The organism is Brevibacillus sp. JB24b, from assembly GCF_051713385.1.
Taxonomy (GTDB): domain Bacteria; phylum Bacillota; class Bacilli; order Brevibacillales; family Brevibacillaceae; genus Brevibacillus_B; species Brevibacillus_B laterosporus.
This window is the reverse complement of record NZ_JBNVQV010000001.1, coordinates 3299974-3357644: the sequence shown is the minus strand read 5'-3', so window position 1 is coordinate 3357644 and position 57671 is coordinate 3299974. Positions and strand designations below refer to the sequence as shown.

The following is a 57671-nucleotide window of genomic DNA, read 5'->3' as shown; positions in this document are numbered from 1 at the left end:
CCAAAAGAATATGTCAATACGGAAGGATTTATATTGATCAGATTCATTTATGAAGGAGATTCACCTGTCTCCATTCCACAACCTGTCTTCCAGTTGGAAGGAAAGGAGAAACAATAATGATACAGACGCAGAATCTCTCCAAACGATATGGGAAGTTTGAAGCCCTAAAGAATGTGAATCTATCCATTCAAAAGGGGAGCGTTTATGGGTTTATTGGGCCAAATGGTGCAGGCAAGAGTACGACGATGATGATTCTTGCTACTCTCCTACCAGCTACCAGTGGAAAGGCTTATGTTGGCGGATATGATGTAGAGAAGGAACCTAAGGAGGTTAAACAGCTCCTAGGCTACATGCCTGACTTTTTTGGTGTTTATGATAATTTAAAAGCTACAGAATACCTTGATTTTTATGCAAGGGCATATAATATTCCAGCCCGAAACCGTTCTAACTTAGTAGCTGATCTGTTAGATTTGGTTAATCTCAGTAATAAAGCTGATGCTTATGTCGATCATTTGTCACGTGGAATGAAACAGCGTCTTGGTTTAGCGCGTTGTTTAGTTCATAGTCCAGAAATTCTTATTTTGGATGAACCTGCTTCAGGATTGGACCCTCGGGCACGCATTGAAATGCGAGAAATCTTAAAGAAATTACAAAGAATGGGCAAAACAATTCTAATTAGCTCTCATATCTTGCCTGAGCTAGCAGAGCTTTGCGACGAGATTGGCGTCATCGAAAAAGGCCAGCTCATTGCAAATGGAGCTGTTAACGAAGTGAGCACAGAGACACGCGGTATCTCTATTATGCAAGTAAAAACATTGGGTAACGTAGAGCTTGCAGAACAAATCCTACATGCCTCTCCTTTTGTGAAACGCTTAGATAACAAAAACAGTCATTTCCGTTTTCACTTTACTGGTACACCAGAAGAGAAGGTTATTTTACTACAGCAGTTAATACAGGCGAACATCCCTGTCACACATTTCGCAGACTCACAAGAAAACCTGGAGGATGTGTTCTTAGCTATTACGGAAGGGGTGGGCAACTAATGGGGCATTTTTTTGGTAATCCGCTTATTTCCAAAGAATTGCGAGAGAGATTTCGCTCTAAAAGGTCAATCTGGATTCTGTTTAGCTATCTAATGGTTTTTGGTGCTGTGCTGCTGGGGTATTTAACCATTATGGAGAAAACTAACACGTTTTTTTTAGGAGAGGGAGATGATCTATTTTTGGCAATGTCCGCTCTGCATTATGCCTTGATTTGTTTTATTGCGCCGGCATTAGCAGCGGGAACAATTAGTGGTGAAAGGGAAAGGCAGACCCTTAATATCCTATTAACCACTCAATTATCGCCACGACGGATTATTTTGAGCAAGCTGGTTACATCCCTGTCTTTTATGTTTCTCTTAATTATGGCTTCTCTGCCTCTGTACAGCTTTGTATTCTTGTATGGTGGGGTATCGCCATCTCAAATTTTTAGTATCATTCTCTTTTTTGCTATCAACATCCTGTTTTTTGGCTCGTTAGGGATTTTTTGTTCAACATGGGTTAAACGAACCGGTGTAAGTACGATTATTGCATATGGAATTGCCTTTTTCTTTGTGGTAGGTACAGGGTTTCTCTTATACTTTTTGGTAGCGATTTTGTATTACTGGTATCCTGACAGTAATGGAATAGAAAATTTTTTCCTAATAAAGTGGTTAACCTATATTAATCCATGCATAGTCGGTTCACGTATTCTTGGCATGACGCATTTCTCTTCTGTATCGAGCAGTGAAGATTTTTATTGGGGCTATTTCGCAAGCTTTTATCTAGTGCTAAGTATAGGTTTATTATGCTGGTCTGCATACTTATTAAAGCCAGTGCGCCGTCCCTGGACACGAAAACAAGAGAGCAACGGTGAATGCGCTAGAGAATAGCCTAGCTTGGTGGATTCATGCTATACTACCCAAAGAATGGCTGAGAGAATGCAGGGGGTAATAACCATGGGACAACAAAATAATCAACAAGATGTACAAGTGTTAGACTATGAAGAGATGCTGCAATTCGTAGAAAGAAAACTTGCTGAAGGCGGCATGAAAGTAGGACGCCAAGAGATTATTGCAATCTTGGAAGCGGAGGAAGCTTTTTTGATTGAAAAAGGAGTCATTGAAGAGATTCCCTACGAGGCTAATTAGTTTACGTTTGTAACAGAGCAAACAGTGGTAGATAGATGGATGAGGCCGTCTCCCCAGAAGGAGACGGTCTTTTATGTTAAAGAACTTCTCATAGACTTTTCCTAAAAAGCAAGGTATGCTAAGAAAGGTGTAGGGGAATACTGGAATAGAACTAGTTAAATTGGCTAGTATCTAGTATGTTATGTAACTCCACACCAAACATATGAGTTGCTGTCTGAATGGACGACGATACATAACCTAAGCGAATAAGAGCAGGAGGCATATACACATGGAAAACGAAAAAGATTTGGCTTTAGGTGATATCATCACACTTGACGATGAAAATGGCGAAGAAATGGGCGATTTTGAAGTAATCGCGATGTTTGAATTAAATAACAAACAATTTGTTGCACTTACAGAAGCAACCGAAGAAGACGAGATTGATGAAGAAGGCGAAATCGACATTTATGTGTTTGGTATTGAAGAGGGAGAACTAGTTCCATTGCTAGAAGAAGAGGAAGAAGCTGCTCATGCAAAATTGCATGAGACAATGGAAGGCATTGAACTGATTGACCGTACTCACGAGTAAAAGAACCATGTAAAAATGTGATAAATCAAAACCCGGAGCTACTCTCTACTCCGGGTTTCTTGCTGGTTTGAACACCCTACTGATTATATTGCGTATTCATTTCAATAATATTATCTTTTAAATCATGCACAGCCAAGATGCAGGTTTTATCCGTTTCTTCCAGTTCTCGAACTAAGGCAGAGGCTTCGTCTTTGGTTAGTCCAATATGTTCGAGCTTAGAACGTAATTCCTTCCCACCATTGTCAAAAAAATTGGCTTTGCTGTCGATATGGCCTTTTGCTTTTTCAAAATGAGTACTATATTTGTAAAAATTGTCGCGTTGATTGGAATGATTTTTATCAGGATTCCATTTCAACACATAAATGTCATCTTTAGCATAACCAGATGAATTGAGTGCTTCAATGTCAGCCACCAGATGCTCGTCGTACTTATGCAGCTTTACAAACGGTTTCGTTGCACTTAGCACAGGTTCATCCTCCTCGCAAATAGGTATGGGTTCACTATCTAGCTTGCCCTGTAATTATGTCTTTACCCTTGCCATCTTTGTGGCAATCAGACGAGCTAGCCTTGTACGAATCGTTACTTTTTGCTAGAATAAGTTATTATTTCATACCCAAGCAGACATTTCTGGTGAGGAGAGTTTCACATGCCAAAGTTTAAGTTATTTGCAGGAAAAAAAGGTGCAGCCGATCAAAAGAAAAACAATCAATATGTTAAGTTAGCTCGTCAAATTTATGTAGAAGCTAGAAACGGCGGACCTGACCCCAATGCAAACCTGAAACTAAAAGCAATTATTGCCAATGCACGAGCTATTAATATGCCCAATGACAATATTGAGCGTGCGATTAAAAAAGCTACGGACAGTGGCCAAGGGGATAATTACGAAGAAATCCGTTATGAAGGATATGCTCCAGGCGGCGTCGCTGTTATCGTAGAATGCTTGTCTGATAATCGAAATCGTACAGCCGCTGACGTTCGCGCTATTTTTGGTAAACGCGGTGGTAATATGGGTGAAACAGGCTCTGTAAGCTTCATGTTTGACCGTAAAGGTGCGATTGTTATTGACCGTGAACAATTTGAAGTTGATGAAGATACAATGCTGATGCAAGCCCTAGAAGCTGGTGCAGAGGATTTGATCGTGACAGAGGAAGAATACGAAGTCATTACGCATCCTCACGAATTGGAGCAAGTAAAGCAGGCTTTGGAAGCAGAGGGATACAAATTTACCAATGCTGAAGTACAGTGGATTCCACAAAACACTGTCAAGGTTACAGGCGAAGATGCTGAAAAAATCCTGAAGATGATGGAAGCATTTGAAGAGAATGACGACGTGCAAAATGTGTATGCGAATTACGACATCGATAAAGAAGAGCTGGAACGTATTCAAGGCTAAGTCTTTCAGCCATCTTGTCCAAACGGCAGGGTGGCTGTATTTATCTATAAGAAACGAACTAATGTTCCTGTTGTTTAGAAAGTAGAGTGTACATAAGAGGCTTATTTTTTGAAAGAGCTGGGTTGCAAAAAAAAATACATATGAAAAAGCAGGAAGAACGTTACCTTTGTTAGAAAGGGATAAAGATGGCTATTTTTCTACAAGAATAGAGAAAATCAAGATAAAAGGTGAAATTTTCCTGTATGTAGGTTTGTTACTGTGGAACAACAAGCAAAATACATGTATAGTAGCAACTATGTAAGAGCTTTCATGTAAAAGAGTTTTTTCTTTTCATGAAATGAGATAAAATAGCGATTAGGTGTTCGCTTGAGGAACGTTGATTGCGAGTGTGTAAGAGGGGAGAACAGAATGGCTGATAATCGAGCACTATCATATACCGAAGACGATATTCAGGTCCTGGAAGGCTTGATCGCCGTACGTAAAAGACCTGGTATGTATATAGGCTCCACCGGATCACGCGGTTTGCACCACTTAGTGTGGGAGATCGTGGATAATGCTAAAGATGAAGCTTTGGCTGGCGTGAACGATCGTATTATTGTCACTCTTTATCCGGATGGTAGCGTAAGCGTCGAGGACCACGGTCGCGGTATACCAACAGGTATGCATAAATCTGGACGTCCAGTGCCAGAGGTCATTTTTACCACACTTCACGCAGGTGGTAAATTTGGCGGTGGCGGGTATAAAAAAAGCGGTGGTTTACATGGAGTTGGCTCCAGTGTCGTTGTTGCTTTATCTCGCTGGCTAGAAGTAGAAATCCACCGAGAAGGAAACATTTATAAACAACGCTTTGAATACTTGGTGGACAAGAATGGACAGGAACTTGTAGGTAAAGCGGTAACGGGCCTTGATATTGTAGGAAAGTCTAAGCGTACAGGGACAACCGTAACGTTCCAACCAGATCCGGAGGTATTTACAACCACTAAATTTGATTACGAAACCTTGCGTGACCGCTTCCGTGAAACAGCTTTTCTGTTGAAAGGCTTACGCATGGTGTTAATTGATAAACGTACGTCAGAGACACGTAAAGAAGAATTCTATTATGAAGATGGTATTAAATCATACGTAGAGTATTTAAACGAGGGAAAAAACGCTCTCCATTCTGTTGTTTACTTTGATGGAGAGAAGGATAATGTGTATGTAGAGTTAGCCTTCCAATACAATGATGGCTATACTGAGACACTAGCTTCGTATGTGAATTCGATCCCTACAAATGATGGTGGAACGCATGTCACTGGCTTTAAAAATGCCACCACAAGGATTTTTAATGACTTTGCCCGCAAGAAAGGGTATATCAAAGAAAAAGATCCTAATTTGACCGGGAATGATTTACGTGAAGGCTTTCTAGGTGTGTTATCCCTGCAAATGTCTGATGTCCAGTTTGAATCACAAACGAAAGACAAATTGGGTAATGAAGAAGCACGTACCATTGTAGAACAGATTATCTCGGAAAAATTGGGCTTTTTTCTAGAAGAAAATCCGGAAATCGCTAAGCTATTAATTGATAAAGCATTAAAATCGATGCAAATTCGTGAGGAGCTTCGCAAACAAAGAGAAGCGTTGCGCGGGGACAAAAAGGGGAAGAGTGCTAAGAAGCGTAAATCCATTTCTGAAAAATTTGCACCACCTCAATATAAAAATCCGAGTATTAATGAGCTTTTCCTAGTTGAGGGTGATTCGGCAGGGGGATCTGCTAAGCAAGCTCGTAACTCCGAATATCAAGCGATTTTTGGTTTGAAAGGAAAGCCGTTGAACACGGAGAAGGCTAAATTATCCGATGTTTTATCTAACGAAGAGTTCAGAACGATTTTAGAAGTGCTGGAGACAGATATCGGTGAAGAATTTTCCATAAAAAATTGTGCGTTTGATAAAATTATTATCATGTCAGACGCAGACGTGGATGGTTCGCATATCCAAGCGCTGTTATTAACCTTCTTCTTCCGATATATGCAGCCGCTTATTGCCTCTAATAAGCTTTATATTGCTCAGCCACCTCTTTATCAAGTAGCTAAAGATGGTGGAAAAGGCAAGAAGGGTGCAGAATCCTATTATTGCTGGGATGATGAAGAATTGGACATCGCTCTGAAAAAGTTAGGTAAAGGGGCAAAAATTACGCGTTATAAAGGCTTAGGTGAGATGAACCCAGATCAATTATGGGAGACGACAATGGACCCTGAGAACCGGAAGTTAATCCAAGTGTCTCTTGCAGATCGGGCTCATTGTGAAAAATTAATTACGGTTTTAATGGGCGATAAAGTCCCTCCTCGCCGTGAATGGATCGAAACCCATGTCACATTTGAAGTAGGAGAGGATGAGTAGCATGTTTTCTAATCGTTTAATTGAACAAAGCTTTGCAGAAATCATGGGAAAACGTTTTGGGGATTATGCCAATTTGGTTATCCTCTCACGCGCCATTCCAGATGCTCGCGATGGCTTAAAGCCGGTACAACGCCGGATTTTATATTCGATGTACGAAGAGAATAACACCTTTGATAAACCATACCGTAAATCAGCAAAAACAGTTGGTTCCGTGATGGGTACCTACCATCCACATGGGGATGCCTCCATTTATGAGACTATGGTACGAATGGCACAATGGTGGAAGATGCGCCATGTGCTAATTCAAGGTCAAGGTAACTTTGGTAGCCTTGATGCCGATCCTCCAGCTGCGATGCGATATACCGAGGCACGCTTATCTGCACTGGCTAATGAATTATTGCGAGATATTGAAAAGGATACGGTACCTTTTATCCCGAACTATGATAATTCTACGGAGCAGCCTGCTGTTTTACCAGCACGGTTCCCTAATTTGCTGGTGAATGGAGCTTCTGGTATTGCTGTAGGTTTTGCTACGGATATCCCTACACATAATCTCGGAGAAGTAATTGATGCTACGATCGCAATGATGCGTAAACCGTCCATTACGACTGATGAGCTTATGGAATACGTCAAAGGCCCAGACTTCTCTAATAGGGGCATTGTCCAAGGCGTATCCGGTATTAAAAAGGCATTTGAGACCGGTAGAGGTCAGTTTATCATTCGTGGACGCGCTGATGTTGAAGAGGCCAAAGGGAACAAGCATAAGCGTATTGTGATTAGTGAGATCCCATATGACGTTGTTAAGTCGAAGCTAGTAGCTCAAATCGATGAGCTAGTTATGGAACGTAAGATTGAAGGTGCACTAGCTGTTCGAGACGAGACTGGGCGTAAAGAAGCTGAGCTAAAGAAGGTACGTGTCGTAATCGATCTGAAGAAAGAAGCTGACGCCCAAGCGATACTACATTATTTATATAAAAATACCGATTTACAGATTTTTTATAACTACAACATGAATGCTATTTATGAGGGCACCATCAAGCAGATGGGCCTCAAGCACCTACTGGATGCCTATATTTCACATCAAAAAGAGATGGTGACACGTCGATCTCAATTTGATCTAGACCGAAAAGAAAATCGTCAGCATATCGTCGAGGGATTAATTCATGCTAAGTCAATCCTTAGACAAATCGTGGATTCGATTATGGATTCGGAAGATCGTGCGGATGCCAAAAAGAATATTATTGATAAGTTTGGTTTTACTGAACTTCAAGCAGACGCTATTTTAAACATTCAACTAGCTTCTCTCACACGAATTGATATTGTAAAGCTTGAGAAAGAGCTACAGACGCTTGCGAAGGAAATAGAGGAGCTAAAAGCTATTCTAAGTAGTGAGAAAAAGCTAATTTCTGTTCTGGTTGCTGAGTTAAGTGAAATTAAGAAAAAATATAGTGAGCCACGTATGACCGAGATTCAGGGTGAAATTGAGGAAATTAAACTCGATTTATCGATGCAAATCCAGGTAGAGGATTGTATTGTGACAGTAACGCATGAAGGGTATGTTAAACGAGTTAGCCCACGTTCCTTTAAATCAATGGGTGGTTCTATTGAAACCTGCGGGGTAAAGGAAGGGGATAAGGTACGGACCTTCTGTGAAACCAATACTTCTCATACAGCACTATTTTTTACTCAGGATGGTAAATATTTCGCTATTCTGGTAAACGATATTCCTGATGCAAAATGGAAAGATATCGGGACAGCGCTGGTGAATGTGCTTTCTCTGGAGAAGGGGCAAAGAATTGTCGCTGTACATATTGTTGATAGCTTTGACAAGCCATTATATGTTTGCCATTCAACAAAAAGCGGCTTACTTAAAAAGACGGCGCTAAAAGAGTATGGAACCAACCGATCTGGTGCAGTAGTTGCTATTAAATTAAAGAGTAGTGAAGATCAAGTAAATCATGTTCATTTGATTAACGATGAGGGAGCGTTTGTTGGCGTCACGCAGGATGGCATGGTTATCCGCTTTTTACAAACGGAGGTATCGCCAACAGGTCGAGCTTCAAGTGGTGTCAAAGCGATTAACTTAGCAAAAGACGACCAATTAATTGACCTGCTGGTTACTGATATAGAAGATAATCGTGTCTTGCGAGTGTTAACTACAGAAGGAGTAGTGAAACGTACTTCCATTGCTCAAATTCCACTACAGGGTCGAGCTGGTAAAGGCTTACTTCTGATCCGCAGAAGAAAAATGAATCCGCATCAGATCAAGGCGATTTTGTTGGAAGACCCCAATTCCCCTAAGTGGATTCTTGTCACAAAACGTGGAGATTTGATACCTGTAGAAGCAGATCAAGTGCCGATATCGGAACAGGGTGGAATTGGTCGCACAGTTGTTGAAGAGGCTTATAACCACGTTTTGTTAGAAGCCACAATTCCATCACATGAAGAAAAAGAGTCGGATGACGAGGGATAAATGGAGTCAGCAATACAAACGATTACTTTTTCATCCAACTAAGAATAGCAGCCAAGAGAAATCCTTATACGGGAACATCACTGAAGGGATGACGGAGAAATGTTAAAACCATTTGAGCGGTTTACAAGTGAATTGAACTGGCAACAGGTATCATTATTGCTTGATACCGTAATGTATTTTGAAGATGCTTTAAAATATCTATCAATTCCGAGTCAGTCAGGGGAATCAATTTCTGTACCTTTGCATCCTGAGACGTTACGATTAATGTTAGAGGAATTTGAGGAAGAGCAAGCGTTCGAGAAGAAACGCGTGACGTTTGATTTTACCTTGACGAATGAAGAAGAGAGCCAAGGCCTTGTGTACGTTACATTGCCGTCAGGAAAAGAATTAACGCAACGAACCAATATAAAGGATTTTTCAATGGTATAAAAAAGACAGAGCACAAGAGGTAGTAAAGCAAATAAGCCGTTGTCCAAACCGTGGACAGCGGCTTTTGCAATGTAAGATAGAAAAATAGCTTATTTCCGGGGGAATGAACTCCTTTCATTAGTTACTCAGAACAAAGGTAAGGGAAGTCGTAATGCTTTTTTCAAAGCTGGACAAACTAAAGCTGAGGTGATTATCGTGGAAAAAAGCATGAACGTAAACGGAAGAGAATTTCATTTTGCAACGACATATGATGGAGATTCTCAATATGATGTACAGGTGCGTAGTGGAAAAAAGATTGTCAGCTCATTTAAAATATATGCTGAATCTGAGCAGGATGTATTCCCAGCAGCATTAGCGCATATGGAGTCTGATATCGAAATGGGAAATTTGCAACTATAATAATGTGATATGCGGCATTTTGAGCACACACAAACAAGCATGAATAGATGAAAGTGCTTGCTTTCTACAGAACGGTTATGTATTGTACAACAGAAGCCCGGAGTGAAGGATAAGCCGGGTTTTTGTTGTGGGTAAAAGAGCTGATCAGTTATCCCCTTTCTTTTTAGTTAAAAAAGTGATACAACAAGGAAAGGGAGCAGATAACGGAGGACTATATAACGATGAATATAAGAGAAGAGCAAACATGGATAGATAAAGTGAAAGAATGGCAAAAAACAGATGGAAATTCGTTGCTTGTGACAGAAGTAGAGGCAATTCATACCTTGCAATATATAGAAGAAAAACGAGAACAACTACTACATATTCTCAAACAGGATTCTGACGATGAGAAAGAGCAAAAACAGATGGTAGGAGCAGATCAAATTGAACTGGATCAAGCAGAGGCAACAGTACTTACTATCCTAGCTCAGATACGTTGGAGGAAGACACAGCAAATTTCGTTGGTAGAGGAATGGCTAAAAAAAGCGAGGAAATTGGATCCAGATAACCAACAAGCAGCTTCTTTACAAGCAGAAATATATCTGCATTCTTTATTGCAATCCTTAAAAGAAACAGCTCAATTTCCTGCTATTCGCGAGACTGACAATGCAGCTACACGCAAAAAAGTGACGGCTCAATTCGTTATCCAGATTCAAGAACGTCTTGACGATTTGGTTAATTGGGAGGATATGTTACAAGCAGGTACGCAAGCTGCCCAGCTTTCTATGAATACCCTACTTCAGCAAAAATATAAGTCTTTGCGTGAGGGTACATTGGAGCTAGAGGAAGCATTAATCTTGTTACATAAGGAGGCGCAGAAGTATGCCGACTCCGTACAAGGATTATTTTACTCTTCCGAATTGTTGGCTCGACTTCAGCAAGCCAATAAAAAATTGCAGGAGATTGAGCAATCAATTCGTGAACAACTCACACCTACACAAGCAGAAGTAGACTTACAAGATCATATTCCAGCGATGGAACAAATTGATCAATTAGTGGGTTTAACCGATATGAAAAAGAGGGTAAAGCAACTCGCGCAATTTTTACAGTACCAGCGAATCCGTACAGAAAAGGGCTGGGAGTTGGCCGATCCATTGGAATTACACGCTGTATTAATGGGGAATCCTGGTACGGGGAAAACGACATTGGCACGCCTTTTAGCCACACTTTATCATGAATTAGGCTTATTAGAACGGGCAGAAGTAATAGAAGTTGATCGATCTCAGTTAGTGGGTGCATATGTAGGTCAATCAGAACAAAGAACAATGGAAGTGATTAAGAAAGCGGTAGGCGGTGTTTTGTTTATTGATGAAGCCTACAGCTTAAAACGAGCAGAGTCCAGCGACAGTGATTATGGGCAGGTTGTGATTGATACGCTTGTTTCTGCAATGACAAGCGGTGAGTATAGTGGTAAGTTCGTACTCATCTTAGCAGGGTATCCAGAAGAGATGCGAAACTTCCTACGGGCAAATCCTGGTTTACGAAGTCGTTTCCCGGAAAGTAATCATTTTACGTTGCCTGACTTTACGACAGATGAGTTATTACATGTAGCCGAGCAAGTGGCAGAGCGTAATGATTTCATTCTACGTCCTGATACTAAAATTTCTATTCAGCAGCGCTTAGAGCGAGAGAGGGTTGATGAAACCTTTGGGAATGCTCGTACTGCCAAGAATATCATTTTAGATGCTATCTTTGCCAAAGGGAGTCATGTAGTCGATACAGAAGCAATTAGAATTCCTGATTTTACAATCCTTACACCAGTCGATGTAGAAGCCAATTCCTCGTGTAAAGAAGTAAAAATCAACAATCTTTCCGCAAAACAACGATTGGATCAAATGATAGGACTTGTGGAAATGAAAGCTGAATTAACCAAGGTGGCTGCATTTGTGTCTATTCAGCGTTCGCGTCAAGAAAATGGTTTGCCAGCTGTTCCTGTCGAATTGCATGCTGTGTTTACGGGTAATCCAGGAACAGGAAAAACAACGGTAGCACAATTATATGCACAAATATTACAAGAAGTAGGCTACCTCAAGCGAGGGCATCTCGTAACAGTTGGTCGTGCTGATCTTGTGGCAAACTATGTTGGGCAGACAGCAAGTAAGACTAGGCGGAAAATTAAAGAGGCTCTAGGTGGTGTCTTATTTATTGATGAAGCCTATGCATTGATGTCTTCTAGTGAAAATGATTACGGGCAAGAGGCTGTGAATACGCTGGTTGAAGAGATAAGCAAGCACGGTGAAAATTTGGTTGTTGTCCTAGCAGGTTATCCATACGATATGCAAAAATTTATCGATAGCAACCCAGGTCTTTCCTCACGGTTTAAAAAGTATTTCCGATTCCCCGATTATACAGCTTCCGAGCTTTTATCGATTATTACACAATTTATTCAGGAAAATAGCTATGAGGTAACGGATGAAACGAAAGAACGTCTAGCAGAGCAATTAGGAACGTGGAGTGAACAGGGAAGCATCAAAGGTAATGGGCGTTTTGCTAAAAATATGGTGCAAGAAGCGATGCAGGAGCAGGCATTACGACTAGCAGCAGAAAAAAAGTCAGATTGGACAAAAGAGGATTTAAGCTTACTGACATGGGAAGATTTTAGTAAAGCTATTGAGCGTATGTTACCGACAAAATGATGGAAAAAGACAGGGAGCTGTGAGCGTACCCCTGTCTTTTTTACTGAATATATGAGAAGCGAAGAGGAAATCGTTCCTTTACTAATCGCGATGGTACTTATAGGTAGAAACATCGATATTAATCGGTTTGAGTGGAAGGATTCACGCGATCTTGAGATTTCAATGAACCTACTATATAACCGATAATCGCTCCTAGTATCGCTGGAATTACCCAGCCGATTCCAACTGAATATAAAGGAAGAATTTGCAACCATTCTGTAATCTTACCCAAGGTAAAACCAAAGGCATGCAAGCAATCCACTAGACTAATGATTCCAGCGAACAGAACACTACATACATATACCTCTTTATATCCTTTTATTTGTTTGTGAATCAGAGATAAAAGGATCAGTACGATTGCAATTGGATATAATCCGGCCAGAACAGGTACTGAGTAAGAAATAATTTGATTTAGACCTAAGTTAGCAACTATTAAGCTAAATACACATAGAATGCTAATTGCAACTTTATAGCTCAAGGCAGGAATGAGAGTAGAGAAAAATTGACCGCACGCTGTAATAAGCCCAATCGAAGTTGTTAAGCATGCTAAGGTAATAGCGGTGCCAAGCAACACGACGCCCGATTGTCCAAACAAATAGGCTACAACCGTTGTTAAAATTTGGCCACCATTAGTAGAGACACCTAATATAGAGCTACCAGCTCCCAAATATGCTAAAGCCATATATACAAGGGCTAAGGCAACTCCAGCAATGGAACCTGCTTTAACTGTAGCCATGGTTATGCTCTTTTTATCCGTAATTCCTCGACTTTGTATAGAAGAAATCACGACAATTCCGAAAACTAAGGCACCTAATGTATCCATAGTTAGATAACCTTCGAGGAATCCCTTGAAAAATGCATTGTTCATGTAGGCTTCTGAAGGTACAGGAAAATCACCTAACGGCTTAAAAATACTCCGAACAAACAATATTGTGATAATTAGCAAGAGTGTGGGTGTTAAGACTTTTCCGATGCGATCGACCAACTTTGTAGGATTCAGACATAGCCAGAACGTAATTGCCATATAGACGATCGAATATAAAAACAAAGGTAAGCTGCTTCCCTTTAGAGATTCCGATAGCAAAGGACTAAGACCAATCTCATAGGCAACGCTAGCTGTTCGCGGAATTCCAAAAAATGGACCAATAGCAAGATATATTAGAGTGGGAAAAATAATACCGAATAGCGGATGAACCCGACCTGCAATAATCTTTAAATCGCCTGATGTTGTTGCGGTGGCAGCAACTGCTAAGATAGGAAGACCTACTCCAGTTAATACAAATCCGAGAATGGCTATCCAGACGCTTGATCCAGCCGTTTGTCCTAGTAAAGGAGGAAATATCATATTGCCTGCTCCGAAAAATAGAGCAAACAGCATCAATCCAATTGTAACTGTTTCTTTCTTTGATAATTGCTTTTGTTTCATAAGATAGGTAGACTCCTTGCAATAGATTTCTTATTCAATTAATTTATCACACATTGAAAAAAGCATACGTGTTAATTTTTTTAATGATGTTACCGTTTTGTGAATAAAATCTGTTTTTATTGATAATTCCCACTCTTTTGTTTGAAGGTTTATACTATTACGAATTGTGTCGAGTTGTTTTTCCTGATGTTACCACTTTATTTACATAAGGGAAAGCCTTTGGGAAAGAATAAAAGGAAAACAACGGAAAGTAGGAGAAATGATGCCGCGAATCGTATCAATCGGCACAGCAAGTCCACATTATATTATTACGAAGCAAGAGAGTAAGGAATTCTCGCGTCGTTTCTTTCAAGAGCATTTTTCTGATATCGATCGTCTATTACATATATTTGAATCAGCAGAAATTGAAAATAGAAGTTTCGTCACTCCGCTAGAGTGGTTCGAACAGCCGCATGATTGGGCAGAAAAAAATCGGTTATACGTGCAGCAAGCACTAGAATTAAGTGTGCGTGCAATTGAACAGTGTTTAGAAAAAGCTGGAGTTTCAGCTGACACGATAGATCATGTGGTAATGGTCAGCTCAACAGGGATAGCTACCCCTAGCCTAGACGCACTCTTATTCAATCGATTACCGTTTCGCTCAAATTTGAAGCGAACACCTGTATGGGGACTAGGGTGTGCAGGAGGAGCAGCAGGATTAGCCAAGGGCTATGCGTTTGCGAAAGCACATCCAACGGAGCGTGTACTTGTCTGTTGCGTCGAATTGTGTGGTTTAACCTTTATACATGGAGATCGAAGTAAAAGTAACCTAATAGCCACCAGTTTGTTTGCGGATGGGGCTGCTGCTGTATTGTTGTATGGAGATAAGCAAAAAGTACATGATCATTCACCTGCTATTTTGTCAACACATTCAACGATCTGGCGGGATACAGTTGATGTTATGGGATGGGATGTGAGGGAAGAAGGCTTGCGGGTAGTCTTTTCTAAAGACATTCCCTCACTTGTAAAAGATAAAATCAAGCCGGAGATGGAGAGTTTCCTGAGAAGAGAAGGACGGGCTCATTGTCGTATTGATCGCATAATTGCTCACCCAGGGGGAAGTAAGGTTCTACAAGCCTATGAGCAGGCCCTTCAACTGCCACCAGATAGGTTGCGCCATGCAAAAGAGGTACTACGAGATCACGGGAATATGTCTTCTTGTACCGTCCTATTTGTGTTAGAAAGAGAGATGAGAGAAGAACATCAGCGAGGAGAAATAGGATTGCTTTTAGCTCTTGGACCTGGATTTTCTTGTGAGCAGGTGTTGTTGGAATGGTAACTGTTTTTATGCTGGTGCTTGTGATCGTAATTTTCCAACGTTGTATCGAGTTGGTGATAGCAAGAAGAAATGCGCGCTATATGAAGGAAGCAGGAGGATATGAGGTAGCTGCTGGGCATTACAAATGGATTGTGAGTTTACATGTAGGTTTTTTCATTAGCTTGATTGGTGAGGTACTGCTTCGAGTATCTACTGATTCTATTGCATTTTACTTTTGGCCATTTTGCGTATTTTGTCTCGCCCAGTTACTAAGAATCTGGAGCATTCGAAGTTTGGGACATTTTTGGAATACTAGGATCTTTGTTTTAGAAGGAAAAAAACCGATTGTTCGAGGTCCTTATCGCTACATCCGTCATCCAAACTACCTGGTTGTATTCATAGAAGTAGGAATGCTCCCTCTTACATTTGGTGCTTGGAAAACAGCATTGATCTTTACAGTAGCCAACGCCATGATAGTAAGCGTTCGGATTTCGGCAGAGGAACAAGCTTTGCAAAAAGCCTGTAAGTATGAAGCATGGATGAAGGAGAAGGGAAGATTTTTTCCAGTGAGAAAACAGAGAGAATGATGGGGCTGTATTGTAAAAACTCGGCTTATCGCATATGTTCGTAGCAATAGCCGAGTTTTTCTTCATTATGCTTGCTGAGAATGACGTAACAGCGTTAAGATTTTTTCCTTCACAAGCAGAAACTCTGGAGATAACAGCATTTTTTCCCGACGAGGTCGTTCAAATGGTACCGAAATTGTGGCAGCTACTTGAGCTGGCTTTGCTGTGAGTACATAGATTTTATCGGATAAAAAAATGGCTTCGTCAATGCTATGTGTGATTAAAAGCACGGAGCGTTTATGCTTTTCCCAAATGGATAGTAACCAATTTTGCATGTCAGTACGACTAAGTGCATCTAAGGCTCCAAAGGGTTCATCCAAGCAGATTAGTTCTTGCCTGCTTAACAATGCGCGCAAGAAAGCGACTCTTTGTTGCATACCACCCGACAGCATGTGAGGATAAGCTTTTTCATATCCATCTAATCCAACCTTCGGCAACCATTCACGTGCCAGCTTGAGCGTTTCTTTACGTGATACACCTTCTATTTCTAAGGCTAGTCCGACGTTTTCTTCTATTGTACGCCAAGGAAGTAAGCTAGAGGATTGCGGCATATAGCTAATGTGACCTGTTTCACCAGTAACCTGCTTACCTTCAATTGTAATGCTACCGTGTATTGGTGATAAAAGGCCTCCAATAATATGAAATAATGTGCTTTTTCCGCTTCCAGATGGTCCGATTAAGGAAACAAACTCACCTTTTTTTACTTCTAAAGAAATCTGGTGAAGCACTTCAATAGTGCATCCTGACTCTGTAAAGGAGTGTGAGATTTGCTCAACGACAAGTGCAGAGTCGGGAGTATAGGCAGATTTTAGTGTAGATGTAGACGCTATATTTTGCTCTGGAGTCATGTCCATACTAATAGATGTGTGGATGTCATTACTCACGCTTGTTCACTTCCTTTTTTATTGACCTCAAATTCTCTAGCCTTACTTGTTCGATTGCCATCGGAGTGTCCAGCGTTCTAAGAGGCTAATCAAGCCAAATAACAAGCAGCTAACAATTACAATGAGAAACATCGTTACAAATACACGATCAGCACGAAATGATGCTTTTGCCATCAGCATATAGACGCCAATTCCTTTTTGCGATCCTAACCATTCCGAAATGACGGCACCCATTACACTGTAGGTTGCCGATATTTTTAGTCCAGAAAACATGGAAGCAAGCGAGTGAGGTAACTCTAGCTTCCAGAAAATTTGTTGACGAGTTGCTCCAATCATTAGCATATATCGTTTTATTTGCGGGTCGGCTTGCGCAAGTCCAGTCATTGTAGATAAGGTGACGGGAAAAAAGCAGACCAACGTAATCAAAATCATTTTTGGCAATAAACCAAAGCCAAACCAGATCATCAAAAGAGGAGCTAAAATAATGGTCGGTATGTTTTGACTTAGGATGAGTAATGGATATAAGGCAGCCTTAATGGGCGGAGTCACATGTAATAAAAAGGCCAGAATAAGACCAGCTGTGCTCCCAATTGCAAAGCCCAGCAAGGTGATTTGTAAGGTAGCCCACAAATGTTGCGTGAGTTGAGGCGCTTGATTCCAGCCTTCTTGGAAAATAACAAGGGGACTTGGTAAAAACCATGCTTCGGGTTTCCAAATAAACGTCGCAAGCTGCCAGATAAAGAGAAACAGGAAGACCGCAAGAAGGGGCGGCCATCCTGTTGTAAATAGACGACGATTTTTATTCATGGACGATATTTCTCCGTCAATACATCCATCGAAGCTAATCCATCAGCACGGTGATAAATTTTGATTTGGGAGATTACGGACGGGCAACCAGCCTCAACCATGACATCATTCATCTTTTTTACGATAGCAAGCAGTTCTTCCAACTCGCCTTCCATCGTGGTTTCTAACGGGCTAACTAAATACTTTACCCCTGATTGCGAAATGACTTCAATTGCTTTGTCTACAAAGGGAATGACCCCTTCACCTTGAGGTGTAGTAGGGATAATTTGAATGCTAACTAAGGCGTTTGCCATCTGGAATCGCTCCTCTATGTGATATGCCTCGTTTATGGTTTTGGTAAAAAGTCATTGGTAAATGCTTTGTCTACATCAAGCGGTTTTTCCAATAAGTGATGTTCAACCATCCAGTCGGAGTAGCCTTGCCATACATCGCGTTTTTGTTCTCCCCAACGTGGTGCATCATCTTGATAACGTGGACTTAACCATTTTTGGCTTGCTTGTACCAATTTTTCGTCCAAATCTGGAACGTGCTTAAGGAGGATGCTAGCCGCTTCTTCCGGATGTTTACCAGCATATTGATATCCCATGGAGGTTGCTGCCATGAAGGCTTTAACTATCTCTGGCTTCTCTTGAATCATTTTTTCATTAGTAATGAGAACAGGGGTATAATAATCTAGTTTATCCGAATATTTATTAACGTATATCATGTTTATTGGTTCATTGCGTAACTCTGCCTCAATGCCCGTCCACGCGTAAAAAATCCAAGAGAAGTCAATATCGCGTTTTACAGCAGTAAAGTAATCCGCTTCACCTACATTAATAATGTTTAGCTTATTTATATCGGCTTTTTCTAGGCTCATTAGAGATTGTAAAACAGCTTTCTCACTTGGAGCACCATAGCCCCCGTAGGTTTTTCCTTCAAAATCTTTGGGAGACAAAATATTCTTGCCCACAGGTGAAGCAAAACCAGAAGTATTATGCTGAATGACAGCCGCAAGCGACACGATAGGTACGTTTTGAGTTCGTGCTTGCGTGACGCCCTCTTGATAGCTTACTCCAAACGGAATTTCACCGGTGGCCACCATCGTATCAGCCCCGTTCATACCGGGTTGAACAATTTCTACATCCAGCCCTTGCTCGGCAAAGTAGCCTTTTTCAAGAGCGACATATAATCCGGTGTGATTCGTATTAGGTGTCCAGTCAAGGACGACCTTACTTAGAGTTTTGGCAGGGGCTGCTTCAGGTGACTTCTTGTCGCTTGGTGTATCTGGTGTAGCAGATTGTCCACAAGCTGTTAAAGCGAATACGAGCAAACCAGAAAGGAAAGTAGCAGTAAAGCGTTTACCATTTCTCATAAATCCCGAAACCTCCATGTTGTTTGGTAGACAACAAAAAAACGCAACCTGTCCTGGAAGCGTTCATGTAAGAAGATATCAGAAGCTTACTTCCCTACGCTGGCATTATCCAGATCAGGTTATGGGTCAGTATTAAAGGTAATACACTCTCAGCCGGCCAATTCCAGCTCCCCGAAGCATTTTGTAGTTGTTATCATTACTGCCATCATATACTCAATCGGAACGTTTGTCTATAAAGCAATACAATTCAATGATCGATCATATTCGTTTTGTTAGTTATGAAAAAATTCTGTATTTTATGTAGGCTGATGGAATGATTATGAGAAGAACATGCGCTGTATTTCGAGCTACAAAAGCGCTTGTCACAAATACTTTACTATGTTATAACTTTAGTTAGCTAATATACTAAAGCGTAGGTGAACGTCATGCTATTATTAAATGGAGTTATACTTTCGGTAATCGTGATTGTTATATTGTCGCTGTTGCGATTAAATGTCATATTTGGTTTGATCGCCGCTTCCATAACAGCAGGTCTGGTTGCCGGTGTTTCGTTAACTGACACCATCCAGTTGATGGTGCAGGGGATGAGTGGGCAATTAGAAACAGCACTCAGCTATATTTTACTTGGGATGTTTGCAGTTATGATCGCCAAGTCTGATATCACATCCTTATTAGTAAATAAATTATTGGTGGTATTGCGTGGAAAACGTGGTATCTTGCTCATGTCCATTGCTACAGCAGCCTGTTTGTCTCAAAATGTAGTACCAGTGCATATTGCCTTTATTCCCATTCTAATCCCGCCCTTATTGACCTTGTTTACTAAAATGCAAATAGACCGGCGTGCTGTTGCTTGTGCGTTAACATTTGGTTTGCAAGCACCTTATCTCATGCTTCCAGCGGGCTTTGGCTTGATCTATCATCAGATTGTTGTATCTGAAATGGGGAAAGCTGGTATGACGATCGCTGTGACTGAATTTCCAAAAGCGATGCTTATTCCAGGGATCGGGATGATTATTGGGTTATTGGTGGCATTATTCATTAGTTATCGAAAATCCAGAACATACCAAATGATATCTAAGGATATTGAGAATGAGGAGAAGAAGCAAGTATTACGTTTTACGAAGCGGCATGCGTTCACCCTAGTAGCCATTCTCTTAGCCTTGACAGTGCAATTATTGACCAAGTCACTTATTATCGGTTCGCTTTCGGGAATTGTCTGTCTATTTGTTTTCCGCGTGGTACCATGGAATTTGGGGGACGATGTGGTGCAACGAGGTGTTGCTATGATGGGGTTTATCGCCTTTGTTATCCTACTTGCGTCTGGCTATGCTACAGTGTTAAAAGAAACAGGAGCTGTTCAGCAACTAGTAGGATCTGGAGTGGAATATTTTGGTCAAAATCGTTTTTTAGCTAGCGTTATCATGCTATTGATCGGTTTAGTGATTACAATAGGTATTGGTTCTTCATTTGGTACAGTCCCAATTATTGCTGCTATTTTTGTACCGCTTTGTGCTGGACTGGGCTTCTCTGTACTAGCTACGGCCGCGTTAATCGGTACAGCAGGTGCTTTGGGGGATGCGGGATCTCCAGCTTCCGATAGCACCCTAGGACCTACCTCAGGATTGAATGCAGATGGGCAACATCATCATATCTGGGATACATGTGTCCCTACGTTTCTTCATTATAATATACCCTTGTTTTTCTTTGGATTACTAGCTGCCTTTCTCCTGTAATTTTTTCGCATGACAGAAGCTAAGCTCTCAGCTAACTCCTAAATAATGTAGTGAATATACCTAAAATGATAGGTAAGTCTTTTTCATTGAAAAAGACTTTTTTTGTATCTATCTACCTATACGTAGCGAAAAAAACAGGTCCAATTACTCTAGTATGAAGTTCCTGGTTCTGTAAATCTAAAAAGATAGGGAAAATCTTTGATGTTGTTCCCAAATAATCTTGTCAAGTAAGCACCATGATTCATTTCCAAGGTCACGAGTAATGAAATTTCGTACTGCCTGTTAGAAAGAGTATGAGTAAATCAGAGGGGATAAGAGATGTCGCGAATACTGGTACATCCGCATCTGTTGCAAGAATTGGGGCACGAATACAAACGAGCTGCACAGGAGTGGAGTGAAATAGAAGGACGTTTGCATCATGCAATGGAAAGTCTTACCTGGGAAGTTAGGCAACAATCACAGTTGGAGGATAATTGGCGTGCGGTCCGTGCTCTAATGGAGCAACTACAAGCGCACTCCAACGATTTAGCTAAGCGTCTGGTAGAGTCTGCCGAACGCTTCCAACAGATTGATAGAGAAAGTGCAGAACGATTAACGATTACAATGGAGCATATTCGACATCAATTGAGAGAACAGGGAGCCGTGCTGGCAGTAACAAGCGAATCACGATTTTTTCCGCAGCAGGATATGCAACGACATTTAGCTACATTGGGTACAAATGAACAGTTGCCAATGGCACGCTTTCAGTTTGTACGGGAAAATATACAATTTCTTGATGCTTCTTTACATGATGAATATGGCGTGGATACAAATGAAGAGGATCAGGTTGAGCCTTCTGTATCTGGATTGGTTAAAGTAAGTGAAAAAATTCCACGGTCCTAAGATCATTGTACTACTACTACGTCGGAAAGCCGATTATTTTGACTCTACACGTAGTAAAGTAAACAACCTGCTTCTGCCCCGTTTTTTTACAACAGGAGCATAAGGAGAATCGGTTATGAGTTATGATTTACCAGCGACACATCGAACCCCAGCTCTTATCATTTATCTGATTGATGTGAGTGGTTCCATGTGTCTACCTATGGGAGATAAACGCCGGATTGATGTGGTAATGGAGGCATTATCTGCTACCATTCGACAGATGATTTTTCGTTCTACTAAAGGAACTCGTATGTCGCCACGTTATCGTATAGCAATATTAGCATACAGCGATGAAGTATATGATTTGTTGGATGGAATTCGAGGAATAGATGAAGTAGCCCGGTTGGGGAAGTTACCTGAAATAAGCCCACGTAGATTGACAGACATGGCCAAAGCATTTAAACAGGTTGAAAAATTATTGCTAGAAGAGCTACCATTTCTGCAAGATTCTCCGGCTCCTCTGATCTGCCATATGACCGATGGTGCAGCAACCGGGGAGGATCCCGAGCCTGTGGTGAAACGAATCATGCAAATGGCTGTTCCCGATGGACATGTGCTTGTTGAAAATATTTTTATATCCGAAGAGGTATGCGATAGTGAGATGACCGATATGAAGCGTTGGGATGGAATCATGCCAGATACAATCATGAGAGATGAACATGCCAATAGACTACGCTCGATGTCTTCTGTTTTACCGGAGAGCTATCGTGAAATGATGAGTGAGTCCATGTATCAATTAAAAAAGGGTGCGTTGCTTATGCTTCCGGCCACCAGTCCTGAATTGGTGTCTTTAGGGTTTCAAATGTCGGCAGCAACCCCCGTTCGTTAAAGACAGGTGAAGCGATGTGAAACAAGCCTATCGTTATGAAAAAATACATCAACATACAGAGCTGTCTGTAACGAGAGAATCGGAACAATTTGTCTGGAGATACGCGTACGCCCGTGCTTCGGAAACGCAACATGCCCAGGAGAAGGGACAGGATTATCTTACGTTTGCTAGAAACGAGCAATCATTTTTATTTGCATTGTGTGATGGCGTATCACTTTCTTACTGTGGGGAACTTGCAGCCAAAATGCTAGGGGATGCACTTCTGGATTGGCTTGCTTCCGATGTCATTGATAAAGAGCAGGAGGAAGAGTTTCTTCTCCAACAGTTGGAATTACATTTACAAGCGTTAACCACTGTAACCAGTAGAATCGTAGTCAATCATCCATTACCATCAGAGATTAAAGGCTTGCTCAGAGATGTATTAGAAGCGAAGCGATCACTTGGTAGTGAAACAATGTATATTTGCGGACGCATTGATTTACCCTCGCATTCCTTTCCAAAAGGAAGAATTCTATTCGCTTGGCAGGGGGATTTGCGGTTACGATTATTTAGTCAAGAACAGGAAATAACAGAATGCTTACAAGCAACTTGTAATACACAGGAGCGTTGGTCAACATTACATGGGCCTGTGGGAGGAAAACCACATTTATTTCAATCCAGTTTGGCTGGACCACATTGTTTTACACGAATGATAGCCTATACAGATGGCTTAGCCACATTAGATAAATGCTATCCGCTCCCGACAGACAACGAGCTACAGTCCATGATTCTTCAAGCTAGTGACAGTCCGCTTAGCGATGATATAGCACTATTGGATGTTAGCTGGAATCAGACAGACTCGTTTACCCCATACGATAAGACGGGACACAAAAGAGAGTGGTTCGCCTGGCTTGCGCGATAAAATCAATAGCATTGTAAGGAGGCTAGTATGAAAAATCCGATTGAATCTATTTCAATCACGGATAAACAGCTATACTTTTTAGCATGCCTAACTGGTGCTGATCAAGTACTGGGTATAGCAGAGCCTTATGCTGGATATCTAACTGAAGACTTGCAAGAGGAATGGGACCTAATAAAGACAGAGCTATTACAAAAAGGGTATATATTTGAGGATGAGACAGGCCTGTACATAAATGAGATCGTGAATTCACTTGTAGCCCCATGTGGACATGCTACAACGTGCTGTTACTTTCGTTACACTGATAAACATAAAGAAGCATATGAGGGGTACTTTCATTTCGACCGAGAAGTTGTAGTTGAGAAAATAGCGGCATTGGGTGGTAAGAATGTATATGAGTTACGAGCTTTAGGTGATCCCATACAAGCCAGTAAAACAATGTGTAATCGAATCAGAAAAAACCCTGAGGAAAAAGTAATGGTTCCATCTATTGAGTTACCAAATGCTATTTTTCAACAAATTAGAGGAATGGTAGAAACAGCTTCTATCAATGAGATTTGTGCCACTATATTGGATTATGAGTGCCATAAAGATGCAGCAGAGGCGTTTGCTCACTCCTTAAAAGCCCAATGGTGCGAGGGGCAATTAATCACAATGTCATGGCATCAAAATGAATGGAGCTTAAATGGAATGACGTTTCTTACTTCTAGTATTGCAAATTGGTTAATCCGTCTATTTGTTAAGGAACGAGAGGACTGGGTATGTATTTCTCCTAGCTCTCATATGGAAATGGATGAGGTTTTACAGGAGATCATTTTAGAAAAGCTAGTCGTTCAGACGATCTAGTAAAAATGGTGGGAAAATGGATAAAATCATTGTGACATTTGTAACAAATGCTGATAAGAGTAAGTGGCCGGATTTTGAATTGCCGACTCATATTCCTTGTCAAATGATTGCCGAAAAGATTTCTCGCATGATAAAAGAGGGAGAGTCTCAAAGAGTGACTGACGTAACATATATGCTGGAAGTGAAAGTGGGAGAACATGAATGGAAAATTCTTTCATCGGCGGCCACATTGTTCGAGCTAGGTGTCAGGTCTGGAGCATATCTGAGAGTACAGCGTAACTTTTCTACTGGTAACAAAGACCAAACAATTGAAGGCTGGCGTTCTTTATACCAACAACAAATACCTGAAGATGAACATGTACACACTCGAAATGAGAAAAAAGACAAAAACAAGAGCGAGTCAAAAGGGTATGTGTGGAAGACCTTATAAACTAATACAGGGGAGGGGGGAGCAGGAATGGCCTATGACTATTTTCAGCGATCACCACGGTTAAAGCGTACATTACCCAAACAAACAGTAGAAATCCATCGACCACCTCTTGTTCCCCAACCGCCTGCTTTCTCTATCATTTCTATCTTAATTCCCATCATTATAACGGGAATTTCGCTTTTTGCTTATTTATATATCGGATCGAGAATGAATACGGGAAACAAGAATTTTTTCGTATTTCAGATGATTTTTATGAGCGCTATGATTGTTTCATATACGGTTCCGGTGTTTACCTATCTTTATAACAAGAGGAATTATCGTAGACAGGTAGAAACACGAACCAATCAGTACCAAGAAGAGTTGGAGAAACATAGACGGGAATTAATAGAGCTACAAGAGGAACAGCGAACCATTATGCACGAATTGAACCCGTCTGTATGGAAGTGTATACAGCGAATAGAAGAGAGAAACAGCTCTTTATGGGAGCGATCCACACGTGACGAGGATTTTTTACGTTTGCGTATGGGAGAAGGAACGCTACCAGCTACCTATCAGATTATAGTGCCAAAACAGGAAGGCTATGAGACAGATCCGTTAGTTGAAGAAGCTCAAAATTTGTCTCGAACCTTTGGAAGGGTTGAGTCGGTTCCTATCCAACTCCCCCTCTTTCAATCTAAAGTCATAGGCGTGGTAGGTGAGCAGGAAGCCGTTCTGAATGCTATCAGGGTTATGGTATTGCAGATGGTTACACACCACTCTCCTGATGAAGTGAAAATCGCTACCTTTTATCCAGAATGGGAAGAGGAGCAATGGAAATGGCTACGCTGGTTACCGCATACTTGGAATGATGAACAGACATTGCGGTTTGTTGCCCAGGAAAAAGGCAACGCTCATCAACTACTAGACTTTTTGTACAGTCAGTTAAACCGACGAAAAATGAAGAGGGATACTGATTTTCGTAAAGCGGTAGAGCTACCTTGCTGGGTGTTTATCCTGTCAGCTCCCCACCTAATTGAGGACGAGCCTATTTTGCCATTACTTTTAAAAGAGGCAGAAGCAATTGGTGCATGTACGATTTTACTGGCGGATAGTAAAGACTCGTTGCCTATGCAGTGTCAGTTAATTGTTGAAGTGCAGGGTGATCGTGGTACCTGTAAGGAAACTGTGACAGGTGATGCTACTGGCATTGGAGATGGAGAGATTGCATTTACAGTAGACGCTCTTCCTTTAGATACAGTGGAGCATGCTGCACGAATGATGGCAAGTCTGAAGGTAAAGCGTTCTACGGCAGCAGAAATTCCTCAGCTATTACCGTTGTTTGACCTATTGGGTATTGAAAAAATAGAAGATTTGGATGTAGCTACTCTCTGGCGAGGGAATCGGTTCCCTGAATCATTACCAGTTCCAGTTGGAGTGCGAACGGGTGGAAAAAAAATTCTACTAAATCTACATGACAAAATAGAGCGACGTGGACATGGTCCGCATGGATTAATAGCTGGTACGACAGGTTCTGGAAAAAGCGAGGTTATTCAATCCATCGTGGCATCACTAGCAGTTCACTATCATCCTCATGAGATGGCTTTTTTATTGATTGACTATAAAGGCGGCGGAATGTCTAACACGTTTAGAGATTTACCACATTTAGTTGGCTCTATTACCAATCTGGATGACCGACTCTTAGAAAGAGCAATGGTTTCGTTACGAGCCGAGTTAATCCGTAGGCAAAAAATCTTGAATGAAGCGGGAGATCTTCAGCACATTGATGAGTATTATGAAACAGCATGGCGAATGACTCATCCTCTGCCTCACTTGGTTATTATTATTGACGAGTTTGCTCAACTAAAAAAAGAGCACCCGGAGTTTATGAATGAATTAATATCAATTGCAACCATTGGTAGAACACTAGGAGTCCATTTAATCCTAGCTACTCAGAAACCCGGTGGTGTTGTCGATGATAAGATATGGAGTAATGCCCGTTTTCGTATTTGTCTAAGAGTTCAGGATGATGCAGACAGTCGGGAAATGCTAAAGATACCGGATGCAGCATGGATCACAACGCCTGGGCGTGGCTACTTACAGGTGGGCAGTAATGAGGAATTTGATTTGCTCCAGTTTGCTTGGAGTGGTGCGCCTTATCATGCAGATCAGAAGCGTAACGAAAATGAGCTGGAGATTTATGAGATTTCATTAAGTGGAAAACGTACGAAATGCGAGATACAAGAAAATGTAAACATAAATCGTACCAGAAAACAAAAAAAGCAACTTCAGGTCCTGATGGAATATCTGGCAGGAATAGCAGAGCAAGAAGGGATCAGTCGCTTGCCCGGCCCATGGCTTCCTCCATTACCTCAACAGCTTTCTTTGGAGGATATTTCTGATTGTACATATGGCTGGAATGGCAGGGAGTGGGTAGCCGGTGTACCAAATCTTTCAGCGATTGTAGGCTTGGTAGACGATTTGGCGAATCAGCGGCAAGAGCCATTGCTGGTATCACTAGAGGATGGGCATTTACCTATTTATGGTATGCCAGGAACAGGGAAGACTACTTTTTTGCAGACCTTCCTATTTTCTTTGACGACTCGTCATTCTCCGGAACGCCTTCACTTATATTTGTTGGATTTTGGACGAACGTTGCGAGATTTTTCGTACTTACCTCATGTTGGCTCCGTCATTTTGGACAATGAATCAGATAAAATCAAACGGTTATTTCATTATTTGCTTCAGGAAGTAAGTAGACGCCGTGAGTTACTTGCAAATAGCGGCGTGAAAACACTCCGAGCGTATCAAATGTCTACGGGGATTACCGTGCCTAGAATTGTCGTGTGCATAGATGGTTATTTAAACTTCCGAAATCAGTATGCCTATGAGAATGATCAACTGGAGCAGCTGTTAAGAGAAGGGGGAAGCGTAGGTCTTTCCTTCGTAGTGACGGCTAATCGGATTACTGATATTTTGGAGAGAATACGAAGTAACTTTTCTCTGGGAGTTGCCTTTGAGCTATCTGATCCAAGCGACTATTATTTTGCGGTGGGTCGTCCCACAAAACCACCTGTCCATTTACCAGAAGGAAGAGGGCTAGTGAAAGGGCAATTACCACCACTGGAGTTTCAGACTGCTTTTCCTATAGCTGGTGAAGACGATATGCAACGCTCCGTTCGACTTCGTAACGTAATGGAGCAGATGAGCATTGCTTGGAAAGGGGAGCGTCCAAAAGAAATTGTGTCCCTACCAGAAGTGGTTTTATTGGAGGAGTTATTTGATATAGAACCTGTCACTAGTAATAAATCCTCTATCTCTACGATACCAGATATTACGATATCCTCACCTTCTCGTTCACTCAGAGTACCTGTTGGTATTTATGTAGATGATTTAACTCCCTTTGAAGTAGATTTAAAAGAAGGCCCTTTTTTTGTGGTTGGTAGTCCGATGGAAGGGGGAAAAACCTCCTTTTTGATGACATGGGTATTATCTCTATGCCATCAGGTTTCTCCACAAGACCTGGAAATTTACTTCATTGATTACCGAGCTTCTTCCATGAACTTGATGTCTCTAAATAATTTGCCACACATACAGGGGAGAGCGACTAGAGAGAGCGAGCTTGGAGAGTTGCTTACTACTTTAAGCGCTAAAATAAAAATGCGTCAGCATCATGGTGAGCATCTAAAAAATCAATCTCCTGTGAGAGAACAACAGATTTCTAATCAGATGTGGAAAGATGAATTGCTTAAACAGGTAGAATCATCAAAAACAGTTGAGGCATTACAACTTTCAAACGATAAGGAGCCAGCTCTTTTGCTGGTAATTGATGATGCAGATTTATTTTTTAAAGAGACAACAGATTATCAGATAAAGGATCAATTGGCGCAGTTAATTCGACAAGGCAGAAACCGTGATCTGTATGTAATTATCTCTGGGGTACCAGCTGATTTTCCATTTAGCAGTAACGATTGGTTATCCGAGATTAAAAACATGCAAACAGGCTTTTTATTTGGCAGTATTGATGCAAGTGATCTAGCCTTTTTTAAAATCCCATCGACTGAAGCTAGTCATTACCCACATGCTACCTTCAACAAAATGTTGCCACCGGGTCAAGGTTACTTTGCCAAAAGGCGTTATCAACGGGTCAAAGCTGCTGTGCCCTTTGATGAGGAGCGATCCCTACAAGATTTCATTGTAACTATCAATCAAAAATGGTTACGGGAGGATGTTTGTAGGCCTAGAGATTTATACAATAATATTTATAGTTAAAAACTAAGACGAAAGTCCTTTTTAACTACAAGTGAACATAGGTGTTTCTTTCTAAATCGGCTTACTGAAAAAATGGGAATTGTTTCTAAAAATACTCTAGGCTACAATAGGACAAAAGAGAATGTGAACGACTTGGGGGGAAAAGGAACATGTCACGCATTTTAATTTCGCCTGATCAAGTGGATGAAGTAGCTAATCAATTTCAGCAAAGCAAGGAACAAAGTCAGCAGGTGATAGATCGTCTAAACCAACAAATTCACCAAATGGAAGGCCAGTGGGACGGGATGGCGAAGCAAAAATTCTTCCAAGAATTTCAGGAAGCGAACAGGCAAATGACTGGTTTTGTACTACTGCTTGAAAGTATATCACATGAGTTACATGCTATTGCGACGAAGTTCCGTCAGGCGGATTCTTAATAAAGCAACAGAAGCAAAAAAGGACTAGGTGGGAAAGATAGCCTAGTCCTTTTCTCAGTGAGACAAAACCTAACACTGAAATCAATAGTTCATTTTCCTTTGAACGCGCCGTTGTTGTTTTCTGCGTTCCAAGGTCTATTGTCTACTTTATTTATATTACGATGCAAGAAAGGGAGGAGCTCTCATGGTATTTCAGCCGAGAGTAGAGGAAGAGCTTCAACTACACAGTACTACATATACAATCGGCGAGCACCCAGTCGCTCCTCATGTTCCCTATGGTCAGGAAGGGCGTCAAGGAATTGTCTATCAATTGATTTCCCAAAAAGAAGCAGCGTCTAGGTGGAAAGCATTAAAGGTGTTTCGTCATCAATATAAAGATCCGAAGCAGGTATATCTATCTGAACAAATCAGGGATTTTGCTACTTTCCCCGGGCTATCTGTATGTGATCGAGTTATATTAACACCTCAGCAACATGGGGAGATGTTAAGTAAGCATCGCGATCTGATGTATGCTGTGGTCATGCCCTGGATAGAAGGCCCTACTTGGATGGATGTCATATTAGATAAACGGGCATTAAGTCGAGCAGACTGCTTAACTTTAGCACGTTCACTAGCTAAAGTTTTATCGACGATGGAACAACAAGGATTGGCTCATTGTGATTTATCTGGTCCCAACTTAATTTTGCCAGGTCTAATTAAGGATCATATAGAAGATGACTTTTCCTATGTAGAGCTGGTGGACGTAGAGCAATTATTTGGACCGGGGTTGGAGCGGCCTGATGTCTTATTTGCAGCATCTCCTGGCTATTCTCTCCCACAAATCTCTCAGACAGGGTTATGGAGTAAATATGCGGATCGTTTCGCCGGAGCTATTTTGTTAGCGGAGATAGTAGGCTGGTATGATGAAGCTGTCAGGGAGGCAGCTTGGGGAGAAAGTTATTTCAATCCGGAAGAAATTCCTCACAGCGCAAAAAGATATCCGTTATTGTTAGATTCTATTCGAAATTATTGGGGGGAAGAGATTGCTTCCTTGCTTGATCGCGCTTGGAATAGTAAGGAATTAAACGAATGCCCAACATTTGGGGAATGGTTACTCGCATTAATGGATGTTGAAGAAGCAGGAGAATCAGGGTCCCAAAAACAGAGGATAACTGATAAATCACTGATACAGACGACCATACCGCAAGTGGTGATTCCTCTAACTGACCTTGAAACTGAACGAATGCTTGCTCCGGAAGTCTTGAAAGCAGGAGAGAACGCACAAGGTGATTTTGCGAATTTACCTGTTATATACAAAAAAATGGAACTAGCTAAGCAATGGGAAGAACAAGGAGAATGGGAACGTGCGATCGAAATCTATCGAACTGTGCAGAAGCAACTAGAACCACAGCATGCTCTAGCTCAAGATTTATGGATGATAATTGCTGAGCTTGAAACAAGAATAAAATCAACACAGCCTCTTAGAGAGGAGAAAGCATCCCAATCTACAGCTGCAAATAGAACGGAATTTCAGAGCAACATTGGTAAAAAACAGCTTGTAATAGGAATGGCTGTCGCCCTTTCCCTCGTAGCAGTAAGTGGGCTTATGTGGGTCCATGAAAGGAATAAGACGCAAGCAGTCATTGCAATGCAGATGGAACAACATGTAGAAAAAGAAAAACAAGACAAGGAAGCTCGGGAGCGTTTGGAAAAAGAGACCTTGGAACAGGGGAAGGTTACTAAAAAACTACAAGAGGTAGCCTTTCAGCAAGAGCAGCAAGCGAAAGCTGAGGGTGATACAAAAGCAAATGCAGAACAAGGGAAGAAAGAACAGACGAATGAGCAACAAACTCAAAAAATAGCAACTATCGTAAAAACAGAAAAGAACAAGAAAGATTTGCAAGTAAAGGAAGAAGCACAGCGAAAAACGAGAGCAGAGAAAGAAACACCTACTAAAATATCGTTACATACACAAGAGAAAGACAAGGTAGGGGTTCAGCCTAAAAGTAGCACTTCAAAACCGAAACAACCTACTCTTATCCCAAGAGAGAGAGCAGGGAAATGGGGATTTGTCGAGTTAGATTCAGTTGGAGCTACTAACATCGTGATTGACTATCAGTATGATTATGCATTGGCTTTTTCGGAAGGCTTTGCTGTAGTTAAGCAGAATGGTAAATTTGGCTATGTGAATACTTCAGGTCAGGTAGTCATTCCATTAAACTACGATTGGGCATCTAGCTTTCAAAATGGGAAAGCTACGGTAAAGAAGGACGGAGAGAATGTAGTAATTAATCCTCAGGGGATAGAATTACATATTGAATAGTCATTCTTATCTGTTTCAAAAGTCCTAATCTAGTTAGCTATCACCTCTTCCTGATGGCATAAGAAAATGACCCTATATCCCTTCCTGTAAGGGCTTAGGAGGAGAATTGGTGCTGATATTGAATAAGGAAGAGAATAAACAAGCCAGAGGAGGACTTCTGAGCCATGAATTTCGATTCTCTACGGATTTTTGTAAAAGTAGTAGAAAAGCAAAACTTCTCCCGTGCTGCCGAGGAGCTTAATCTGTCGCAACCAGCGGTCAGTCTACATATTCGTCACTTAGAAGAAGAATACGATACCAGCTTTATTATTCGTTCGCCAAAACATGTGAGGGTAACTAGAGCAGGAGAACTATTTTATCAGAAAGCAAAGCAGATTCTATATGCAGTAGATGAAACACGCCTGGAACTACAAGCCCTCAAGCAGGAAGTAAGCGGTCCCCTTTCATTAGGTGCAAGTTATACGGTTGGAGAGTATTTTTTGCCTCAGCAATTGGTTATGTATACAAAGGAGTATCCAAAGGTACAGACGCAGGTAAAAATTAATAATACTCGAGAAATAATTGAGGCATTAATAGATGAGAAAATTGATGTAGGATTAATTGAAGGATCTAGCAATAGCTTAGACGTTGATGTGCAAGTTTTTATGGAAGACCAATTGGTGTTGCTTGTTCCAAATGATCACTCTTTGGCACGAAAAAAAGTTGCGAACCTAGCAGATTTAGAGAATCAAGTGTGGATTTTTCGCGAGTCTGGATCAGGTACACGTGAGCAAAGCGATAGCATTATTCAAGAGCTAGGTATACATGTAAAGCGTTATTATGAATTTAGTAGTAGCCAAGCAGTTAAGGAAGCAGTAATGGCCGGATTAGGCATTTCAATTGTTTCAGGATTGATTGCGAAACGCGAAGTTTTTTTGAAAGAATGCAAAGCGCTAGCTATCAGTTCAAAGCGACACAAACGTCTTTTTTCGCTTATTACCAAAAAAGGTAGGCCCAAAAGCAGGGCGGCTCTCCTTTTCGAAGACATGATATTGCAATCTCCAGAGCTTGAGCAACAGAGTAAGAGATGAGATAATAGAGTGAAAATCATTCTTACTGATAACTGGCACTGGAGGGCATCTACATGAAATTCATTGACAATCAAGGCATCACTGACCCACGAATTAATCTAGCTATTGAGGAATATGCCTTAAAACACCTGCCGGCAGATGACGATTATCTGTTATTTTACATAAATGAACCATCTATTATTATTGGTAAAAACCAAAACACAATTGAGGAAATTAACGCAGACTATGTGGACGAGCATCATATTCACATTGTGCGTCGTTTATCAGGCGGTGGTGCGGTTTATCATGATCTAGGCAACTTAAACTTTAGTTTTATTACCAATGACGACGGAAAGTCATTTCATAACTTTAAAAAATTTACGGAACCAGTCGTAATAGCTCTAAAGGAAATGGGTGTGGAGGCTGAATTAAGTGGGCGTAACGATATTCAAGTAGGTGAACGCAAAATTTCTGGTAATGCACAATACTCCACAAAAGGACGTATGTTTAGCCACGGAACTCTCCTGTTTCACTCTGAAATGGAGAATGTTGTAGCTGCACTGAAGGTGAATGCGGCAAAAATTGAATCAAAGGGCATTAAGTCAATACGTAGTAGAGTTGCCAATATCACAGAATTTTTACAGAAACCAATGACGATTGAAGAGTTTAAACAACAAATTTTACAATCCATATTTGCTCAAGGTGAAGTGAGTGAATATGTGTTGACAAAAGAGGATTGGAAAAACATCCATGAGTTATCTAAGGAACGCTACCAAAATTGGGAGTGGAATTATGGAAAATCACCTAAGAGTAATTTTCAACAAACCAAACGCTTTCCGGTAGGAACGATTGAGCTTCGCCTCGATGTGGAAAAGGGAAAAATCAAACATGCTAAGATTTATGGTGATTTCTTCGGAGTAGGTGAAGTAGCTGATATTGAGCAAAAGCTCGCTGATATTCCGATGGAGAAGAAAGCTATCCGTGAGGTGTTGGAGTCGCTTCATTTACCGACCTATTTTGGGGCCATTACTGTCGAGGAGCTATTGACGCTGTTTTTTGATCATGAACAGGAATAGTGAACGTGTGAGGAAGTAGAATAGATATAAACCACGGTCTTATGAGAAGGCTTGTATAAAAAACAAGGTGTTGTATTTCACCTTGTTTTTTGCCATGTAAATAAAAAGCAGGTTAGCGACACCAACTTGCTAACCTGCTTGATAGGGAGATTTCATGTAAAACGTGTTAAGATAAGTATGATCTTACCTTCCTAGCTATGTAACGGCCTTTATTTTTGTTCCTTCCACCATGTATCAAATGGAGTAACTGGAAGATGTCGCTTGTGAGCCGTGCGTAGGAAACGTTGATCAATTTTTTCAGCAATATCACCTGGAACGGATTTCCCCTCCAAGTAATCATCTAATTGGTCATAGGACATACCAAGAGCTGTTTCATCAGGTAAAAGCGGCTTATCATCTTCAAGATCTGCTGTAGGTATCTTGACATAGAGGGATTCCTCTGCACCAAGAGCCTGTAGTAACTGTTTACCCTGTCGTTTGCTTAGGCCTGTGAGCGGTGTTACATCACAACCGCCATCTCCAAATTTAGTGAAAAAGCCAGTAACAGCTTCAGCCGCATGATCTGTTCCAATAACTAATAGTTGATAGTGGGCACCTAGATCATATTGAACTTTCATACGTTCGCGTGCTTTAATGTTTCCTTTAAGAAAATGAGATAATTGCTCCCCAGTGGCTTCCTCAAAGGCTTGCACGGAAGCATCTACAGCTGGTTTTATATTAACCGTTACCGTGCGATCAGGCTTAATAAAAGCTAGAGCACGCTGGGCGTCATCTTCATCTTGTTGAACTCCATATGGCAAACGAACAGCGATAAAGCTATAATCCTTGCCAGTCTCTTGTCGAATCTCTTCCACAGCTAATTGGGCGAGACGACCTGCTAGCGAAGAATCTTGTCCGCCACTAATACCAAGTACATAGCCTTTGGTGTGTGTCGCAAGTAGATATTCTTTTAAAAATTCTACTCGTGATCGTATCTCTTGTTGCGGATCGATGGTCGGTTGCACATCCAGTTCCGCTTGAATTTGTTTTTGTCGCATGCTTATCCCTCCATTGCTCCGACTCTCTTCTTTTATATTATATGGGTTTCCTTGCAAAGTAAATCTGGCAACAGAAAAACCTCCTTACCCGTCAACTGGGGCAGGAGGTTGTCTAATTCATGTACGCAGATGAATAAGTCGCACATAAAGATCATCGCTTATAAATGCGGAAAGTATTCCTTCCATCGACTACTGACCAATTTATCAATGTCTGGACGTGTCTCTACTTCCGCTGGGTAGAACGGTTTCATACGAGCATCTACGATTAATGGGCCCTCATAACGGATTTTATTGCGTACAATAGTTGATTTGGCATATAGATCGTTTGCTGGATCGAATCGAGTAAAGACGGTCCAGAGGAAGCTACTTTCCTTGCGGGAAATAGCAGCGTCATCAACGATACAAATCATCGGCCAGTCAGCTAAATGTTCATTCGCATAGGCTATTAACCCTTCACCTATTTGCGGATCATCTTCAAATTTTGGTCCTGAAATCACGAGACAACCGGGGCAAAAGACTTCCACATGCGGAAAACGCGGGATATCTGGTCCATTGTATGTGTGTAAAAGGTCACGAACAGGATCACCAATACCGAGCATAACCCCTTTGCTACCATGGTTAAATTTTCGTCCCGTATAATCAAGTGTATCGTTGGAGGTATCGTTGACAATCAATAGATCACGTTCGGGTTGGAAACGAGCTAACACGATCTCTAAGAACTTACTGAACTGAGACAGGTCACAGTGTACATCTGTTACCATCAAAAACTTAGTTAATGTGAGCTGACCTTCACCTAAAATTCTAAAAGCATGGGCCATTGCTTCTTTATAGTAGCTTTCGCGCACGATTGCACCTGCTAATGCATGAAAGCCAGTTTCCCCATATGTCCAAAGTGCTTTAACTCCAGGCATAACGACAGGGAAAAGTGGTGACAGCAGGCTTTGAAGGTATTCACCAATGAAGAAATCCTCCTGGCGCGGTTTCCCAACCACAGTAGCTGGATAGATCGCATCTTCTCTGCGCCACATTTGTTGCACATGGAAGACAGGGAAGTCGTGAGCTAGGGAATAATAGCCAAAATGGTCGCCAAACGGTCCCTCGGGTCGGCGAACATGTGGAGGGACAATACCACCAAACACGAATTCTGCTTCCGAAATAATTTTATGTGGATGATTATCTACTTCGGTCATTCCTAGTTTTTCTCCCATTAAGAGGGAGGAGAAAATAAGTTCCGGTACCATTTCTGGTAATGGAGCGATAGCAGAAACAATTAGAGCAGGTGGTCCTCCTACTGTCAGGGTTACCGGCAAAGCCCGATTACGTTTTTCCGCCTCGTAATAGTGGAAGCCACCACCTTTATGAATCTGCCAATGAATACCGGTTGTGTTTTCATCATATAGCTGAATACGATACATTCCCAGGTTGTGCTCTTTATTGACAGGATGCTCTGTGTAGACAAGTGGCAATGTAACAAATGGTCCCCCATCTTCATGCCAGCTAGTAATAGCAGGTAATTCGTTTAAATTTACATCTGTTGTATGTACCTGAGCGACAGGTGCATTTTTCAGAGATACGTTTTTTGTACCTGTCTTCATGACACTTAGCAAGGGATCACGCAATCCCCAAAGAGCAGAGAGCTTAGGGGGCATTAGTTTGTCCATATTATTTACTAATTGTTGAATAATCTTTTCCGGTTTTGGACCGAATGCCATATCGACCCGCTCACGGGTTCCGAAGAGATTGGTTACAATAGGAAAGCTTTTACCTTTAACATTCGTAAACAAAAGGGCTGGTCCTTGCTCATCAATCACACGACGATGAATTTCTGCCAGTTCCAAATAAGGATCGACAGGAGTGTCAATTTGGACTAGTTGTCCTTCATCGCGCAGTTGTTGGATAAAAGTTCGTAAATTTGTATGCATGAAAAGAGGTCACCTCATAATCTATCATCGCTTGTTGATATCTATTCCTAACTGTACACGAACTGGATGCATTGATCTAGCCTAAGATTGCACAAAATGAGCGAAATAGGGAGGTTTTTCGAAGAAGAATGTACTTTTCCTATGGGCATTGCACTTAATGGCTAGCTTCTCTTTTACTTGAGGCCATTCTGAATCAATAATGGAAAACATAACAGTATCACGGACATAGCCATACCAGACGCATATGCTTGCGTAGCGTTCTCTTATAGGTGGCACCGATTCGACGAATAGCACGTTGTGAGTTCTCGTTGCCCTTCCGACGTGTTGAAGTTCTGCTTCGTGTTCTGGTTGTAGTGGTTCGATTACCACGAGAGATCCTTCTAATTGAATGGGGTTAATAACGAGCACGTAATTCCCACCTATCTTAAGCGAAATTTCGAAATGTTTTTATTACAAGTAGAATAAAAAGTATTTATCAGAGAAGCAAATCTTTTATAGAGTGCTGTACATTTGCAGAAGGAGCTTTTTAGCGAAGGAGAGTGCACCTTCATGTGTAACTTTCACTCACATCGGGGAAACTAAGCCGATTAATCGGGAGGTGAGTAAAAACGATGTCCAGTAAGAACAACAAGTCGCAAAATAAGGCAAAAAACAGAGGTAAAACGCTAGATACAAACGATCAAAACAGTAATATTCGCGATAATGGAAACACCCATAAAGAATAGAAGGCTTGTAGAACACGAGAAAGTCCCCTTTTTAGCAAAATAGGAGGGGACTTTTATAAATCATCAATTCTATCATTTATTTTTGTAATAATGAGATTATTATAATTTGGAATGGATGTACAGCAATAGCAGGCTAGAACTGGGCAAAATGCCACCTAGAGGAAACATTCATGGTATAATAAAAATAAATCTACGGCAGATAGATGGGAAGAGACGGAGGCATACTTGTGGAAGACTCAATGATGCACCTACATGCAAACGAAGTGGTTCTTAGCACACAAGCATTTTTAATTTTGTGCCGTTTGTATGATAGTTTTTACGATGAATTAAGACAGCATGAACAACTAAATGAGGTGGCTGAAAAGACGGCGGCGGTTTTATTAGATGGCGTTGAAGCTTTAAAAGAACAGACGCAACCGCCTAAACAAGTGGTGATGGCGTTAGACTTCTCCAGTTTATTTTTAGTGAAAAAGCTGGTAGAACAAGCATACCGAGAAGTAAGAGAAGTACCAGAGCAAGCCAAGGCTCTGGGATGGTTAGAAGAGTGTATGCAGGCAATGAATAAGGGAATGATCACACATTAATGTGGCGGTGAATCACTTGGTGTGGATAAAGGACGCAGAATTTTTTGTGAAGAAAATCTATCTGTTTACAAATAAGTAGTGACGTGGTACTGTAAGAGCGAATTCAAAACTTAATAACTTTGTACCGAGCGGGGGCCGAGCTGTCGGCTGAGATTGTAACGAGATGTGTTACTGACCGTTGAACCTGATCTGGTTAATACCAGCGGAGGAAGAGGGCGCGAGAACAGAGTGAAGATACCTATGTTCTTTCAGATGCATACGAAACCATCCGCTACGGGTGGTTTTTCTTTTTGTAAAAACACAACCCGTAGCTGATTTATAGTATACATCAGCAAAAGCAGTAAGTTGGAAAACGTAATCAACTTTCTATCAGCCAGTTCAGCTTAGCCTCCGCTATCTATTCGGTACCATCCGAAAAAGAAGCAGAGGCTTTTTTTACGTCTTTTCATGCATGTTCCCAGTTAGGATCGGTTTGGAGGTTAGTGTAACAGCACAAGAGACATGCATGTGAAAATATTTTTGCGAAGGGAGTTGAATTTTTGCGAGCACGATCACTTCATCTCATTACCACAGGGTGCCAAACGCTCGGAGAAACGTTGCCTATTATTCAGAAGGCAGAGCAGGCAGGAGTTGATTATCTTCACATCAGGGAAAAACAGCGCACAGCACGTGAAATAGAAGAATGGATCAAACTCCTGTCGGATGTATTTCCAAGGGAACGAATCATTGTGAATGATCGTGTAGATTTAGCAATTGCTTATCATTGTGGCGGTGTACAGCTAGGACAGCATAGCATGAGGGCCAGCTTGGCAAGTCGCATACTGTCCTCGGATCAATTGCTGGGGTGTTCGATTCATAACGAACAAGAATGTTTGTCTGTACAGGCGGATTTACAGCCAACTCCTGACCAGCACAGTTCATCGTCAGGGAATGTCTTTTTCCCAAGACGTATTCCAATCTTTGTTTTAGCAGGTCATGTCTATGTAACAGAATGCAAGCCCGGTGTAGAAGCGCGTGGTCTTCCGTTTGTAACGCGAATGAGAAAACTGCTAGCTTCTAACATATCACTGATCGGGATAGGCGGAATAACTCCTCAGCGTGTAAAGGAAGTAATAGAAGCTGGAGCGGATGGCATCGCTGTTATGTCGGGTATCATGCGGTCAACACAACCACAAAACAGGATAAAAGAGTATCGTGAACAGCTTGATGAATCAGCAGGATATTTTATCCGGTAGTTGTTCCTATCCATTCCTTTTTTCAATTCAGTGGACCAAACGATTGAAAAAGGATGAAGAGGAAAAACATTCACGAATTAAAACGAGGTGGATACCCTTGCAAACTAACACTGTACAGATTCAAGTTAATGGGAAAACAACTAGTGTAGAGAAAAATACGACTATGGAACAATTGCTTATCCAGTATGGATTGGAGCAAAGAATTCTGGTAGTTGAACACAATCAGATCATCCTTGATCGTTCCAGCTATGCCCAAACAACCATTATGGATGACGATCGAATAGAAATCGTTCATTTTGTTGGAGGAGGATAAAACGATGACAGATACAACTTTACGAATTGGACAGTATGAATTTACCTCACGTTTTTTAATTGGTACGGGGAAATTTCGTGATTTGGAAATTCAGAGAGCAGCAGTGACGATCTCTGAAGCACAAATTATTACATTTGCAGTTCGTCGATTAAATTTGGAGAAAGTAAATGAGCCCACTTTTTTAGAATCCCTTGACCTCTCAGCGTATACACTGCTTCCCAATACGGCAGGAGCAACAACCGCAGAGGAGGCAGTACGCATTGCGCGTTTAGCAAAAGCAAGTGGCTTATGCGACATGATTAAAGTAGAAGTAATTGCCGACCAAAAAACATTATTGCCAGACCCAATAGAAACCCTGCGAGCATCTGCTTTATTGGTGGAAGAAGGTTTCACTGTCTTAACCTACACTAATGATGATCCTATTCTCGCACGGAAATTACAAGAAGTAGGAGTTCATGCCGTAATGCCAGGTGCATCACCGATTGGCTCTGGCCAAGGTATTCTTAATCCCTTGCATCTTAGCATCATGATGGAAGAGGCAACAGTTCCTATCATTGTAGATGCTGGAATTGGTTCACCATCAGATGCGACCCAAGCGATGGAGCTAGGAGCTGACGGCGTATTATTAAATACAGCAGTAGCGTTAGCAAACGACCCTGTACGAATGGCTGAAGCGATGAAGCTAGGAATTCAGGCTGGCCGCAAAGGTTTTTTAGCAGGTCGCATTCCCCGTAAACGCTATGCTTCTGCCAGCAGTCCGAAAGAAGGCATGTTGACATGAAGCTAGCTCGCCTAGCTACCTTATATCAAAGGTGGAGTATCTATTTGGTAATAGGTAGTCAAGACTGCGGGAACTCCGTTGAAAACATGTTTCGTATTTTGACAGATGCTCTTCAAGCAGGAGTCGGATGTGTTCAGTGGCGAGAAAAGGGAGCTGGTTCCATCACCGATGCTACTCAAAGAGAGAAAATTGCGATCCGTATGAAAGAGCTATGTCATACATACAATGCCATTTTTCTGATTAACGACGATGTGAGCTTGGCCTGCAAGGTTCAGGCTGACGGGGTTCACGTAGGACATGAGGATATGCCGTTTGCTCAAGTTAAACAATTGGTTTCTCCTGAGATGATCATTGGAATATCAGCCGGTAATTTAGAGGAGGCTCGGATCGCTCTTACGCATGGAGCTGACTATTTAGGGGTAGGGCCTATGTATGCATCTAAAAGTAAAGCGGACGCTGGGGAGCCAATTGGTCCGAATGGACTTACGTCTATTCGCAAATTTGTGGGTGGGTATCCCATTGTAGCTATAGGCGGAATTAGGCCAGAACATGCTAGCTACTTGCGAAAAAGTGGAGCAGATGCTATCGCGGTCATTTCAGCGATTACGCAGGCACCTAATACGAAAAAAGCAGTGCAGGATTTCATTTATCATTTTCATAAAAATCACCGTTATACATGAATTTGAATAAGGGGGCGTAAGCAGATGAATACGCGAGAAATAGAAGTAGCTTCTTTTACAGAGCTTTTGTACACAGAAGCCAAGCCGATTTGGGAAAAGACACATCTTCACCCTTTCATTACTGGCATTGCTAATGGAAATCTACCGGTCTCTGCGTTTATCCACTACATGAAGCAGGATTATCTCTTTTTACAGGAATATGCAAAACTGTTCGCGATCGCGAGCGTTAAGGCCAATCGGATCGACTGGAGCGGTCGATTTGCTCAAATCATGACATCAACATTACAAGAGGAGATGTCCTTGCATCGCGGATATGCTCAACGACTAGGCATTTCCCACAATGAATTAGAAACGGCCGAACCGTCATTCGTCATGCTTGCCTATACAAGCTATATGCTACAGATAGCTCATCAAGGAAGCTTGGGAGAAGCGGTAAGTGCCTTGCTTCCGTGCATGTGGAGCTACCAAGAAATCGGTAAAAGATTAGCGCAAAAATCGGGAGTAATCGATCATCCGAAGTATGGAGAGTGGGTGCGGATGTATAGCTCGGATGAATTTGCTGTCTCGACAGACTGGCTCAAAGGTGTACTTGATGAGATTGCCCGTGACAGTAACAAACAGGAGCTTGCTCGAATGAAACAACATTTTATCGCCACATGCAAAATGGAGTATTTGTTTTGGGATATGGCTTATTTGGAACAGATATGGCCGTAATACAAAGGCAAGGTGGTCAAAAGATCAAAAAAAAGGTCTGGCAAAAGAACTGGAATGTGGGATGGTTTTTCGCTTCCTTATGCACTTTCCTCTTGTTATGGGAAGGCGGGTGTCGCTTACTTGAGCTACCTAGATTCATCTTACCACCACCTTCTGTTATTGCTGTTGCTTTCTGGGAGATACGCAGTCAGCTGTTGACTACACATCTGTGGATTACGTTACAGGAAGCGTTGGTAGGCCTCGTAATCTCGATATTCGTAGGAACGGGAATTGCCATATGTATGCATCTACATGAGGGAGTGAAAAAGGTAGTGTACCCTCATGTTATTATCTCGCAAACCATTCCTATTTTGGCTCTCTCGCCCGTTTTCATGATGTGGTTTGGCTATGAGCTACCGGGAAAAGTAGCAATTGTCGTACTGTTCACCTTTTTTCCAATCGTAGTAAGCACGTATGACGGATTGCTTGTTACGGATACCGAACAGCGTAACTATTTTCGCATGATTGGAGCAAACCGTTGGCAAATTTTTTGCAAATTAGAGGTGCCTAGTGCGTTGCCTTCCTTCTTTAGCGGAGTTAAGGTAGCAGCCACCTTTAGTGTATCGGGGGCGACAGTGGGTGAATGGCTAGGGGCAAGTGCAGGTCTCGGCTATTTTGGCAGGCGAGCTTCCGGTAATTTTCAGGCACCTGCTCTATTTGCTTCTGTCCTTTTATTATGTTTGCTGGGCATTGGTTTATTTTTGGTTATGAATCTGTTGGAACAACGCTTTCTAACCTATAATCGTAATCGAAAAGAGACCCGACAATAATCTGTTGCGGATGAAACATCTAGATATAAGGGAGAAAATCAAATGAACAAATCAATTGAATATAGAAGGGTATATGTAAAAAAATGGCTACTAATCTTGTTGGCTGGCATTAGCGTGTTAGCTACAGGTTGTGCTTCTAATGTTACACCTGCGAAAGAAAATGTAGCTACCTCTACTTCAGATGTCAAACCACCAGTGAAGCTCACAGTTGCCCTAGATTGGTATCCTAACGCTGTTCACAGTTTTTTATATGCAGCAGAATCACAAGGTTATTTTCGCGATGCTAATTTACAGGTGGAGCTAAAAATGCCTTCGGATGCCAATGATCCATTGAAGCTGGCAGCTACTGATAAGGTAGATATGGCAATTAGCTACCAAACGCAGGCAATTCAGGCTAAGGCGGAAGGATTACCAATTAAATCGCTAGCGGCTATCGTTCGTGAACCGTTGAATGTATTAATGGTAAGGGCGGATAGTACCGTTCAAGGACCTAAGGATTTGGCTGATAAAAATGTGGGATATCCTGCTCTTCCACTCGATATTGAGGTTGTAGGGCATATGGTGGAAACTGACGGAGGAGATTCATCAAACATTCGTTTTACTGATATTGGTTTTCAATTAATCCCAGCTCTCTCCACTAAGCAAACAGACGCTACCATTGGTGGGTATATAAATCATGAGCAGTTGATCTTAGAAAAAAACAATGTGCCTGTTCGTCTGTTTCGATTGACTGATTATGGTATACCTCGATATTATGAATTGGTGCTGGTCACAAGTGACCAGACGGTAGTACAAAAGCGAGAGGCACTAGATCGCTTCCAGAAAGCGATACAAAAAGGGCAAGCTTACGTTGTTTCTCACCCAAAAGAAGCACTGGAAGGACTATTACAACACGAAGCCAAAGAATTTCCTTTAGATAAAGAGATTGAACAAAAAAGCCTTGAGATCCTACTCCCCATGATGGATGCTAAGGGCCAACCTTTTGGGAGCCAGGATACAGCCCAATGGCAACAGGTCATTAATTGGATGGCAGCTAAGAAGCTGATTCCAAAGACTTTCTCAGCCCAGGAGATTCTTCCTGTAGAAAAATGATGTATAATTAAGAAGAAATGAAGGAGAAAGCGCCTGTTCATGGCGCTTTTTCTAGTCTGTTCAATATGGATTTTCCAAGGAATATGAGTAATTATGGGGGGTACATCATTTTGAAAAAAAACATCTATCACATCGGCTATGAGCGAGTATCCAGACGCGAATTACTGGAGCGTCTAAACATAGAAGATGGATTCATGTTGCAACATGATCGCCTCCATCCTGTTCATACAGATAAAGAAGAAGTGGCGCCGGAGTGTGAGCAACATCAGATATTGGTTCGATATCAGCATCGACCAAGCGAATGGATAACTTTTAGCGGTACGTATCAAATTCAAACAAGAGAACCAATACCATGGATTGATGCCCCTATAGAATATCATTTATTTGGTGAGCAATTAATTCCGGGTAATTATCGTCGAGAAAAAGCACCACAAGCTCGAGTACCAGCCCGGACGAAGCTACAAATTACGGCTATTCGTGATGGGATTGTATATGTTATGGTACCAAATCATCCGTCCAGGCGATATGAGATGAAGCTGGAGGATGCCAGATTTGCTCGTAATTTTCCTACAGAGCTAGAGATGCGATTGCAATACTACTCGTTCCCACCCCATCCAGACATTTTGGTGGACTGGCTGTTGCAGGAGGGAAGGAAACGTGGCATGATAACACGTTTAAATGGTGAGCATACAGAGCGAACTGCTTTTGAGGTTTGGGATGATCTGCGTAAGGAATACTCTTTAAGTGTGAGTGCAGCGATCTTAGCTATTAAACAGGCGCTGGTAGTAATGGATAGGGCGGGAGTGGAGGCTGATTTTCCCTACCCGGTTAGAAGTGCGGATATTTCCAGTTACAGTGAAGAGGAACGGGATGCCTTTTTTTCTTATCAGACGGTGCGTGCAGCGCTTGCAGCTGTCTCCGCCTTGTTAACAATCGACCCGATGGATCAATTACAAGATCATTTATTGATGGATGTTATGTTAGAGCAACAACAGAGTCGGCGTTCCTCTAAGGATTAACATGTTGGGAGAATTCATATAGGAAGCTTAGTGGTCACAACAAAACAGACCCCAATCTTACTTTTGGATTGGGGTCTGTTTGTTTTCAACTTTTACGGTCATTTCGTTGGATAGACGTAACATGTTTTTGGAAAAGGAAATATTTCTGGCCTCATTATTTTAACGTCCTCCTAAACTAATTGATCTGTAACATAAAACTATACCGTTTAGAAATGAAAAAATGTTCCTAAAAATGGATAGTAACATCTTTCATTATATATACGTCGACGCGTTACAGTTACATAGGAATTGGGCTTTTGATAGGCAAACTTTTTTACACCATTTCTTACAAAAAGATGATATAGTAAACCTTAATGATAGCGCTTTCTATTGCCGGAAATACCGTTATTTTCTAAGGGGAGGTACAGAGTTATGAGTCAAATTGAATCTGATTTTTCATTGGTCAACATACCTATTCATTTAAAGCAATTTGTTGTCGACCAGGACTATGACAAGTATACACCGATAGATCAAGCAGTTTGGCGATACGTTATGCGTCAAAATTATAATTTTCTAGGCAAAAGAGCCCATACCGCGTACTTGGAAGGCTTACAAGCATCTGGTATCAGTATTGAAAAAATACCGAATATTCGGGAAATGAACCGGTGCCTATCGGAAATTGGGTGGGGAGCAGTAAGTATTGACGGTTTTATACCAGCGGTAGCCTTCTTTGACTTCCAGGCTCATAATATCCTCCCAATCGCTTGCGACATTCGTACTTACGATCATGTGGCTTATACACCTGCACCTGATATCATTCATGAAGCAGCCGGGCATGCACCGATCATTAAAGATGAAAAATATCGTGAATATCTCAAAATCTTTGGAGCAATTGGTTCCAAAGCCATCTCATCAAGAGCAGATTATGAATTATATGAAGCCATCCGCTATTTATCGATCGTAAAAGAGGATATCAATGCAACTGAGGAACAAGTGCTTGCAGCAGAAGAAGAACTAGTTAAGAAAACAGAGGCGGTCACGGAGGTTTCGGAAGCTACTCAATTATCCCGTCTCTACTGGTGGACAGTCGAATACGGTTTAATTGGAGATGTTAATAATCCGCAAATCTATGGAGCTGGGTTATTGTCCTCTGTTGGGGAAAGCATGAGTTGCTTAACAGATGGAGTTAAAAAAATCCCATTTTCACTCGATGCGTGTATTGAAACTGATTTTGATATCACCAAACCTCAGCCTCAATTGTTTGTTTGTTGTGATTTTGATCAGTTAATTGAAGCCGTACTTGAAATGAAAGAGAGAATGGCTTTGCATCTTGGTGGCACGGAAAGTTTGCATAAGGCGGTTAATAGTGGTCAAATTACCACCAGCGTGTACAGCTCTGGTCTACAGGTAAGCGGCACCCTGCATCATACTATCTCGGATGAACAGGGGGAAGCCATTTATTTAGCAACAGAAGGACCTACTGCCCTTGCGCTCCAGGATATCGAGTTGGTCGGGCATGATAAATCCTATCATAGTCATGGCTTTTCTTCTCCGATTGGTAAAATAAAAGGGATCGAAAAGCCATTAGAGAATTGGACTGATGCAGAGCTTGAGGCCTATGGTTTAGTTGTAGGTAAAAAAACGGTGGTCTGTTTTGCTTCTGGAGTTGAAGTTGTAGGGCGTGTTTCCTATATTGATCAAAAGCAGGATAAAGTGGTATTAATTGGGTTCGATGAATGTACCGTACGTTATCAAGAACGTGTATTGTTCCAGGCTGAATGGGGTATCTATGATATGGCAGTGGGAGCTGAGATCATCTCTGTCTATGCTGGAGCAGCTGATCGTGAAAAATTTCAATCAGGTACTCATCAACCCTCAGAGACACAAACCCGTCGTCCCATTTACACAAAGGAGCAAAAAAGACAGCAACAATTGTATCAAATTGTTCGTAATTTGCGGACAGAAGAAGGAGCTGAAGAGGAACTGCCAGAGAGTTTGCAAGCGATTAGGCAAGAACTAGATGCCTCTTATCCGAACGATTGGCTACTGAGATTAGAAATTCTGGAAATGATGTTGCGTCATCATTTTCCAGAAGCGGACTGCCAGCGACTGCACTCCGAAATAAAAGCAATTGGTGACACTGATCATGATTTAGCTATTTTAATTGCGAACGGACTATCACTACTGGAAAATAGGTAACAAAAACAAGACCGCCGGGGCTTTGCTTTATCAGGCGGTCTTTGTTATGAAATGCCAAGAGCTGATTATAAGGTTGCTTGTATCTTGTATGGAGAGAAATTATATCTGGCTTCATATCAACAATCAGTTCTGATGGTGGAAGCGTAAATTGATAAAGCCTTAGCCGTCCTTGGTATTTTGCCAGCTATTTAATAGAATAGAGTAGGAACGACTCACAATATACTGCTGTGAGCTTTGTCACACTTCGTTCACCTAATACGCAGAATGGAGCATGAATGAATCTTTGTGAACTAGAATACATAACAGAAAGAGACGTTTAGGAAATGGGGGCAAAGTATGGATACGCAAATTACAGTATGGCTGGCATTAGCAGCAGGATTCCTCTCGTTTATTTCACCTTGTTGTTTGCCGTTATACCCATCCTTTTTATCTTATATTACTGGGGTTTCGGTTTCAGAGATGAAGCAAGGAAAAACCGTGTTTCAGCGTCAGGCATTGTTACACACATTGTTTTTTATTCTAGGATTCTCTCTTGTATTTATCGCGCTAGGATTGTCAACATCATGGATTGGAAGCTTGTTTGCATCCAAAAAGGACTTGATTAGGCAACTGGGTGCTATTTTATTAATTTTTATGGGATTAGTTATTACAGGGGTATTAAAGCTTGATTTTATGATGAAAACATGGAAGAAGGACATAAATAATAGACCGCTTGGGTATACTGGTTCTATCTTGGTGGGAATTACCTATGCTGCTGGCTGGACTCCCTGTGTAGGGCCAATTATGTCAGGGATCATTACGCTTGGGATGGTGAATCCAGAGAGTGCCCTTACTTATACACTTGCTTATACGTTAGGGTTTGCCCTGCCATTCTTCGTGATGACGTTCTTCATTAGTAAGATAGGATGGATCATGAAATACTCGGATAAATTGATGAAAATTGGCGGAGGAATCATGGTTCTGTTCGGGATTTTGTTGTATTTTGATAAGCTTACAGATATCTCCATCTACTTAATTAAAATTTTTGGACAGCCTAGTTTATAAAGGAGCTGGAAAAGAATGCGGCAGGTGTTTATCATTCTCAGTTTACTTGTTATGGGTGGAGGAGCGATTTACCAAAGCGAGGGTAAGAGTAAATTGCAGCATGCTCCTCAACCAACGATTGAACAGTCTATAAAAACTGAGCAAAAGGGAATGAATCAGGACAAAGAGAAGTTAAAAAAACCAGCAGCACAAGAGGTTTCTGGTCAGATAGAGCAAAAAGTAAACCCAACGATTGCGTTGGGAGCCAAAGCTCCTGCCTTTGAACTACCTAGCATGGGTGGAACTACTTACAAGTTTTTGGGACAAAGACAGAAGCCACTGATTCTAAACTTTTGGGCAAGCTGGTGTGGTCCATGTAAGATGGAAGCTGCAGATTTACAAAAGATATATGAGAAAAATAAAGACAACGTAGATTTATATGCTATTAATCTAACGAAAACTGATGATTTAGATTCCGTCAAAGCTTTTGTAGATACTTATAAGCTAACGATGCCTATTCTATACGATCAAGATGAGACAGTAGCAAAACTGTACCAAATCCTCGCTATCCCAACGACATTTATTATTGATCAAAATGGGGTCGTTACATATAAGGTGATGGGACCAATTGAGCAGGGCGTGTTTCAGTCTGAAATAGATAAGGTAATCAAAGCTAAAAAGTAACGAAGTCTGTCAGTCTGCTATCGGGACGATTGCCTTACAAGAAATAGCGGTAATCATATCTATTAAAAAGTATCAAGCTGTCCTTTTAAAAAATGATTTCGATCTTTAATAAAACGACAGATATAATCAGGCTCGGCGTCAAAGACGTTGAGCTTTTCTTTTTTGTACGGATCAATTTGAAGGTAGGGTCGTAGCAGGCGATGGAGATAATCTATTCGTGGGCTCATATAATCGGGTGTAAACCAGGAGTTTAGTGTTTCTGCCATCCTATCTTTATAGAGACGTTTGTATGTAGAAGTGTCTAGTAGGCGAGCGCTCAAGGTATTGTATCCGTCTATATCAACAAAGTCATAGGCCATTTCTTTTCCATTACAATCTCTTCCCCAAGTGGCATCATAATCCCATGGAATAATCTCAAATAAACCTGTCTTCGTATTCCGGTATAAAGCGTAATTATGAATAAAAGCGTCAAAATTTTGGGTACATACAACCCCTACTAGCCAACTTAAATATTGGTTGACATTGAGATATCGTCCGATGATCTCTTCAAAATCAGCTCTTGGTGTTGTATTTATGATATAAATCAATTCACGTAGGAGCTTCATATCTTCTTCTTGGCCATATTTACACCGATATCCTGCATCCAGTCTTGGTTTTACCTCCTCGGTTTTAGGACTTAACAAGGAAAAATTAGCGTTTCCACTGACTGCGTAGTAAATCGGACCTAGTGGTAGCTGACGTTTTTGTAAAAATAAATCATCAACGGATTCTAATTGGAGATAGAGACCTTCACAAACTCCATTTCGGCACAGCACTACATAGGAAGTCGTTGGTACTAAGACATCGAGAAGTTCAAAAAAGGCAAATGACAGGGCATTTCGCATCAAAGAGGGGTCCAGCATTTCTGCATTAAGATGAATTTCTCGCTGTCCATGAAATCGATTGTCGTCAGGGAAGTAGAGAGTATAAGACTTTTTTGCCAATTCGCGTGTATGGGCACCTCGATAGGAAACCTGAACGGGGTACGCTTTCTGGTGAATGGAGAGGAAAGCATCTATGCGAACATCTGATCTTATGTGTTGATCCAAGTAAGCAATACCTTCGTCCGTGACCGTTACATAATAGACTTGTGGTAAATCGTGCGACGAAATATCCATAGAACCCTTCCTTTCTGCTTCATCTTATGAGGGATACAGCTATTTGCGCTATTTTTTATTGAGAATCGATAACTGAAATAGTTCACCTTTTTGTTTGCGGGAATATACATACAAAAGTGAGCAAAATTAGCGACATGAGGTGACAACATGATCACAATTAGTTTATGCATGATCGTGAAAAATGAGGAAGATAGTTTATCGAGATGCTTGGATTCTGTAAAGGATTTGGTAGATGAAATTAATATTATCGATACAGGATCGACGGATGGGACTGTAGAGCTCGCGAGGAAGTACACGGATCGGATCTTTCATTTTGAATGGATTGATGATTTCTCAGCCGCTCGTAACTTTGCCTTTACGAAAGCAACACAAGAATATATCTTGCATCTTGATGCAGATGATTTTCTTTTAGAGATCGACCGTGAACGTTTGCGAACTTTGAAGGAAACATTAGATCCTGCTGTTGACTCTGTTACGATGAAATACCACACAGCATTTGATGAGTACGATAATCCTATTGTGTCATTCCGGCGGAACCGTATGGTGAAGCGAAGTAATAATTTCCAATGGTATGGTGCTGTACACGAGTATTTGTCTGTCTGGGGGAAAATTATCGATAGTGATGTGGCAGTTACTCATAAAAAGATTCATCAAAACGAAGGGTATTCAACACGCAATCTACGCATTTATGAAAAAAAGCTGGAGCGCGGTGAAGAATTTACCATAAGGGACTTGTATTATTACGCAAATGAGTTGCGCGATCATTCTTTTCATGAGAAAGCGATTGAATATTACATCAAAATGCTCGATTCTAAACAGGGCTGGATCGAGGATGAGATTAATGCGTGCTACAAAATCGCAGACTGTTATCTTGCCTTAGGTAATAAAGAGAAGGAATTGGAATATGCAATCAAAGCCTTTACGTACGACACTCCACGGGCCGAGGCTTGCTGCCGAATTGGTCATATCTTTTTCACCAGAAATGAATATCTAAAAGCAATTTTTTGGTATGACCTAGCTACCAAGGTGAAAAAACCGGATACATGGGGATTCTTTACAGAAGCATGCTGGACGTGGCTTCCGCATATACAGTTATGTGTCTGCTACAATCGGATTGGGCAAAATGAAAAAGCCTATGAGCATAACGAAGAAGTAGGGAAATACCGACCAAAAGATCCGAAATACCTGTTCAACAAAGAGCTACTGGAAGGCTTGATGAATAAAGAGGATTCAGGTAACTAACTTCTTTCACAAGAAGAGTGACCTTCTTTCCATCCACTTCATACAATGTGAGAGTTGAGATTATTTGTAAGTTTTTGGATGGAAAGAAGGGATGTGGAGTGAAGGTAGGAGTAATTGGGACCGGTGTAATGGGTAAACATCATGTACGTGTCTACTCCTCGCTCAACGACCATTGCCAATTGGTAGGCGTTTATGATGCAGATCAAAAGCGAGCACAAGAGGTCGCACAGGAATATGATATACTTTCGTTTCCTACGCTAGACGAATTATTGGCACAAGTAGACGCAGTAAGTATTGCTGTTCCCATATCTGCTCATTTTGAGGTAGGGATGGCTTGCATTCGTCATGGGGTTCATATGCTAATGGAAAAACCGATCACCGCAACTATAGCGGAAGCCGATGAGTTGATTGATCGAGCCAAAGAAGCTAAGCTTCATTTGCAGGTGGGGCATATCGAATTGTTTAATCCAGCTATTGCCGTATTACGCTCTATTTTGGAGGATGAAGAGATTGTCGCCATCGATATGCACCGCATGAGTCCAATGGAACCACGTATTCAAGGGATTGATGTGGTATTGGATGCTATGCTTCATGACATATATATTTTGCAACATTTACAACCGGGTTCATTAGACAGAATGCATGCGGTGGGTAAATATTACCAAGGGGCAATCAAGCATGCTGTAGCATTGTTTCAATTTGATTCAGGAGTTATCGCACAAATCACAGCTAGTCATTTAACAGAAGAAAAAGTGCGCACCTTACGAGTAGTAACCAGACAGGCATTTGTTCAAGTAGATCTTCTTGATAGAAAAGTGGTCATTTCCCGTTCTACTAATTTCTATTTAGAGAAACAAAGTGATGGGTATAGCCAGCAGAACATTTTGGAGAAAGTGGTTGTACCAGGAATTGAGCCGTTACGCGCAGAATTATTAGATTTTTTACAAAGCATTACCACGAAAAAAACAGCTTTGGTCACAGCTGAGTCAGGTCTGCAAGCATTGCGATTGGCAACAGAAATAACTCAACAAATCAAACGAAATGTATCCGCAAATTGATGAAAATAAGGAAACCTGTGGCAGTAGTACACAGGTTTTTTGATGTTATATGCGATCACGTAAAACACTTACATAAGCGATCATAAAAAGGAGATGATCACATCCTAGCGAATTGAAACAGAAGATAATCACTGCATAAGGAGGAGCTATCATGGCGATAAATTTGCATTCAAAAATAGGAACAGGAATTACCATGCAGCAATACATGGAAACAATGGAGAAGAATAAAGAGGAATTTTACGATTGGTATCAACGATTTGCGTGGGAAACAGATGAGGAGCGTTCACAAATTGAAGCGACTGTTCAGCAAGGAGGATTGCAAGCCTTCTTATTGTGTGCAGAATGGTGTGGAGATGTCGTTTTGAATGTGCCGGTATTGTTTCGTGTAGCAGAAGCAGTTACATTACCCGTGGAAGTATTGGTGATGGAGGATCATCTGGATGTGATGGATCAATTTCTGACAATGGGGGGACGGGCTATTCCAGTTTTGATCATTTGCAACGAAGCAGGAGATGTGCTTGGCACATGGGGACCACGCCCAGCACATGTTCAGAAGATTATGATTCAGTTTAAACAAGAGAACCCTGACCGGGGGGCACACGATTATCAAGATAAAATCATGGTCGCTCGTCAAGAGATGCTTACCCAATATGGAGAGGATACAGGCTATCAGCAGGTCATTGTGCGAGAATTATCCGACTTATTCCGCCAGATACACTCATAAGTAGCTAGCATGGTATAATGTGAAAAATGGATAAGGACAGCAAGAGGTGAAAAAATGAGACCGTTACAGATTTCAGCGGAAACAGCCGTTAAGTTGGCTGAACAGCTTGGGGTACCCTTGGAAAGATTAATGCACATGCCCCAACATATTTTGATGCAAAAGCTTATGGAGATTTCTAAGCAGGAAGCTACAGAACAGAAAGCACCGGATGGCAGGGATAAGGAATAAAGCTGCTACCTTTTGAGGAGCAATAATAATCGTATACACTTGCAAAGGGTGCCTATGAGGGCACCTTTTTTATATGATCGAAAATTGTAAGATGGGCATATATAGGATAGTTTTAGAATAGGATATTATGGTGAAAAATATAGGTTCAGGTTGGGAAAGGGGGGAGGTCTCTTATGTTACAAGAACTTGAGACACTTGCTGATCGAATAAATCAAAACCCTTCTGCCATTGAGGGATGGCTGGCCGTTTATCAATTTGATGTGAGTGGAGAACGGGGAGGTACTTTTCAGGTTCAATTTTGTAACAATCATGTTCAAGTGACGGAAGGAAAGCCAAATCAGGCACAATGTACGCTCCAGCTATCCGATACTAATTTTACAAAACTCTTACAAAAACAATTAAATCCTGCTACTGCTTTCATTCTGGGAAAAATAAAGATAAAGGGAGATATATCACTAGCTCTACAATTACAAAGCTTATTTGCATAATGAGAGAATGCATGAAGTACAACGCTTTTGAAGGCATAATAATCAGATAGCTACAGTTGATTTCTGTTTATTACTTGCGGCTATCAAATTTTTTTGTGAAAAAGTCTTGCTTTTTATTTTGATAGTATGCTATATTAAAAAAACCGAAACGGTACTGAGAAAAATAACAAGCTCGAGAGCAAGTTATTGACCGTTTAGCTCACATGCGGGTGTGGCGGAATTGGCAGACGCACCAGATTTAGGTTCTGGCGGGCGACCGTGGGGGTTCAAGTCCCTCCACCCGCACCATTTTACATACATAAGAGTAAGACAAGCTTTCTATATGAAAATGCCGGTGTAGCTCAATTGGTAGAGCACCTGACTTGTAATCAGGGGGTTGTGGGTTCAAGTCCTATCGCCGGCACCATTTTAATGGGGAGATAGTGAAGTGGCTAAACACGGCAGACTGTAAATCTGCTCCCTCCGGGTTCGGCGGTTCGAATCCGTCTCTCCCCACCACTTTTGGGGTATAGCCAAGCGGTAAGGCAACGGACTTTGACTCCGTCACTCCTAGGTTCAAATCCTGGTACCCCAGCCAACTTTATATTTGCCGGTATGGCGGAATTGGCAGACGCGCGCGACTCAAAATCGTGAGGGAAACCGTGGGGGTTCAAGTCCCTCTACCGGCACTACAATAAAAAAGCGGAATTTACGTTAGATGCGTAAATTACGCTTTTTTCGTTATTTATTATGACTTTTCTTAGCATGTACCAAAAGAGATGTTTATAAAAGGTAAAAATCAGAAAATGAAATGTAAAATTATGAAAATAAAAAGTAATCATTTTTCTCACAAAATGCCTGTTTTTTATGAGATGATTTTTAAATAAATAGAATTTTGTCAAAACCTTGACAATGACTAAAAGCGAATAGCTCTAAAGGGCTAAAAGTGATAAATCTCACACCCTTTACAAATGTGAGAATGGTTTAATCAAATCGTAAACAATGCAAATTCCTTTTTACGAAAAAATTGGATAACAAGGAAGAAAAAGAGAGGAGGTCATCGGATGAACGGTTCCCAAACTCAACCCAATCAAAAGGAAGAGAACAAGCAGCATCAGGAAGGTGAACTAAATTTAAAAGGGACTTTGGCTTCGGTCTTTCTAGTAGGTCTGTTTATCGCAGTGACTTGGTTTGCTGTATTTGGAGTTTTTCTAAGTAGAGGATAGTTGGTATAGAGAGGGAATGAACGGGAGGGTATTTTATGCATTTACACCGCTTTGAAAAGATTTGGCTGATGGTTGGGGGCGCGACGCTGGTACTTTTTTTGATCGTCTTATCTGTCAATGCCTATGCAATGGGTATGATGCCACCAAGCCATATGAAAATGATAGACCCAAAAAAGGTTGATGAAACGGCTCCATTTGATAATCTAGGACTTCATAAAACAGGCGATAACGAATACGATCTTGTCATGACATCATTTATTTTTACTTTCCAACCCAATCAGATTGAAGTTCCAGTCGGTGCCAAAGTTAAATTTGTTGTAACGAGTAAAGACGTGGTACACGGCTTCGAGATACCAAAAACAAATGTAAATATTATGGTTTTACCTGGTCACATCAGCGAAGTCACTCACACATTTGACAAGCCAGGAACGTACTTAATTCTCTGTAATGAATATTGTGGCGCTGGTCACCAGTTAATGGCAGCTACAATTGTTGTGAAGTGATTCGGAAAGGTAGTGACGATAAAGTATGGTAGCGGAATTAAAAGAATATAATAATACGCAACCGGTGGTAAAGGTAAACGCCGCCGCTGCAAAACTTTCGTTGGCACATATTTATGTAGCGTATATTGGCTTTGCTATCGCCATATTGTGTGGCTTACTTCAAGGACTGGTACGCGGTGGAGTTATAACCTTGCCATCTTGGTTAGGGTATTATCAGGTTTTAACAGCGCACGGGGTATTGCTGGGTCTAGTTTTTACAACATTCTTTATTATAGGATTTTTCATATCAGGCTGTGCTCGTACATCAGAGGGAAAGCTGACGCCTTTAGCTTTGAAGCTCGGATGGATTGGCTGGCTCCTTATGACGGTCGGTACAGCAATGGCAACAGTAGCCATTCTAACGAATGAGGCATCCGTTCTGTATACGTTCTATGCACCGATGAAAGCATCTCCACTGTTCTATATTGGGGCAGCTTTGCTAGTCGTAGGTAGCTGGATGGGTGGATATTCGATTTTTGCTAATTATATTCATTGGAGAAAAACAAATAAAGGAAAAACATCTCCCTTATTTCAATTCATGGCTGTTTCTACGATGATTTTGTGGCAGATTGCAACGCTAGGGGTAGCAGCAGAAGTTTTGCTACAGCTCATTCCATGGTCTCTTGGCTGGGTACCAGAAGTTAATGTATTGCTAAGTCGTACGCTATTTTGGTACTTCGGTCACCCACTTGTCTATTTCTGGCTAATGCCTGCTTATGTGTGCTGGTATGTTAATATTCCAAAAATAATCGGTGGTAAAGTATTTAGTGATTCGCTTGCACGTTTATCATTTATCCTACTTATTCTTTTCTCCATTCCGGTAGGGTTTCATCACCAGTTAATGGAGCCAGGTATTTCAGATAAATGGAAAATGCTACATGTTATTTTGACTTTAACCGTAGTATTCCCATCGCTTATGACGGCATTCTCGCTATTTGCCGTATTTGAAACATCTGGACGTAAAAAGGGTGCAAAAGGTTTGTTTGGCTGGTTTTGGAAATTGCCTTGGAAGGATGCTCGCTTCTTTGCTCCAATGCTGGGTATGCTTGCTTTTATTCCAGCAGGTGCAGGTGGAATTATCAATGCGAGTAACCAGATGAACGCAGTTGTGCATAATACAATCTGGGTTACGGGGCACTTTCATTTAACGGTGGGAACTAGTATAGCGCTTACATTCTTTGGAATTACGTATTGGTTATTGCCAAATTTAACAGGCCGGAAAATGACCCCTGCCCTACATCGAGTGGGAATTTTGCAAGCTGTCATGTGGTCGGTTGGTATGTTACTGATGTCAGGTGCAATGCATTATCTTGGTTTGCAAGGTGTGCCACGTCGTACCGATTACACCACTTACTTTAACAATGCGGAGGCTCTAAGCTGGATACCTCCACAACAGCTAATGGGTTTTGGTGGTGCGATTCTATTCTTTGCAGGGATACTGATGGTAGGGATTTTATTCTATCTCATCTTTAAGGCACCAAAAGGCGAGGAAGATTATCCTATTGCTGAATCCCAAGAAGCAGTTGAGCGTACTCCAAAAATTTTAGAGCGCTGGTCTTTATGGCTCGGTGTTGCCGTATTCCTGATTATCGTGGCCTATGCATATCCGATCTATCAATTGATTGACCATGCACCTCCTGGCTCAAAACCGTTTATAACCTGGTAAAAAATCAAAAAATCATCTGCGGTATTTCCTTCTAAAAAGGAGTATGTCTGTGGATGGTTTTTTATTATGAGAAAGTAAAAAAACTGTGTTCTACTTGACTTCTATTGGCCACTTAGATGAATTTTAATTTTAAAAAAGGAAGGATTCACATGCTAAAATTTGCTGTGTTAGGTGTTAATAAATAGAAGGGGTTAATTTTTAGATGTAAATGTAGTAAAATATACGTTTGAAGAAGAAAATGTATATTAAAGGATGAGATTGAATGATAAGTACAAATGGTGTTACCCTGCGATATGGGAAACGCGCTTTGTTTGAAGACGTAAATATCAAGTTCACACCTGGTAACTGCTATGGATTAATTGGGGCAAATGGAGCTGGTAAGTCTACATTCCTGAAGATTTTATCTGGCGAAATTGAACCAAACAGTGGAGAAGTTATTTTAACTCCTGGGGAACGTCTTGCCGTACTAAAACAAGATCATTATGAGTTCGATGAATGCGAAGTCTTGAAAACGGTAATGATGGGTCATAGAAGATTATTTGACATCATGGAAGAGAAAAATGCTCTGTACATGAAAGAAGATTTCTCTGAAGCAGACGGCATTCGTGCGTCTGAATTGGAAGGAGAATTCGAAGACTTGAATGGTTGGCAAGCAGAATCTGATGCTGCCGCTTTATTGATTGGTCTGGGAATTTCTGCTGAATTCCATGATAAGAAAATGCTAGAGCTAGACGGAAGCTTCAAAGTACGTGTATTGCTGGCACAAGCTTTGTTTGGAAACCCAGACATCCTGCTACTCGATGAGCCTACCAACCACTTGGACATCGAATCTATTCGTTGGCTAGAAAACTTCTTAGCTAACTATGAAAATACTGTTATTGTCGTATCCCATGACCGTCAC

At 41.3% G+C, this 57671-nt stretch carries 55 protein-coding genes, 5 tRNA genes and 2 riboswitches (2 of these 62 only partly in view); of the genes, 50 read left to right on the top strand and 10 right to left on the bottom strand.

What is annotated here, in order from left to right:
• From ACQV1I_RS15710 to ACQV1I_RS15690, 5 genes are all read left to right on the top strand, one after another.
• Positions 1-117 carry the 3' portion of a hypothetical protein gene (locus ACQV1I_RS15710; RefSeq protein WP_116334093.1) on the top strand. It extends 2190 nt beyond the left edge of the window, so 117 of the gene's 2307 nt are visible here — the last part of the coding sequence; its start codon lies beyond the left edge, outside the window; it ends in the stop codon at positions 115-117.
• A complete protein-coding gene (locus tag ACQV1I_RS15705; RefSeq protein WP_116334092.1) occupies positions 117-1043 on the top strand; it encodes an ABC transporter ATP-binding protein in 927 nt (308 codons plus the stop codon). The genes ACQV1I_RS15710 and ACQV1I_RS15705 overlap by 1 nt, the downstream gene beginning before the upstream one ends.
• A complete protein-coding gene (locus ACQV1I_RS15700) occupies positions 1043-1912 on the top strand; it encodes an ABC transporter permease (RefSeq protein WP_116334091.1) in 870 nt (289 codons plus the stop codon). The genes ACQV1I_RS15705 and ACQV1I_RS15700 overlap by 1 nt, the downstream gene beginning before the upstream one ends.
• Positions 1913-1978: 66 nt before the next feature.
• Positions 1979-2170 (top strand): hypothetical protein, encoded by a 192-nt coding sequence (locus ACQV1I_RS15695; protein WP_018670500.1) that lies wholly within the window; start codon positions 1979-1981, stop codon positions 2168-2170.
• A gap of 268 nt (positions 2171-2438) precedes the next feature.
• Positions 2439-2738, top strand: coding sequence for a DUF1292 domain-containing protein (locus tag ACQV1I_RS15690; RefSeq protein ID WP_018670501.1), 300 nt, complete (start codon positions 2439-2441; stop codon positions 2736-2738).
• 76 nt (positions 2739-2814) lie between these two features.
• Here the strand turns inward: ACQV1I_RS15690 and ACQV1I_RS15685 are convergent, their stop codons facing one another.
• Complete coding sequence (locus ACQV1I_RS15685) at positions 2815-3204, bottom strand: general stress protein (protein ID WP_094699639.1); 390 nt, start codon at positions 3202-3204, stop codon at positions 2815-2817.
• 180 nt (positions 3205-3384) lie between these two features.
• Here ACQV1I_RS15685 and ACQV1I_RS15680 point away from each other — a divergent pair, with 180 nt between their 5' ends.
• The 6 genes from ACQV1I_RS15680 (at position 3385) to ACQV1I_RS15655 (ending at position 12483) form a co-directional block, all read left to right on the top strand.
• Positions 3385-4131, top strand: coding sequence for a YebC/PmpR family DNA-binding transcriptional regulator (locus ACQV1I_RS15680; protein WP_094699640.1), 747 nt, complete (start codon positions 3385-3387; stop codon positions 4129-4131).
• A gap of 408 nt (positions 4132-4539) precedes the next feature.
• Complete coding sequence (locus ACQV1I_RS15675) at positions 4540-6507, top strand: DNA gyrase/topoisomerase IV subunit B (RefSeq protein WP_116334090.1); 1968 nt, start codon at positions 4540-4542, stop codon at positions 6505-6507.
• A gap of 1 nt (position 6508) precedes the next feature.
• Positions 6509-8980: a DNA topoisomerase IV subunit A gene (gene parC, locus ACQV1I_RS15670; protein WP_116334089.1), complete on the top strand. Its 2472-nt coding sequence runs from the start codon at positions 6509-6511 to the stop codon at positions 8978-8980.
• 99 nt (positions 8981-9079) lie between these two features.
• A complete protein-coding gene (locus ACQV1I_RS15665) occupies positions 9080-9409 on the top strand; it encodes a hypothetical protein (RefSeq protein ID WP_116334088.1) in 330 nt (109 codons plus the stop codon).
• 195 nt (positions 9410-9604) lie between these two features.
• Positions 9605-9808: a hypothetical protein gene (locus ACQV1I_RS15660; RefSeq protein WP_201747411.1), complete on the top strand. Its 204-nt coding sequence runs from the start codon at positions 9605-9607 to the stop codon at positions 9806-9808.
• Positions 9809-10029: 221 nt separating this feature from the next.
• A complete protein-coding gene (locus ACQV1I_RS15655; RefSeq protein ID WP_116334086.1) occupies positions 10030-12483 on the top strand; it encodes an AAA family ATPase in 2454 nt (817 codons plus the stop codon).
• A 118-nt stretch (positions 12484-12601) separates the two neighbouring features.
• Here ACQV1I_RS15655 and brnQ read toward each other — a convergent pair whose 3' ends face one another.
• Positions 12602-13948 (bottom strand): branched-chain amino acid transport system II carrier protein, encoded by a 1347-nt coding sequence (gene brnQ / locus ACQV1I_RS15650; RefSeq protein WP_116334085.1) that lies wholly within the window; start codon positions 13946-13948, stop codon positions 12602-12604.
• A 262-nt stretch (positions 13949-14210) separates the two neighbouring features.
• Between brnQ and ACQV1I_RS15645 the strand changes: the two genes are divergently transcribed.
• Both ACQV1I_RS15645 and ACQV1I_RS15640 read left to right on the top strand, forming a co-directional pair.
• Positions 14211-15266 (top strand): type III polyketide synthase, encoded by a 1056-nt coding sequence (locus ACQV1I_RS15645; RefSeq protein WP_116334084.1) that lies wholly within the window; start codon positions 14211-14213, stop codon positions 15264-15266.
• A complete protein-coding gene (locus ACQV1I_RS15640; protein WP_116334083.1) occupies positions 15260-15832 on the top strand; it encodes an isoprenylcysteine carboxyl methyltransferase family protein in 573 nt (190 codons plus the stop codon). Before ACQV1I_RS15645 ends, ACQV1I_RS15640 begins: the two co-directional genes overlap by 7 nt.
• A 65-nt stretch (positions 15833-15897) precedes the next feature.
• Here ACQV1I_RS15640 and ACQV1I_RS15635 read toward each other — a convergent pair whose 3' ends face one another.
• The 4 genes from ACQV1I_RS15635 to ACQV1I_RS15620 are packed head-to-tail and all read right to left on the bottom strand — an operon-like array spanning position 15898 to position 18916.
• The gene (locus ACQV1I_RS15635; RefSeq protein ID WP_176452351.1) at positions 15898-16755 is read right to left on the bottom strand and encodes an ABC transporter ATP-binding protein; all 858 of its coding nucleotides are present in this window, start codon (positions 16753-16755) and stop codon (positions 15898-15900) included.
• Positions 16756-16797: 42 nt separating this feature from the next.
• The gene (locus ACQV1I_RS15630; protein WP_094699648.1) at positions 16798-17562 is read right to left on the bottom strand and encodes an ABC transporter permease; all 765 of its coding nucleotides are present in this window, start codon (positions 17560-17562) and stop codon (positions 16798-16800) included.
• Complete coding sequence (locus ACQV1I_RS15625) at positions 17559-17855, bottom strand: MTH1187 family thiamine-binding protein (RefSeq protein WP_018670515.1); 297 nt, start codon at positions 17853-17855, stop codon at positions 17559-17561. The genes ACQV1I_RS15630 and ACQV1I_RS15625 overlap by 4 nt, the downstream gene beginning before the upstream one ends.
• A gap of 32 nt (positions 17856-17887) precedes the next feature.
• Entirely contained in the window at positions 17888-18916 is a 1029-nt protein-coding gene (locus ACQV1I_RS15620) for an ABC transporter substrate-binding protein (RefSeq protein ID WP_116334082.1), read from the bottom strand.
• A gap of 75 nt (positions 18917-18991) precedes the next feature.
• A riboswitch (TPP riboswitch) is annotated at positions 18992-19100 on the bottom strand.
• 241 nt (positions 19101-19341) lie between these two features.
• Between ACQV1I_RS15620 and ACQV1I_RS15615 the strand changes: the two genes are divergently transcribed.
• The 11 genes from ACQV1I_RS15615 to ACQV1I_RS15565 all read left to right on the top strand — a co-directional run bounded on the left by ACQV1I_RS15615 (position 19342) and on the right by ACQV1I_RS15565 (position 33664).
• On the top strand, positions 19342-20649 hold the full coding sequence (locus ACQV1I_RS15615; protein ID WP_094699651.1) for a Na+/H+ antiporter family protein: 1308 nt from the start codon (positions 19342-19344) through the stop codon (positions 20647-20649).
• Between the two features lie 318 nt (positions 20650-20967).
• Positions 20968-21531: a type VII secretion target gene (locus ACQV1I_RS15610; protein ID WP_094699652.1), complete on the top strand. Its 564-nt coding sequence runs from the start codon at positions 20968-20970 to the stop codon at positions 21529-21531.
• A gap of 115 nt (positions 21532-21646) precedes the next feature.
• Entirely contained in the window at positions 21647-22399 is a 753-nt protein-coding gene (locus ACQV1I_RS15605) for a vWA domain-containing protein (protein WP_116334081.1), read from the top strand.
• A gap of 16 nt (positions 22400-22415) precedes the next feature.
• Entirely contained in the window at positions 22416-23300 is an 885-nt protein-coding gene (locus tag ACQV1I_RS15600; RefSeq protein ID WP_116334080.1) for a hypothetical protein, read from the top strand.
• A 27-nt stretch (positions 23301-23327) separates the two neighbouring features.
• A complete protein-coding gene (locus tag ACQV1I_RS15595; protein ID WP_094699655.1) occupies positions 23328-24143 on the top strand; it encodes a hypothetical protein in 816 nt (271 codons plus the stop codon).
• Positions 24144-24159: 16 nt separating this feature from the next.
• Positions 24160-24573, top strand: coding sequence for a hypothetical protein (locus ACQV1I_RS15590; RefSeq protein WP_116334079.1), 414 nt, complete (start codon positions 24160-24162; stop codon positions 24571-24573).
• Between the two features lie 27 nt (positions 24574-24600).
• Positions 24601-28821, top strand: coding sequence for a type VII secretion protein EssC (essC, locus tag ACQV1I_RS15585; RefSeq protein ID WP_116334078.1), 4221 nt, complete (start codon positions 24601-24603; stop codon positions 28819-28821).
• Positions 28822-28970: 149 nt separating this feature from the next.
• Positions 28971-29237, top strand: coding sequence for a WXG100 family type VII secretion target (locus tag ACQV1I_RS15580; RefSeq protein WP_018670524.1), 267 nt, complete (start codon positions 28971-28973; stop codon positions 29235-29237).
• Positions 29238-29421: 184 nt separating this feature from the next.
• Positions 29422-31539 (top strand): WG repeat-containing protein, encoded by a 2118-nt coding sequence (locus ACQV1I_RS15575; RefSeq protein WP_116334077.1) that lies wholly within the window; start codon positions 29422-29424, stop codon positions 31537-31539.
• Between the two features lie 164 nt (positions 31540-31703).
• Positions 31704-32609, top strand: coding sequence for a LysR family transcriptional regulator (locus ACQV1I_RS15570; RefSeq protein ID WP_116334076.1), 906 nt, complete (start codon positions 31704-31706; stop codon positions 32607-32609).
• A 53-nt stretch (positions 32610-32662) separates the two neighbouring features.
• Positions 32663-33664 (top strand): lipoate--protein ligase, encoded by a 1002-nt coding sequence (locus ACQV1I_RS15565; RefSeq protein ID WP_116334075.1) that lies wholly within the window; start codon positions 32663-32665, stop codon positions 33662-33664.
• A 209-nt stretch (positions 33665-33873) separates the two neighbouring features.
• Here the strand turns inward: ACQV1I_RS15565 and nadE are convergent, their stop codons facing one another.
• From nadE to ACQV1I_RS15550, 3 genes are all read right to left on the bottom strand, one after another.
• A complete protein-coding gene (nadE, locus tag ACQV1I_RS15560; RefSeq protein ID WP_094699661.1) occupies positions 33874-34701 on the bottom strand; it encodes an ammonia-dependent NAD(+) synthetase in 828 nt (275 codons plus the stop codon).
• Between the two features lie 158 nt (positions 34702-34859).
• On the bottom strand, positions 34860-36623 hold the full coding sequence (locus ACQV1I_RS15555) for a UbiD family decarboxylase (RefSeq protein ID WP_116334074.1): 1764 nt from the start codon (positions 36621-36623) through the stop codon (positions 34860-34862).
• 81 nt (positions 36624-36704) lie between these two features.
• A complete protein-coding gene (locus tag ACQV1I_RS15550; RefSeq protein ID WP_236645789.1) occupies positions 36705-37031 on the bottom strand; it encodes a hypothetical protein in 327 nt (108 codons plus the stop codon).
• 544 nt (positions 37032-37575) lie between these two features.
• Here ACQV1I_RS15550 and ACQV1I_RS15545 point away from each other — a divergent pair.
• The 12 genes from ACQV1I_RS15545 (at position 37576) to ACQV1I_RS15490 (ending at position 48460) form a co-directional block, all read left to right on the top strand.
• On the top strand, positions 37576-37932 hold the full coding sequence (locus ACQV1I_RS15545) for a hypothetical protein (RefSeq protein WP_018670532.1): 357 nt from the start codon (positions 37576-37578) through the stop codon (positions 37930-37932).
• A gap of 118 nt (positions 37933-38050) precedes the next feature.
• Positions 38051-38160, top strand: a riboswitch (TPP riboswitch).
• A gap of 311 nt (positions 38161-38471) precedes the next feature.
• A complete protein-coding gene (locus ACQV1I_RS15540) occupies positions 38472-39167 on the top strand; it encodes a thiamine phosphate synthase (protein WP_116334073.1) in 696 nt (231 codons plus the stop codon).
• A 97-nt stretch (positions 39168-39264) separates the two neighbouring features.
• Complete coding sequence (gene thiS / locus ACQV1I_RS15535) at positions 39265-39480, top strand: sulfur carrier protein ThiS (RefSeq protein ID WP_236645788.1); 216 nt, start codon at positions 39265-39267, stop codon at positions 39478-39480.
• Between the two features lie 4 nt (positions 39481-39484).
• The gene (locus tag ACQV1I_RS15530) at positions 39485-40261 is read left to right on the top strand and encodes a thiazole synthase (RefSeq protein WP_018670535.1); all 777 of its coding nucleotides are present in this window, start codon (positions 39485-39487) and stop codon (positions 40259-40261) included.
• Positions 40258-40941 carry a thiamine phosphate synthase gene (gene thiE, locus ACQV1I_RS15525; RefSeq protein WP_094699666.1) on the top strand — a complete coding sequence of 228 codons (684 nt, stop codon included), beginning with the start codon at positions 40258-40260 and terminating at the stop codon, positions 40939-40941. Before ACQV1I_RS15530 ends, thiE begins: the two co-directional genes overlap by 4 nt.
• 24 nt (positions 40942-40965) lie before the next feature.
• Positions 40966-41655, top strand: a complete 690-nt coding sequence (tenA, locus tag ACQV1I_RS15520; RefSeq protein ID WP_116334072.1) for a thiaminase II — start codon at positions 40966-40968, stop codon at positions 41653-41655.
• Positions 41619-42464 carry an ABC transporter permease gene (locus ACQV1I_RS15515; protein WP_236645787.1) on the top strand — a complete coding sequence of 282 codons (846 nt, stop codon included), beginning with the start codon at positions 41619-41621 and terminating at the stop codon, positions 42462-42464. The genes tenA and ACQV1I_RS15515 overlap by 37 nt, the downstream gene beginning before the upstream one ends.
• A 42-nt stretch (positions 42465-42506) precedes the next feature.
• Positions 42507-43556, top strand: coding sequence for an ABC transporter substrate-binding protein (locus ACQV1I_RS15510; protein WP_116334071.1), 1050 nt, complete (start codon positions 42507-42509; stop codon positions 43554-43556).
• Positions 43557-43666: 110 nt separating this feature from the next.
• Complete coding sequence (locus tag ACQV1I_RS15505; RefSeq protein ID WP_116334070.1) at positions 43667-44575, top strand: hypothetical protein; 909 nt, start codon at positions 43667-43669, stop codon at positions 44573-44575.
• 411 nt (positions 44576-44986) lie between these two features.
• Entirely contained in the window at positions 44987-46753 is a 1767-nt protein-coding gene (locus ACQV1I_RS15500) for an aromatic amino acid hydroxylase (RefSeq protein ID WP_116334069.1), read from the top strand.
• A 336-nt stretch (positions 46754-47089) separates the two neighbouring features.
• Positions 47090-47797, top strand: coding sequence for a cytochrome c biogenesis CcdA family protein (locus ACQV1I_RS15495; protein ID WP_094699669.1), 708 nt, complete (start codon positions 47090-47092; stop codon positions 47795-47797).
• Between the two features lie 15 nt (positions 47798-47812).
• Positions 47813-48460 (top strand): peroxiredoxin family protein, encoded by a 648-nt coding sequence (locus ACQV1I_RS15490; protein ID WP_116334068.1) that lies wholly within the window; start codon positions 47813-47815, stop codon positions 48458-48460.
• Positions 48461-48522: 62 nt separating this feature from the next.
• On the opposite strand, the gene ACQV1I_RS15485 is transcribed toward ACQV1I_RS15490, so the two are convergent.
• On the bottom strand, positions 48523-49617 hold the full coding sequence (locus tag ACQV1I_RS15485; RefSeq protein ID WP_116334067.1) for a CotH kinase family protein: 1095 nt from the start codon (positions 49615-49617) through the stop codon (positions 48523-48525).
• 147 nt (positions 49618-49764) lie between these two features.
• Here ACQV1I_RS15485 and ACQV1I_RS15480 point away from each other — a divergent pair, with 147 nt between their 5' ends.
• The 14 genes from ACQV1I_RS15480 to ACQV1I_RS15415 all read left to right on the top strand — a co-directional run.
• Complete coding sequence (locus tag ACQV1I_RS15480) at positions 49765-50859, top strand: tetratricopeptide repeat-containing glycosyltransferase family 2 protein (protein WP_116334066.1); 1095 nt, start codon at positions 49765-49767, stop codon at positions 50857-50859.
• Between the two features lie 98 nt (positions 50860-50957).
• Positions 50958-51917, top strand: coding sequence for a Gfo/Idh/MocA family oxidoreductase (locus tag ACQV1I_RS15475; RefSeq protein ID WP_094699673.1), 960 nt, complete (start codon positions 50958-50960; stop codon positions 51915-51917).
• 151 nt (positions 51918-52068) lie between these two features.
• Positions 52069-52641: a thioredoxin family protein gene (locus ACQV1I_RS15470; RefSeq protein ID WP_094699674.1), complete on the top strand. Its 573-nt coding sequence runs from the start codon at positions 52069-52071 to the stop codon at positions 52639-52641.
• A gap of 54 nt (positions 52642-52695) precedes the next feature.
• On the top strand, positions 52696-52869 hold the full coding sequence (locus ACQV1I_RS15465) for a YycC family protein (protein ID WP_094699675.1): 174 nt from the start codon (positions 52696-52698) through the stop codon (positions 52867-52869).
• 173 nt (positions 52870-53042) lie between these two features.
• The gene (locus ACQV1I_RS15460; RefSeq protein ID WP_116334065.1) at positions 53043-53357 is read left to right on the top strand and encodes an SCP2 sterol-binding domain-containing protein; all 315 of its coding nucleotides are present in this window, start codon (positions 53043-53045) and stop codon (positions 53355-53357) included.
• Positions 53358-53562: 205 nt separating this feature from the next.
• A tRNA-Leu gene (locus ACQV1I_RS15455) sits at positions 53563-53645 on the top strand.
• 42 nt (positions 53646-53687) lie between these two features.
• Positions 53688-53763 (top strand) — tRNA-Thr (locus ACQV1I_RS15450).
• 7 nt (positions 53764-53770) lie between these two features.
• Positions 53771-53855, top strand: a tRNA-Tyr gene (locus ACQV1I_RS15445).
• Positions 53856-53859: 4 nt separating this feature from the next.
• Positions 53860-53934: transfer RNA gene (locus tag ACQV1I_RS15440), tRNA-Gln, on the top strand.
• Between the two features lie 11 nt (positions 53935-53945).
• Positions 53946-54025 (top strand) — tRNA-Leu (locus ACQV1I_RS15435).
• Positions 54026-54400: 375 nt separating this feature from the next.
• On the top strand, positions 54401-54562 hold the full coding sequence (locus ACQV1I_RS15430; RefSeq protein WP_116334064.1) for a cytochrome c oxidase subunit 2A: 162 nt from the start codon (positions 54401-54403) through the stop codon (positions 54560-54562).
• A 35-nt stretch (positions 54563-54597) separates the two neighbouring features.
• Positions 54598-55065 carry a cytochrome c oxidase subunit II gene (locus ACQV1I_RS15425; RefSeq protein ID WP_003336039.1) on the top strand — a complete coding sequence of 156 codons (468 nt, stop codon included), beginning with the start codon at positions 54598-54600 and terminating at the stop codon, positions 55063-55065.
• A gap of 25 nt (positions 55066-55090) precedes the next feature.
• A complete protein-coding gene (locus ACQV1I_RS15420) occupies positions 55091-56770 on the top strand; it encodes a b(o/a)3-type cytochrome-c oxidase subunit 1 (RefSeq protein WP_018670551.1) in 1680 nt (559 codons plus the stop codon).
• 262 nt (positions 56771-57032) lie between these two features.
• Positions 57033-57671 carry the 5' end (the start) of an ABC-F family ATP-binding cassette domain-containing protein gene (locus ACQV1I_RS15415; protein WP_094699678.1) on the top strand. 981 nt of this gene lie beyond the right edge of the window, so 639 of the gene's 1620 nt are visible here — the first part of the coding sequence; the start codon lies at positions 57033-57035; its stop codon lies off the right edge, out of view.

Excerpts from the sequence above, each read along its gene's own strand:
- ACQV1I_RS15620 (WP_116334082.1), bottom strand. The coding sequence starts at position 18,916 with ATGAGAAATGGTAAACGCTTTACTGCTACTTTCCTTTCTGGTTTGCTC.
- parC (WP_116334089.1), top strand. The coding sequence starts at position 6,509 with ATGTTTTCTAATCGTTTAATTGAACAAAGCTTTGCAGAAATCATGGGA.
- ACQV1I_RS15610 (WP_094699652.1), top strand. The coding sequence starts at position 20,968 with ATGTCGCGAATACTGGTACATCCGCATCTGTTGCAAGAATTGGGGCAC.
- essC (WP_116334078.1), top strand. The coding sequence starts at position 24,601 with ATGGCCTATGACTATTTTCAGCGATCACCACGGTTAAAGCGTACATTA.
- ACQV1I_RS15675 (WP_116334090.1), top strand. The coding sequence starts at position 4,540 with ATGGCTGATAATCGAGCACTATCATATACCGAAGACGATATTCAGGTC.
- ACQV1I_RS15420 (WP_018670551.1), top strand. The coding sequence starts at position 55,091 with ATGGTAGCGGAATTAAAAGAATATAATAATACGCAACCGGTGGTAAAG.
- ACQV1I_RS15480 (WP_116334066.1), top strand. The coding sequence starts at position 49,765 with ATGATCACAATTAGTTTATGCATGATCGTGAAAAATGAGGAAGATAGT.
- ACQV1I_RS15700 (WP_116334091.1), top strand. The coding sequence starts at position 1,043 with ATGGGGCATTTTTTTGGTAATCCGCTTATTTCCAAAGAATTGCGAGAG.
- ACQV1I_RS15490 (WP_116334068.1), top strand. The coding sequence starts at position 47,813 with ATGCGGCAGGTGTTTATCATTCTCAGTTTACTTGTTATGGGTGGAGGA.
- ACQV1I_RS15640 (WP_116334083.1), top strand. The coding sequence starts at position 15,260 with ATGGTAACTGTTTTTATGCTGGTGCTTGTGATCGTAATTTTCCAACGT.
- thiE (WP_094699666.1), top strand. The coding sequence starts at position 40,258 with ATGAAGCTAGCTCGCCTAGCTACCTTATATCAAAGGTGGAGTATCTAT.
- nadE (WP_094699661.1), bottom strand. The coding sequence starts at position 34,701 with ATGCGACAAAAACAAATTCAAGCGGAACTGGATGTGCAACCGACCATC.
- ACQV1I_RS15430 (WP_116334064.1), top strand. The coding sequence starts at position 54,401 with ATGAACGGTTCCCAAACTCAACCCAATCAAAAGGAAGAGAACAAGCAG.
- ACQV1I_RS15690 (WP_018670501.1), top strand. The coding sequence starts at position 2,439 with ATGGAAAACGAAAAAGATTTGGCTTTAGGTGATATCATCACACTTGAC.
- ACQV1I_RS15615 (WP_094699651.1), top strand. The coding sequence starts at position 19,342 with ATGCTATTATTAAATGGAGTTATACTTTCGGTAATCGTGATTGTTATA.
- ACQV1I_RS15555 (WP_116334074.1), bottom strand. The coding sequence starts at position 36,623 with ATGCATACAAATTTACGAACTTTTATCCAACAACTGCGCGATGAAGGA.
- ACQV1I_RS15485 (WP_116334067.1), bottom strand. The coding sequence starts at position 49,617 with ATGGATATTTCGTCGCACGATTTACCACAAGTCTATTATGTAACGGTC.
- ACQV1I_RS15590 (WP_116334079.1), top strand. The coding sequence starts at position 24,160 with ATGGATAAAATCATTGTGACATTTGTAACAAATGCTGATAAGAGTAAG.
- tenA (WP_116334072.1), top strand. The coding sequence starts at position 40,966 with ATGAATACGCGAGAAATAGAAGTAGCTTCTTTTACAGAGCTTTTGTAC.
- ACQV1I_RS15665 (WP_116334088.1), top strand. The coding sequence starts at position 9,080 with ATGTTAAAACCATTTGAGCGGTTTACAAGTGAATTGAACTGGCAACAG.
- ACQV1I_RS15500 (WP_116334069.1), top strand. The coding sequence starts at position 44,987 with ATGAGTCAAATTGAATCTGATTTTTCATTGGTCAACATACCTATTCAT.
- ACQV1I_RS15625 (WP_018670515.1), bottom strand. The coding sequence starts at position 17,855 with ATGGCAAACGCCTTAGTTAGCATTCAAATTATCCCTACTACACCTCAA.
- ACQV1I_RS15575 (WP_116334077.1), top strand. The coding sequence starts at position 29,422 with ATGGTATTTCAGCCGAGAGTAGAGGAAGAGCTTCAACTACACAGTACT.
- ACQV1I_RS15580 (WP_018670524.1), top strand. The coding sequence starts at position 28,971 with ATGTCACGCATTTTAATTTCGCCTGATCAAGTGGATGAAGTAGCTAAT.
- ACQV1I_RS15470 (WP_094699674.1), top strand. The coding sequence starts at position 52,069 with ATGGCGATAAATTTGCATTCAAAAATAGGAACAGGAATTACCATGCAG.
- brnQ (WP_116334085.1), bottom strand. The coding sequence starts at position 13,948 with ATGAAACAAAAGCAATTATCAAAGAAAGAAACAGTTACAATTGGATTG.
- ACQV1I_RS15570 (WP_116334076.1), top strand. The coding sequence starts at position 31,704 with ATGAATTTCGATTCTCTACGGATTTTTGTAAAAGTAGTAGAAAAGCAA.
- ACQV1I_RS15495 (WP_094699669.1), top strand. The coding sequence starts at position 47,090 with ATGGATACGCAAATTACAGTATGGCTGGCATTAGCAGCAGGATTCCTC.
- ACQV1I_RS15425 (WP_003336039.1), top strand. The coding sequence starts at position 54,598 with ATGCATTTACACCGCTTTGAAAAGATTTGGCTGATGGTTGGGGGCGCG.
- ACQV1I_RS15595 (WP_094699655.1), top strand. The coding sequence starts at position 23,328 with ATGAAAAATCCGATTGAATCTATTTCAATCACGGATAAACAGCTATAC.
- ACQV1I_RS15630 (WP_094699648.1), bottom strand. The coding sequence starts at position 17,562 with ATGAATAAAAATCGTCGTCTATTTACAACAGGATGGCCGCCCCTTCTT.
- ACQV1I_RS15605 (WP_116334081.1), top strand. The coding sequence starts at position 21,647 with ATGAGTTATGATTTACCAGCGACACATCGAACCCCAGCTCTTATCATT.
- ACQV1I_RS15655 (WP_116334086.1), top strand. The coding sequence starts at position 10,030 with ATGAATATAAGAGAAGAGCAAACATGGATAGATAAAGTGAAAGAATGG.
- ACQV1I_RS15510 (WP_116334071.1), top strand. The coding sequence starts at position 42,507 with ATGAACAAATCAATTGAATATAGAAGGGTATATGTAAAAAAATGGCTA.
- ACQV1I_RS15465 (WP_094699675.1), top strand. The coding sequence starts at position 52,696 with ATGAGACCGTTACAGATTTCAGCGGAAACAGCCGTTAAGTTGGCTGAA.
- ACQV1I_RS15645 (WP_116334084.1), top strand. The coding sequence starts at position 14,211 with ATGCCGCGAATCGTATCAATCGGCACAGCAAGTCCACATTATATTATT.
- ACQV1I_RS15695 (WP_018670500.1), top strand. The coding sequence starts at position 1,979 with ATGGGACAACAAAATAATCAACAAGATGTACAAGTGTTAGACTATGAA.
- ACQV1I_RS15705 (WP_116334092.1), top strand. The coding sequence starts at position 117 with ATGATACAGACGCAGAATCTCTCCAAACGATATGGGAAGTTTGAAGCC.
- ACQV1I_RS15565 (WP_116334075.1), top strand. The coding sequence starts at position 32,663 with ATGAAATTCATTGACAATCAAGGCATCACTGACCCACGAATTAATCTA.
- ACQV1I_RS15680 (WP_094699640.1), top strand. The coding sequence starts at position 3,385 with ATGCCAAAGTTTAAGTTATTTGCAGGAAAAAAAGGTGCAGCCGATCAA.
- ACQV1I_RS15530 (WP_018670535.1), top strand. The coding sequence starts at position 39,485 with ATGACAGATACAACTTTACGAATTGGACAGTATGAATTTACCTCACGT.
- ACQV1I_RS15460 (WP_116334065.1), top strand. The coding sequence starts at position 53,043 with ATGTTACAAGAACTTGAGACACTTGCTGATCGAATAAATCAAAACCCT.